We start from the raw sequence: 56,998 nt of genomic DNA, 5'->3' as shown, positions 1-56,998 counted from the left end.
TCGAAGAAGCGCCAGCCCGCGGCGTACGCCGGGTAGCGCAGCACCTTCATCGAGGCGGGGAAGTGCTTGAACCGCGGCGAGACCACGAGGTTGGCGAACCCGTCGTAGACGCAGTAGACCTCCACGCCGCGGTCCGCCGCGGCCGCGAGCGCCGACTTGAACTTCTCTCCGACGGCGTCGCCCTTCCAGATGTAGGTCTCGAAGAGGATCTGCCGCTGGGCGCCCTCGATCGCGGCCAGCATGTCGGCGTAGAGGTCGCGCCCGAAGGTGTAGGTCGTGATCGTGCCCTCGCCGACCGTCGCCGTCGCCGGTGGTGTGGTCGGGAACTGGCCGGGCTTCTTGCCGCGGCGGCGGTAGGAGTCGACCAGACTCATCGCGATGCCGATGGCCATCGGCACGCCGAAGACCACCGCGAGCGTCCGGCGGGTCCAGACGAGCACGCGCTCGATGGTCTGCGCGCTGCTCCTCACGCGGCAAATCTAGTGAACGGCGGACGGCGCCCCGACGGGCATCTCGCTCACGCGACCTCGACGCCGGTCTCGAAGTCGATCTCGTCCTGCGCCTCGCGAGTGCGCTCGTGCGGCTCGGCGGCCAGGATCCACTCGCCGCGACCGGCCTCCTGGTCGGCGTTCAGCTGCGCGGCGATGGCGTCCATCGGCATGTCCGGCCAGACGGTCGCGACGAACGGCCCGCCGCGCTCGCTCTGGCCGGCGCCGGTCGCCTCCCAGACCCGCATCAGCGCGGTGATCGCCTCCGGGGAGGCGGCGGCGTCGGGGGCGAAGATCGTCAGGACGGCGTCGCACGGCTCGACGACGTCGACCACCTGGAGCTGTCCGCTGGCGTCGGGAGCCGCGCGCACGAGGTCGCCGGCCGCGAGCGGGACGAAGAACGAGCTGGTCTCCAGCCGGTAGGTGCCTTCGTCGTCGACGGCCACGCCGACGACGTCCTCGTGGTCGAACGACTCGGCCGCGTCCTCCTGGTCGTCGGGGTCGACCTCGGCGTAGCCGGGTCCCGCCTCGGGCGCGAGAGCCGGCTCGTCGTCGGGGTCCGCGTTGACGAACCTGACCCGCAGCGTGGTGGGGATGCTCACTTCTCCAGGACCGCCTTGTGCACCTCGTCGAGCTTCTTCCTCAGGTCGGGGATCTCCTTGACGAGGGCGATCTCCTCGGACAGCTCGGTGAGCAGGCCCTGGACCTGCGTGAGCAGCGTCTTGGTCTCGTCGAGCGTGGAGTCGACCTTCTCCATCCGGGTGTCGACCTTGCCCAGCGTCTTGTCGACGTTCGCGAGCTTGGTGTCGACGGTGCCGAGCGTCGTGTCGACGTTGGCCAGCTTGGAGTCGACCGTGCCGAGGGTGTCGCCGGCGTTGGCGAGCACCCGGTCGGCCTTCTTGAGCACGTCGCCGACGGGGTTGAGGCCCAGGGCCATTTGCTTGTCTCCTGCGGGTCGTCGGTAGGGGAGGTACGCGGTCAGGTTATCTGCGACACGACGTCGCGTCACTGGTCCCGGCGCTCGCGGGGCACTGTCGGTGGGCCACCGTAGTCTCGAAGCATGCGTCCCGTCACCGACCTCAAGCGCCGCGTGGCGCCGTTCAAGGTCGTGTCCGACTACTCCCCGAGCGGCGACCAGCCGGCCGCGATCGCCGAGATCACCAAGCGGATCCAGGGCGGCGAGCAGGACGTCGTGCTCCTCGGCGCCACCGGCACCGGCAAGACCGCCACGGTGGCCTGGGTCGCCGAGCAGGTCCAGCGGCCGATCCTGGTCATGCAGCCCAACAAGACGCTCGCGGCGCAGTTCGCCAACGAGCTGCGGCAGCTGTTCCCCGACAACGCCGTCGAGTACTTCGTCTCCTACTACGACTACTACCAGCCCGAGGCCTACGTCCCCCAGACCGACACCTACATCGAGAAGGACTCCTCGATCAACGAGGAGGTCGAGCGGCTGCGCCACTCGGCGACCAACTCGCTGCTGACCCGCCGCGACGTGATCGTGGTGGCGACGGTGTCGTGCATCTACGGCCTCGGCACCCCGCAGGAGTACGTCGACCGCATGCTCCGGGTCAAGGTCGGCCAGGAGCACGACCGCGACGGGCTGCTCCGGCGGCTCGTCGAGATGCAGTACACCCGCAACGACATGACCTTCGCCCGCGGCAACTTCCGGGTGCGCGGCGACACCCTCGAGATCTTCCCGGTCTACGAGGAGCACCAGGTCCGCATCGAGTTCTTCGGCGACGAGATCGAGCGGCTGATGACGCTCCACGCCGTCACCGGCGAGGTGATCACCGAGGACGAGGAGCTCCACGTCTTCCCCGCGACCCACTACGTCGCCGGCCCGGAGCGGATGGAGCGCGCGATCCGCGGCATCGAGCTCGAGCTCGAGGACCAGCTGGCCAGGTTCGAGCGCGAGGGCAAGCTGCTCGAGGCCCAGCGGCTGCGGATGCGCACCACCTACGACATCGAGATGATGCGCCAGGTCGGCTCGTGCGCCGGCATCGAGAACTACTCGATGCACATCGACGGCCGCCAGCCCGGCTCGGCTCCCAACTGCCTGCTCGACTACTTCCCCGAGGACTTCGTCCTCGTCATCGACGAGTCCCACGTCGCCGTGCCCCAGATCGGCGGCATGTACGAAGGCGACATGTCGCGCAAGCGCAACCTCGTCGACCACGGCTTCCGGCTGCCCAGCGCGATGGACAACCGGCCGCTGCGCTGGGAGGAGTTCCTCGACCGGATCGGCCAGACCATCTACCTCTCGGCCACGCCGGGCAACTACGAGCTCGACAAGGTCGGCGGCAACACCCCGCCCGCGGTGGTCGAGCAGATCATCCGACCGACCGGCCTCGTCGACCCGCAGGTGGTGGTCAAGTCGACCAAGGGCCAGATCGACGACCTGATCCACCAGATCAAGGAGCGCACCCAGAAGAACGAGCGGGTGCTGGTCACGACGCTGACCAAGAAGATGTCCGAGGACCTCACCGACTACCTCCTCGACGCCGGCATCCGCACCCGCTATCTCCACTCCGAGGTCGACACCCTCAAGCGCATCGAGCTGCTGCGCGACCTGCGCCTGGGGGAGTACGACGTCCTCGTCGGCATCAACCTCCTCCGCGAGGGCCTCGACCTGCCCGAGGTGTCGCTGGTGTCGATCCTCGACGCCGACAAGGAGGGCTTCCTCCGCTCCGACAAGTCGCTCATCCAGACGATCGGCCGCGCGGCGCGCAACGTGTCCGGCGAGGTGCACATGTACGCCGACAAGATCACGCCCTCGATGGAGGCCGCGATCGACGAGACCAACCGGCGCAGGGCCAAGCAGGAGGCCTACAACAAGGAGCACGGCATCGACCCGACGCCGCTGCGCAAGAAGATCGCCGACATCACCGAGATGCTCGCCCGCGAGGACGAGTCCACCCAGGAGCTGCTCCAGACCTGGGCCGGCACCGAGGCCAAGGGCCGTGCCGGGGGAGTGCGCCCGCCGAAGGGTGGCGGCCCGCGCCAGCCGACGCCGGTCCTCGGCGAGCGCGCCGCCGGCCACCACGCGGCCGACCTCGCCGGCATGCCGTCGTCCGACCTCGCCCAGCTCATCCAGGACCTCACCGACCAGATGAAGGGGGCCGCGGCCGAGCTCCAGTTCGAGGTCGCAGCCCGCCTCCGTGACGAGATCAGCGAGCTCAAGAAGGAGCTGCGCCAGATGATGGAAGCGACGAAGTGAGGAGGTGAGGCACCCCGTCCCGGTGTGACCCCGCCGACAGGCATAGCGTCGGCGCGGTGAGGCGCGCATGGATCGTGTGGGGCGTCGCGCTCGCGGCGTACCTGCTCGCGATCTTCCACCGCTCCTCGCTCGCCGTCGCCGGCCTGGCCGCCGCGGAGCGGTTCGACATCAGCGCCGCGCAGCTGGCGACGTTCACGATGCTGCAGCTGCTCGTCTACGCCGGCATGCAGATCCCGGTCGGGCTCCTGGTGGACCGCTACGGCGCGCGCAGCGTGATGCTGACCGGCGCGGTCGTGCTCACGCTGGCGCAGGCCTCCTTCGCCCTCGCGGAGTCCTACGGCGCCGCGCTGGTCGCGCGCGTCTTCGTCGGGATGGGCGACGCGATGACCTGGATCTGCCTGCTCCGGCTGGTGGTGAGCTGGTTCCCGGGTCGCCGGGTGCCGCTGCTGACGGCGCTGAGCGGGACCTTCGGCCAGCTCGGCGCGATCGGCGCGACGGCGCCGATGACCTGGGCGCTGGGCCACCTCGGCTGGGCCGAGGCCTACCTCATCGCCGCGGGGGTGAGCGTGGTCGCCGCGGCGGCGGTCGCGGTCGTCGTCCACGACACCCCCGACGACCGCGTGCAGCGCGGGCCGCGGCTCACGTTCGCGACGATCCGGGCCAGCCTGCGCGCGAGCTGGGCGCACCCCGGCACCCGGCTGGGGTTCTGGATGCACTTCGTCACCCAGTTCAGCGCCACCGCGATGACGCTGCTGTGGGGCTTCCCGTTCCTGGTCCGGGGCGAGCACCTGAGCGAGGGCCGGGCGGGCCTGCTGCTCAGCCTGGTCGTCGTCGCGGTGATGTACAGCGGGCCCACGATCGGGTGGTTCATCGGACGCCACCCCTGGCACCGCTCGACGGCGGTGCTCGCCATCGTGTGGTCCATCCTGGCGGTGTGGACCGCGGTCCTCGCGTGGCCGGGCGACGCGCCGTTCTGGTTGCTCGTGCTGCTGACCCAGGTCGTCGGGATCGGGGGACCGGCGTCGATGATCGGGTTCGACCTCGCCCGCACCTCCAACCCGGCCGAGCGCCTGGCCAGCGCCAACGGGATCATCAACCAGGCGGGCTTCTCGGCGAGCCTGGTGCTCGTCGTCGCCATCGGGCTGGTCCTCGACTGGCGCACCCCGGGCAGCAGCACGGCCTACGACGCGAGCGCGTTCCGCTGGGCGATGTGCGCGCAGTACCCGCTGTGGGCCCTGGGGCTGCTCCAGGTGTGGCGCTACCGCCGCAGGGCGCGCGCCCTCATCGATCGCCTCGAGCTGACAGCCAGCGCGCGAGCAGAGGGGTGAGCGCGAGGATCACGAGCAGCCGGCAGAGCTGGACGGCGAGCACGTAGGTCACGTCGGAGCCGGCGTCCGCGGCGGTCGACAGCACGGCGAACAGGCCGCCGGGAGTCGTGGCGAGGTACGCCGTCAGCCCGTCGACCGGCGTCGCCCAGGCAAGCAGCGCGCCGACGCCCGCGGTCGCCGCCACCATCCCCACGATGAGGCCCAGCACCGCGGGCAGCATCCGGGCGATCGAGACGAGGCTGGCGCGGGTGAACCGCAACCCGACCTGGGCCCCGATGAGCGCGAAGGCGACCCACTGCACCGGCGCGGGCACCCGCACCTCGCCGAGCCAGCCGCCCAGCGCGATCACGACGGCGACCGCGAGCGGCCCGAGGAGCGACGCGGTGGGGAGCTGCACCAGGCGGGCCAGCGCCAGCCCGACGGCCAGCGAGACCACGACGAAGACGAGGTCGCGCGGCAGGCCCGCGTCGGAGGCGGCGAGCCGGCCGTGGCCGTGCGAGGGGCGGAAGACGACCGCCGTCACCAGCGGCATCGCCACGAGCACCACCAGCACGCGGAGGTACTGCACGACCGTCACCACGCGGTCGTCGGCGCCGAGCTCGCGCGCCACCGCCACGACCCCGGACGCGCCGCCGGCGACCAGCGCGAAGACGCCGGTCACCCGGGAGACGTCGTCGCGCAGCGCCAGCAGCCGCCCGCCGCGAGGGAGAGGAGGAGGGTGGCGACCATGACCAGCCCGATCGGCAGCGCGTCGTGGCCGATGCGCTCCAGCGCGGGCAGGCTCACGCTGGCCCCGATGACCACCCCGATCGTGCCCTGGGCGAGCCGGAACGAGCTCGCCGGCAGGTCGAGGGGCGTCGGCGAGGTGAGCGCGTGGGCCATCCCGCCGACCAGGGAGGCGAACAGCACGGCCGAGGGCAGGTGCACCAGCGACAGCAGGACGCTGAGCACGACGGTCACGGCGACCACCAGGACGAGCGCCGCGCGCGGAGAGCGCTCGGTCCCGGTCATCGACGTCAGCCTAGGTTGGCGTGGTGGGGGACCAGCCGGAGACCGCCGACGACGGACGCCACGTCGTGATCAACGGACGGGGTACCTTCCCCGGCGTGACCGACACCAACATCGACCTCGGCCGACCGCTCCAGGGCGACGTCGTCGACCTGATCCTCGACGACCACCGTCGCTTCGAGGCGCTGCTGCGCGACCTGCGCGACAGCAGTTCCGACCGCGACGCCGTCCGCCGGGCGCTGGCGACGCTGCACACCGCCCACGCCATCGCCGAGGAGAACCACGTCTACCCCAGGCTCCGCGGCCAGCGGGCGATCACCGAGCACGAGGCCGAGCACGGCGAGGAGGAGCACGCCGAGGGCCACGAGGCGATGCTGGCCGTGCTCGAGCTCGCGGGCACCGACACCCAGGCCTTCGACGACGCGGTCGAGGAGCTGGCCCGGGTGATCAACCACCACCTCACCGAGGAGGAGCTCACCATCCTCAACCCGGCCCGCGAGGAGGTCGGGGAGGAGCTGCGGTCACAGCTCGGCGAGGAGTTCGCGAGCGAGCGCAACCGGCAGATCGACGGGGGCTGCGGCTCCGCGGAGCAGATCCGCGGGCTGGTGGCGGCGGCCCGGCGCGAGGGGCTGCTCGACGAGGACGACGGCGAGAGCGACGGGAGCGACGACTAGGAGGTCCGCGAGGGGAAGTGCTCGCGCTGGTAGGCGCGCAGTGCCTCGACCTCGGGCGCCATTCCCTCGACGAGCTCGTCGAGGGCCGCCACGGCGTCGTCCCACGCGCCGGCCATCAGGTGCTCCTCGATCGTGCGGGCGCCCTCTCCGAGGGCGGTCGCGCCGAGGTTGAGTGCCGACCCGGCGAAGCGGTGGGCGACGGCCTGGAGGCCGGCCGAGTCGTCGGCGTCGGCGGCACTGCGCATCGCGACGACCTGCCCGTCGACGGCGGCGAGGAAGTTCGTGATCGCCCGGTCGACGTACGACGACCCGTCGCCCGGCTCGTCGAGGGTCCGCAGCTCGGTGAGCCGGTCGAGGTCCAGCCGCCCGGAGTGCGACGGCTCCGGAGCCAGCCACTTCTGCAGCGTCTCGCCGAGCCGGTGCGCGTCGACCGGCTTGGTGAGGAAGTCGTCCATCCCCGCCTCCAGGCAGCGTTCGCGTTCGCCCTCGACCGCGGCCGCCGTCATCGCGATGATCGGGCGGCGCCTGCCGGTCTCGTGGGCCCGGATGTGCCGCGTCGCACTGTAGCCATCCATGCGCGGCATCTGCACGTCCATCAGGATCGCGTCGTAGCGGCCGGTGCGGGCGGCCTCGACCGCGGCCAGACCGTCGTCCGCGGTGTCGGTGGCGTAGCCGAGCGCGGCCAGCAGCCCGGTCGCCACGAGCTGGTTGACCTGGTTGTCCTCGACCACGAGGACGACGCCCTTGCCCTGCTGCTCGTCGCGCTGGGGCAGCGCGGCGTCGGCCGGCTCGGCGACCGCTCGCTCGCCCACGTCGAGCACCAGCGTGCACGTGAAGACGCTCCCGCCGTCGGGGTTGGGCGCGTACTCCAGGGTGCCGCCCATGGCGGTCATCAGCTCGCTCGAGATCGCGAGCCCGAGGCCGGTGCCGCCGTAGAGCCGGGTCGTGGAGGAGTCGGCCTGCGTGAACGGCTCGAAGAGGGTCGCCCGCTTCGAGCGCGGCACCCCCATGCCGGTGTCGATCACGTCGATGTGCAGGCGCACGCGCCCGTCGGCCGGCTCCGCGGTGGCCCGGACGGTGACGCCGCCGTGCTCGGTGAACTTCACGGCGTTGGACACCAGGTTGGTGACCACCTGCGCGAGCCGGGTCGGGTCGCCGGACAGCACCGCCGGCACGTCGGCGTGGCACGAGACCGCCAGCTCGAGGTGCTTCTCCCTGGCCTGCGCGCCCAGCATGGAGGCCACCTGCTCCAGCAGCCGGCGGACGTCGAAGTCCAGCTGCTCGAGCACCATCCGTCCGGCCTCGATCTTGGAGAAGTCGAGGATCTCGTTGATCAGCCCGAGCAGCGTGCGCCCCGCGGTCTGGACCCCCGACGCCAGCCGCTCCTGCTCGGGGGTCAGGGGCGTGCGGAGGAGCAGGTCGTTGAGGCCGATCACGCCGTTGAGCGGCGTCCGGATCTCGTGGCTCATGTGGGCCAGGAAGTCCGACTTCTGGCGCGAGGCCTCCATCGCCTCGTCGCGGGCCCGGGCCACGTCCGCCTGCGCCTGCTCGCGCTCGGCGACCCTGGCCAGCTGCTCGGCGACGCGCCCCGCCATGTTCTCGATGAGCTCGTGACGGTGGAGCGGGGGAGCCGACGCGATGGCGACGACGGCGTGGACCTCGGTGCCGAGCAGGACCGGGAAGGCGAGGGTGAGCTTGTCCTCGTCCCAGACGGGACCGCGGGCGTCGTGGGCCAGTTGCGCCAGCGCGAGCTCGGAGGCGGCTCGGGGGTCGTCGACGTCGTCGTGGCGGTCCGCGTCGTAGGGGTAGAAGTGCTCAACGGTGCCACTGCCGTCCGGGGACGGGACGAACGCGCGGGCCCGCTCCCAGTCGTCGTGCAGCAGCACCAGCGAGCGGGCGTGGGCGAGGACCTCCCCGAGGGAGGTCGCCTCGTTGGCGGCGCTGGCGACCGCCTGCATGAGGTTGTTCTGGGCCACCTGGTCCTCGAGGGCGTCCTCGCTGGCCCGGAGCGAGGAGATCAGCTCGTGCCGCTCGGTGTTGTCGGAGTAGCGGCGCATCAGCGCGCGGGGCCGGCCCTCGTCGTCGAGCAGCGCGGTCTCGCTGCAGATCACCCACTGGTGCGTGCCGTCGCTGCGGACCCACTGCACCTCGAAGGGCTGCTCGTGGAGGCGGCCCTCGCGGACGCCCTCGAGGTGGGCAAGGAACCGGGCGCGACCGTCGTGGTCGAGGGTGTCGCAGACGGTGAGCCCGGGCAGGTCGGCGGCGTCGATGCGGTGCAGCCGGGCGATCTGCGGGTTGGCATGGACGGTGCGGCCGTCGAGGTCGATGACCCACAGCCCGTCCGGTGAGCCCTCGACGATGTCGCGGTAGAGCTCGGAGAGGTCCACTGCCTCACCCCCTCCTCGACGCTAACCCGCCGGGCGCCGCCCCGGTGCCGCTTTCGGCAACGTCGCGGTCACCCGAAGGGGTGGCGTGCTCACGACTATCGTCACGGCGTGGACGTCGAGGCGCTGCGGGCCCACTGCCTGGCCAAGCCGGGAGCATGGCCGGACTTCCCGTGGGAGGAGCACGACCACCCCGTCATCAAGGTCGGCGACGGCGCGCGCGGGAAGATCTTCGCCTTCCTGGGTGCCGAATCGGTGGGCGTCAAGGGCGGCGCGACCCGCGAGGTGGCCGACGAGTGGCTCGAGCGCTACCCCGGCGCCGCGACGGTGATGCGCTACCTCGGGCGCTCCGGCTGGAACACGCTCGCCTTCGACGGCATCCCCGACGACGACCTGCTCGACGCCGTCGACGAGTCCTACCGCCTCATCGTGGGCAAGCTGCCCAGGCGCGACCGGCCCGAGGGCTGGGACGCCGTCCGGGGGTGAGGTCCGGCCCGGGCCGGTCTGGAACGGCGGGCGCCGTTCCGGCGTTCCGGCCCGAACCGGCCGCGGCGCGTCCACGATGGGTCGGTGGACGGCGACACGACCGAGAGCACCGAGACCGAGCGCACCGAAGGCACCGAGCCCGATGCGGTCGACGAGCCGACGGAGGAGCAGGCGACGGCTGAGCCGGAGGACCGGATCACCTGCGAGCAGCTCGTCTCCTACCTGCGCCGGGCGCACTTCGACGGCACGCGGGGCCGTCGCGGCTACCACCGGGGCGAGGTCAACGCGTTCCTGCTCCGGCTCATCGAGGCCGTCGAGGCGGGGGAGCCCTTGGCCGACCCGGTGCGCCGGACGCACTTCACCCCCGTGCGGCTCGAGGACGGCTACGAGCCGGCGCAGGTCGACGACTTCCTGAAGGCCGTCGTCGACGTCGACCCGAACGCCGGCGCCGCTCGACCCGAGCTTGCCCGCAGCGGCCTGGTCGCCAAGCTGTTCGGCTGACCCGCCTCGTCGGGCTCAGCCGTCGTCTGAACGCCGCGCGGTGGCCCGGACGACGGTGAGGCCGACCAGCCGGGCGATGACCAGGGCGACGTAGAGGACCCCGGCCACCTGCTCCACCATCACGAGCGAGCGGGCGTGCGCGTCGACCGGCATCACGTCGGAGAGCCCGACGCTCGTCAGGTTGGTGAACGACAGGAACAGCAGGTTGAACCACTCCTGCTCCTGGCCGTCGCTCGCGAAGGACTGGGGCCACACCACCTGCGCGGCGGCGTAGACGTAGGCGAACGCCCAGGCGACGACGGTGAACGCGGCGCCGGTCGCGAACAGCTCGTCGCGGGTCACCTTGTCGTCGTGGAACAGGTAGCGGATCATCGCGTAGGAGACGTAGAAGTAGAACGGCGCGTGCACGCTCGCGGAGGTGAGCACGATCCAGTCGGTGTGCGGCCGGACGGCCTCGAGCACCGCGAACACCATCGCCGGCACCCCGAGCAGCAGCGCCACCCACGACAGCACCGGGGTCAGCCGGACCGCCGCGACCGCGACGAAGACCACGACCATCTGGACCACGCCGATCACCGCGCGGCCGCCCGTCGAGGAGTCGAGGAACGGGTAGGCGAGCACGACCAGCAGCTGCCCGGCCAGCAGCACGCCCGAGGGATGGGTGCGCAGCGTCCTGAGGACCCGGGTCACGAGCCGGTCTGCTTCTTCTTGGCGCGCGACTCGAGGGCCTTGGCCTGCTTGCGTTCCAGCCGCTGGAGCTCCGCGGCCACGATCTCGCGGCGGTTGGTGGCGACGCGGAGAAGGTTCAAGAGCGCGAGCGCGTTGATGATCAGCGGCCACGGAAAGGCGTCCAGCTGCAGACCCCCGTTGCTCTGGTCCCAGTTGACCGCGAACCAGATCGTCCACATGACCACGGCTGAGCCCACGAAACCGATGAACGCCCCGCGGCGGTCCTCGCGCCACCTGGCCTCCGCCCGCCGCTGGAGCTCGGAGGACGAGGCAGCGCTCAAGGGCACGGTCGCGGGCAGCAGCGGCCGGTCCAGCACCAGGTCGGCGACCAGCGGCGGCAGCTGGCCGAGCGTGCGGGCCGCGAGGGTGGCGGCGGTGCGCTCGTCGTACTCCTCCCGGTCGAGCCGGCCGTCGGCGAACGCCTCGGTCAAGACGCCGTGGATGACGTTGCGGTCGGCGTCGGAGGCCCGCAGCGGGGCGACCGCCGGGTCGCGCGGGTCGTGCTGGAACGACGCCCACACGTCACGCGAGCGCTCGACCACATCGCACACGATAGGACGCGCCACGCCTCACGTTGTGCCGGCGGGGTAACGCGGGAGGCGTGGCGCCGTTGGAACTGGGACAGCAGCTTCCCCAGCCCGGGTGGGGGATCAGCAGCGCGGACGTGGGTCGTTGGACCAAAACGAGAACACGTTCTATTCTGCGAAGCGGCCGTCGCACGATGGGGAGGTGGACGATGGCGTTCAGCGCTGTGTCGGTCCTCCGTGGCCCCGGCGAGATCGCCGCGATGGTCGTCGAGGTCACCAAGCGCATCCTCACGCGGCCCTTCCAGTTCCGCGAGTTCATCGAGCAGGCGTGGTTCATCACCAGCGTCACGCTGATGCCGACGATCCTGGTCTCGATCCCGTTCGGCGCGGTCATCTCACTCCAGGTCGGCAACCTGACCGGCCAGCTCGGGGCGCAGTCGTTCGCGGGGGCGACCGCGGTGCTCGCGACCGTCCGCGAGGCCGCCCCGATCGCGGCCGCCCTGATCATCGCCGGCGCCGCCGGGTCGGCGATCTGCTCCGACATGGGCGCCCGCAAGATCCGTGAGGAGATCGACGCCATGGAGGTCCTCGGCGTCGACCCGCTCGAGCGGCTCGTGGCGCCGCGCGTGGTGGCCACGATGTTCGTCGCCATGATGATCAACGGCATCGTCATCGCGGCCGGCATCGGCGGCGGCTACTTCTTCACCGTCATCGTGCAGGGTGGCTCGGCCGGGGCGTTCCTCGCGAACTTCACCGTCCTCGCGAGCCTGCCCGACCTCTACATCTCGATGGTCAAGGCGATCGTCTTCGGCTGGCTGGCCGCGATCGTCGGCGCCTACAAGGGCCTGAACGCCGGCGGCGGGCCTAGCGGCGTCGGCCGGGCGGTCAACGAGTCCGTGATCATCGCGTTCATGCTGCTGTTCTTCCTCAACGCGGTGATCACGGCCATCTACTTCCAGGTCGTCCCGCCCCCGGGGCTCTGAGGCGGCGACGTGGCGAGCATGGGCGCGATCGGCAGCGCGATCGGCAGCGCGATCGGCAGCGCGATCCTCCAGGGTCCGAGGAGGTCGCTGGAGCAGCGCGGCGACCAGCTGCTCTTCTACGTCAAGGCCCTCGCGTGGGCCCCGCGCGCGATCCGGCGCTACCCGCGCGAGATCCGCAACACGCTGGCCGAGATCACCTTCGGCGCCGGCGGGCTCACGCTGATCGGCGGCACGGTCGGCGTCATCGCGTTCCTCGCCTTCTTCGCCGGCACCGAGGTCGGCATCCAGGGCTACGCGTCGCTGAGCCAGATCGGGGTCGCGAAGTTCAGCGCCTTCATCTCGGCCTACTTCAACACCCGCGAGGTGGCGCCGCTGGTCTCCTCGATCGCGCTGGCCGCGACCGTCGGCTGCGGCTACACCGCCCGGCTGGGCGCGATGCGGATCTCGGAGGAGATCGACGCGCTCGAGGTGATGGGCGTCCCGTCGCTGCCGTTCCTGGTGACCACGCGCATGATCGCCGCCTTCATCGCCGTGATCCCGCTGTACGTCGTCGCGCTCTGCGCGTCGTACCTCTCGCCGCGACTGATCGTGACCCTCATCTACGGCCAGTCGCCGGGCACCTACGACCACTACTTCCTGCAGTTCCTGCCCCCGGTGGACATGCTGTGGTCGTTCGGCAAGCTGCTCTTCCTGGCGGTCTGCATCATCCTGATCCACTGCTACTACGGGTACACCGCCTCCGGCGGGCCCGCCGGTGTCGGCATGGCCGTGGGCCGGGCGATCCGCACCAGCATCGTCACCGTCGTCGTCGCCGACTTCTTCCTCAGCTTCGCCATCTGGGGCTCGACCACCACCGTCCGGATCACGGGCTAGGAGGGGTCGAGCGGTGCTGGTCAACATCCACCACGACAGCCGGCGGGAGCACGTCCGCCTGCTGGTGGCCGGCGTCGTCTTCCTCACCGTCATCGCCCTGCTGATCTGGTTGTCGGTCGCGGTCTACCAGAAGAAGTTCGACCGGGTCACGACCGTGACGATCCACGCCGACCGCGCCGGCCTGCAGCTCGCGCGCTTCGGCGACGTCCGCCTCAACGGCGTCCTGGTCGGGCAGGTGCGGTCGGTGGGCCAGGACGGCGAGCAGGCCGTCATCGAGGTCGCCCTCGAGCCCGAGGCCGCCGAGGAGATCCCCGAGAACGTCGGGGTGCAGATCATCCCGACCACCCTGTTCGGGCAGAAGTTCGTGTCGTTCGTGCGCCCCGCCGACCCCGTCGGCTCGCTCCAGGACGGCGACGTGATCCCCGCCGACCGCGTCGAGACCAACGTCGAGCTCAGCAAGATCCTCGCCGACCTGTTCCCCCTGCTGCGCGCCGTGCAGCCGGCCGAGCTCAACTACACGCTCAACGCGCTCGCGACCGCGCTGGAGGGTCGCGGCGAGCAGCTCGGCGAGACGCTCGACCAGCTCGACGTCTACCTCGGCGCGATCAGCGACAAGCTGCCGACCCTCAAGCAGGACCTCGTCTCGCTGGCCGACCTCGCCGACGTCTACGACCTCGCCGCGCCCGACCTGATCGCGGTGCTCGGCAACCTCACGGTCACCAGCAAGACCGTCATCGAGAAGGCCGGCGACCTCGACAGCTTCTTCTCCGACCTCGAGGGGCTGGCCGTCACCTCGACGCGCGTGCTCTCGGACAACGAGAAGAACCTGATCCGGGTCGGCCGGGTCTCCGAGCCCGTCCTCAAGCTGCTGGCGATCTACTCGCCCGAGTTCCCCTGCCTGATCGAGGGTGCCGCGAAGTACGCCCCGCGGCTCGCCGAGACCTTCGAGGGCAACCAGGTCAAGCAGTACATCGAGTTCGGCACCGCCCAGTACGACTCCTACCACCCCGACGACCGCCCGCTGTACGGCGAGGTCGGGCACGGCCCGTGGTGCGACGGGTTGCCGAACCCGAAGGTGCCGGCCGACCCCGTGTCGTTCATCGAGGGCTCGGACATCGACGAGCACCCGCCCACCAGCGACGTGCCGACCGTCATCTCGGGCGGTGCCCAGCGAGGCACGACCAGCGGGTACGCCGGCACCGACGCCGAGAAGGCGATCGTCAACGCGCTGCTCGCGGGTGAGACCGGCCGGGCCGCCGACTCCTACGGCTCGCTGGGCTCGCTGCTCTACGGCGCCGTCGTGCGTGGTGGCCAGCCGTGACCACGACGCAGGAGCGGCCCACGGCTGCGCGGGAGCCGGAGGCCGGGGCCGCGCGCCTCGGCAACCGGCGCAACGCGACCACGATCGCCGCGGGCATCAAGCTGCTGGTCTTCACCATCGTCTCGATCCTGGTGACGGGCCTGCTGGCCGTGATCATGGGCAACGTCGGCTTCGGCGACAGCCACGAGTACAAAGCGGTGTTCTCGAGCGCCTCGATGCTCGAGAAGGGCGACGACGTCCGGGTGGCCGGCGTCAGCGTCGGCGAGGTCAAGAAGGTCGAGCACTACCACCGCACGCAGGCCCTGGTGACCTTCCGGGTCGAGGCCGACGTCCCGCTCACGACCACCTCGCGCGCGGAGATCCGCTTCCTCAACCTGGTCGGCGACCGCTACCTCGCCCTGGAGGCCGGCGACGAGGCCGGAGACGCGCTGCCCGACGCGATGGACGAGCAGGGTGACGCCGTCGCCGAGCCGCCGACGACCGGCACCCGGCTCGACGACGGCGCGACGATCCCGGTGCAGCAGACCACGCCGGCGCTCGACCTCACGACGCTCTTCAACGGCTTCCAGCCGCTGTTCCAGGCGCTCGACCCGAAGCAGGTCAACGACCTCAGCCTCAACCTGGTGCGGGTGCTGCAGGGCGAGGGCGGGACGGTCCAGGACCTCCTCGCGAGCACCGCCTCCCTCACCAACAGCCTGGCCGACCGCGACCAGCTCATCGGGCAGGTGGTCGACAACCTGACCCAGACCCTCGACACCGTCGACCAGCGGCACCAGGAGCTCGACACCCTGGTGTCCGAGCTGCAGCGCTGGATGGGTGACCTGGCCCGCGACCGCACCACGATCGGCGGCTCGCTCGACAACATCTCCGACCTGACGGTCGTCGTCGCCGACCTGCTTCGCGAGGGCCGGCCGATCGTCAAGAGCGACGTGGTGAAGCTCAAGCGGCTCGCCAAGCTGCTGAACAAGCCCAGGAACCAGCAGCAGATCGTCGAGCTCCTCGACCGCCTGCCCGAGTCGATGACCGACCAGACCCGCACCGGCACCTACGGCTCCTGGTACAGCTACTACGTCTGCGGCTTCTCCGGTCGGATCACCCTGCCCGGCAACCTCGGCACCATCCCGGGCCTCCAGCAGGTCCTCGACGGCCTCGGCGACCTCAACTTCCACTCGACCGCGCCGCGCTGCAACGGCGCCGGCGAGACGCCGTACACCGGCCCGGACGGTGGTCAGCCGTGAGGCGCTACACCGAGCGGCAGCTGCTCCGCCTCGGTGCCATCACGCTGGTCGTGATGGCGCTGGTGATGGCCGCGGCGTTCAACCTCAGCAAGTTCCCGGGCTTCGGCGGGGACAGCTACCAGGCCTGGTTCGCCGACGCGAGCGGGCTGCACCGGGGCAACATGGTCCAGGTCGGCGGCATCCGCGCCGGCCGCGTGCAGGACGTCGCGCTCGAGGACGGCAAGGTGCTGGTCACCTTCGAGGTCGACCACGGCGTGGAGCTCGGCGAGGAGAGCAAGGCCAGCGTCGAGGTGCTCAACCTGCTGGGCGAGAAGTACCTCGACCTGACCCCGGCCGGCAGCGGCCGGCTCGACCAGGACACCCCGATCCCGGTGGAGCGGACCTCGTCGTCCTACGACATCGTCGGCGTCTTCGGCGACCTCACCGAGACCACCGAGCAGATCGACACCCAGCAGCTCGACAAGGCGCTCGACGTCGTCTCCGACACCGTCAACCGGTCCGCGCCCGAGATCCAGGCCAGCTTCGAGGGCATCGCCCGGCTCTCGGAGACCGTGGCCTCGCGCGACGCCCAGATCCAGCACCTGCTCCGGAGCTCGCGCGACGTGAGCACCCTGCTGGCCGACCGCAGCGCCGACCTCGTCGACCTCATGCAGAACAGCAGCCTGGTCTTCGAGGAGGTCGAGCGCCGCAAGCGGGCCATCCACCGGCTGCTGGTCAACGCCCGCGAGCTCGCCGTCGAGCTGCGCGGCGTCGCGACCGACAACCAGGGGCAGATCACGTCCGCGCTCCGCGAGGTCGACGACCTGCTCGACCTGCTCAACTCCAAGGACAAGGAGCTCAAGGCCACTCTCAACGCGCTCGGCCCGTACGCCTCGATCCTCGGCAACATCATCGGCACCGGCCCGTGGTTCGACGCCTACGCCGTCAACCTGGCCGCGATCCCCACGGGCGAGTTCCTGCCCGGGCCACCGGACTGACGCGATGAACGCCTTCCAGCGCGTGAGCCCCCGGGTCGCGATCGTCGTGGTCGCGACCATCCTCCTCGTCGCCACCCTGCTCGTCCTGCACCGGTCGGAGGCGAAGAAGACCGTGACCGCGCACTTCCCGCGCGCGGTCAGCGTCTACGAGGGCACCGACGTGCGGGTGCTGGGCGTGAACGTCGGCCGGGTCACCGCGGTCATCCCCGAGGGCAACTCGGTGCGCGTCGAGATGGAGTACGACGCCGACGTCGACCTGCCGAAGGACGCCCAGGCGGTGATCGTGACGCCGACGCTGGTGGCGGACCGCTTCGTGCAGCTCACCCCCGTCTACACCAGCGGCCCGACGCTGGCCAGCGGCGGCGACATCCCGCTGCCCGACTCCGCGGTGCCCGTCGAGCTCGATCGCATCTACGCCAGCATCCGCGACCTGGCGGAGGCGCTCGGGCCCAACGGCGTCAACAAGGACGGCTCCCTCAACCACCTGCTGGAGGCGGGTGCCGACGCGCTCGACGGGCAGGGCCGGCGGGGCAACGAGATGATCCGCCAGCTGTCGGCGGCCGCGGCGACGTTCGGAGAGGGCGCCGGCCCGCTGTTCGACACCGTGACCGAGCTGGCTCAGTTCACCGACACGCTGGCCACCAACGACACGCTGGTCCGGGCGTTCGTGCAGGACCTCGCGGGGGTCTCGGCGTCGCTCGCCTCGGAGCGCCGCGAGATCCAGAAGGCCCTGGCAGCCGTGGCCGACTCCGTCGGCACCGTGAAGACCTTCGTGCGCGACAACCGGCAGGCGCTGGTGACCGACGTGGAGAAGCTCACCCGGTTGATGAAGACCATCAACTCCGAGCGCGAGAGCATCGACACCGCCCTCGACGTCGCTCCAGTGGCGATCAACAACCTCACGCTCGCCTACAACCAGGAGTCCGGGACCATCGGCTCGCGCATCGGCATCCAGGGCCAGCTCTGGGACGCCGACGGCTTCCTCTGCGCGATCGTGCAGCAGTCCCAGATGCCCAAGGCCAGCAAGGACCTCGCCTGCACGATCTTCGAGCAGCTCCTCGAGCCGGTCGAGAACAACATCCCAGCCGTCCCGGGCTCGCCGAAGCAGTCCGGCGCGGTCGACGACGCCAGGGGCGCCGGCCGCGGCCAGGTGCCGCAGTCGGCCTCCCAGACCGCCGCCGAGACCCGCGCGCGCTACAGCTCCGACGAGACGCCCACCCTCGACGACCTGATGGGGGGCGGCTCATGAGCAGACTCGTGCGGGCCGTCGTGCTGCTCGTCGCAGGCGTGCTGCTGCTCACCTCGTGCCAGTTCGACGGCGCCTACGACCTGCCCCTGCCCGGCGGGCCGGTCGACGCCGACGACGCCATCACCGTGACCGCCGACTTCGACGACATCCTCAACGTCGTGCCGAAGTCGCCGGTCCTGGTCGACGACGTCACCGTCGGGGAGGTCACCGACGTCGAGCGCGTCGGGTGGCACGCCAAGGTCACCATGCTCGTCCGCAAGGACGTCGACCTGCCCGACAACGCCATCGCCGAGATCCGCCAGGTCAGCCTCCTCGGCGAGAAGTACGTCGCCCTGGAGCCGCCGCCCGAGGGCGCCGCACCCGACCGGCTCGGCGACGGCGACCACATCCCGCTGGCGGCCACCGGCCGCAACCCGGAGGTCGAGGAGGTGCTGGGTGCCCTGTCGTTCCTCCTCAGCGGGGGCGGCGTGGCCCAGCTCGGCACCATCACCGAGGAGCTCAACAAGGCGATGGACGGGCGCCAGGAGGACCTGCGCCACCTGCTGGGGTCGCTCACCGACGTGGTCGGGACCCTCGACGACCAGAAGGCGGACATCATCCGCGCGCTGGAGTCGGTCAACAACCTGACCGCCACCCTCAACCGCGAGAAGCAGACCGTGTCCGGCGCGCTCGACGTCGCCGGCCCGGCGGTCAGGGTGCTCGCCGACCAGCACGACGAGCTGATCGCGATGCTCTCGGCCCTCGACCGGCTCGGGGTGGTCGGCACCCGCGTCATCGGCGCCAGCAAGGACGACCTGCTGAGGTCGCTGGCCCACCTCCGGCCGGTGCTGTCGCGGCTGCGCGCTGCCGGCGACAAGCTCGCGCCCGGGCTCAACCTGATCCTCAGCTTCCCGTTCCCCAAGGAGGCTTCCGAGATCGTCCGTGGCGACTACGCCAACACCTCGATCCGCGCCGACATCAACCTCGAGAACTTCCTGCCGGCCGGCACCACGATCCCGAACCTGCCCCTCCCGGAGATCCCGACGCCCGACCTCCCGCCCGCCGGGCAGGTCGTCAGCGACGTCGTGAAGTGCCTGCGGACCCTCGACCTCACGAGCAAGGCGTGCCGCACCGTCCTCTCCGACGCGGACCTCCTCAGCTCGCTGAAGAAGAAGTGCCAGAAGGACAAGTGGCGGCCCAACCCGGTCTGCACGGTCCTCAACACGCTCCCGGACCTGCCGCTCGACGACCTCGGCGGCCTGCTCGGCGGCCTGCTGGGCGGCGGCCTGGTGCGCTCGACCCCCGAGCACGCCTCGACCCGCGCCCTCTACGGGGGCAACCCATGATCTCCGGCATCCGGGTCCGCATCGCGGCGTTCCTCGTGCTCAGCGCGGTCGGGATCGTCTACATCACCGCGTCCTACCTCGGGGTCGTCGACCGCGTGCTCGGGCGGGGGCTCACCGTCCACGCCACGCTGCCGACCTCCGGTGGCCTCTACGAGGGCAGCGAGGTCACCTACCGCGGCGTGAAGATCGGCAAGGTCAGCCGCATGGACGCCACCGCCGAGGGCGTGACGCTCGACCTGGCGCTGGAGGAGGGCACGCGGCTGCCGAAGGACTCCCCGATGTACGTGCACAACCTCTCGGCGGTGGGGGAGCAGTACCTCGACTTCGAGCCGCCCGACGACCGGCCGCCGTACGCCGAGGATGGCGACACGCTCCACGGCGACGCGGCGTCGCTGCCGGTCGACGAGGGCGCGCTCCTCGTCGAGCTCAACTCGTTCGTCGAGTCGGTCGACAAGCAGAAGCTCCGGACGCTGGTCCGCGAGCTCGGGACGATGTTCCACGAGACCGGTGAGCCGATGCAGCAGCTGCTCGACAACGGCACCCGGTTCATCGAGGAGGCGTCGGCGCACACGGCACAGACGCGGGCCCTGCTCGACGACGGGCTGACCGTGCTGCAGACCCAGGAGGGGGAGGGCGAGAACATCCGCGCCTTCTCCCGCGACCTGGCGCGCATCACCGAGTCGCTCAAGGACAGCGACGCCGACCTGCGCACGACGCTGTCCGAGACACCGGCCGCGGCGCGCGAGGTCGACCGGCTGTTCACCGACCTGGAGCCGACGCTGCCCGTGCTGCTGGCCAACGCGACCGGCGTCGGCCAGGTGGGCGTCATGCACCTCGCCGGGCTCGAGCAGCTCCTGGTGGTCTTCCCGCACGTGATCTCGAGCGGGTTCACCGGCACGCCCGGCGACGGCTACGGCCACGTCAACCTCCAGCTCGACCAGGAGGTGCAGCCGTGCACCCAGGGCTACAAGCCGCCCGACCAGTGGCGGCCGCCGTCCGACCTGTCCGACGGCCCGATCTTCCCGGCCAGGTGCACGGCCGGGCCGCCGTTCGTCCAGCGCGGGACGCCGTACTCCCCGGACGGCCGGCACGGCTCGCCGGGCGCGGCGTACCGCACCGGCTACGACCCCGCGTCCGGCATCATCGACGGCGTGGTCGACGCCCGCGGCAACCCCGTGCACCTCGGTGATCAGGGCAACCTGTCGGTCCTCGGCGACGACGCGTGGCAGTGGCTGCTGGTCGGCCCGGTGGTGGCGACTCCTTGAACCGCGTCGCCCTGAACGTCCTGCTCTACGTCGTGGTGATGGCGGCCGCGGCGCTGCTCGTGGTCGCCGCGGTGCGGGTGCTCGGCGGCGACCCCGGCCCCACCGCGCTCCCGGTGAAGGGTGTGACCGAGCTCGACGAGGCACCGAGGGCCGAGCAGGAGCGGTATGCCGACATCCTCGAGTCGGCGACGCAGGAGGCCACGGCGTTCCTCAACATCAGCTACACCGATGCGCAGACCGCGATCGACGCGGTGCTGGCCGGCGCGACCGGTGACTTCAAGGAGCAGTACGCCCAGGCCACCGAGGCGCTGGTCACGCTGCTGACCGACAACAAGTCGGTGCGCAAGGGCACGGTGCTGTGGACCGGCGTCGTCGCCCAGGACCCCGACTCCGCGACCGTCATCCTCGCGACCACCGGGACCGTCTCCAACAACCAGACCGGCAACCAGCCCAAGGCGGAGAACTACCGCATCCAGATGCAGCTCGTCTCCGAGAAGGGCAGGTGGCTGACCAGCGACCTGCAGTTCGTCCCGTGACCCGCAACGTCCCGCGCCGACCGACCTCCTCGCGCACCCCCGTCTCCCGCCCCCGCCGCGTCGCCGGCCAGGGGAGCGCCCCCACCCCTCCCGTTGACTCCGGACTTCAGCCGGTCGACTCCGGACTTCCGCCGGTCGACTCCGGACTTCCGCCGGTCGAGTCTCCAGATTCGACCGGCGAAACCCACGACTCAACCGGCGAAACCCCCGACTCAACCGGCGAAACCCACGACTCAACGGAGCGCGCGGGGCTGGCGGCGCTGTTCGACAGCAGGCGGGCCACGAGGGTGCTGGTCAGCCTGGTGGCGGTGCTGGCGCTGGTGGGCGGGGGCCTGTTCGCCTGGGACGCGCTGGGCGAGAACGACGTTGCCAAGCCGTCGCGGCAGCCGGTAGTGGTCGGCAGCGACGACGCCACGGGGGCGGTGGACGCTGCGGCCACGGCGGCCACGACGATCCTGACCCGCGACTGGGAGCACTACGACGAGCAGATCGACGAGGCCGTCGCGCTGATGACCGGCGGCTTCGCGAAGGACTTCCGCGCGAAGGCCGACGACGTGAAGCCGGGGTTCGTCGAGGCCAAGGTCGACCAGCAGGTGCGGGTGGTCGCGCAGGGAGTGGTGCACGCGACCCGCACCGAGGTGCAGGCGCTGCTGTTCATGAACTACTACGTGAGCAAGGACGGCGGCGACACCACCTACACGCCGTACCGCGTGCTGGTGACCGTGCTCCACACCGACCGCGGCTGGCTGGTCTCCGACATCGACACCAAGTAGCCGCGCGCCCCCGGGTGGCGGACGCTCCGGCGTTCGTGCAAAACTAGAACACGTTCCAGTCCGGGAAGGCAGGACGCGTGGAAGGATCGACGTCGTGAGCGCAGCCGGCACGGTCGTCGAGACCGACCTCCTGATCATCGGCGCCGGTCCCACGGGACTGTTCGCGACCTACTACGCCGGCTTCCGCGGTCATCGGGTCGCGGTCGTCGACTCGCTGCCCGAGCTCGGCGGCCAGATCACGGCGATGTATCCCGAGAAGCAGATCTTCGACGTCGCGGGCTTCCCGGCGGTCAAGGGCCGCGGCCTGGTCGAGGGGCTCGTCGAGCAGGCGGCGACCGCGAAGCCGGAGTACCTCCTCGACCGGACCGCCACCGGCCTGGTCCACGACGACGACGGCGTCACGGTGACCTGCGACGACGGCACCGAGATCCGCGCCGGGGCGGTGCTCATCACCGCGGGCATCGGGAAGTTCAGCCCGCGGCCGCTGCCCGCCGGCGACGGCTGGCTCGGGCGCGGCATGGAGTTCTTCGTGCCCAGCTTCGAGCCGTACGCCGGCAAGGACGTTGTGATCGTCGGCGGCGGCGACAGCGCTTTCGACTGGGCGCTCAACCTCCAGGGCATCGCGCGCAGCATCGCGCTGGTGCACCGCCGCGACGCCTTCCGGGCCCACGAGCGCACGGTGCAGCAGGTCATGGAGTCCGACGTCGAGATCATCACCAAGGCGCAGGTCACCGAGCTCGTCGGCGAGACCACGCTCGAGTCGGTCGTGATCGACGTGGACGGCGAGGCGGTCACCCGGCCCTGCCAGGCCCTCGTCGCCGCGCTCGGCTTCATCGCCGACCTCGGCCCGCTGCAGCAGTGGGGGCTCGAGGTCTCGAAGCGGCACATCATCGTGGACCCCTCGATGCGCACCAACCTGCCGCGTGTCTTCGCGGCCGGCGACATCACCGAGTACGCCGGCAAGTGCCGCCTCATCGCCGTCGGCTTCGGCGAGGCCGCCACCGCCGTCAACAACGCCACCGTCGCCATCGACCCGACAGCCCACGTGTTCCCCGGCCACTCGAGCGAAGGCTCCTAGACGAATGAGCGAGGCAACCACGCCATGAAGATCAAGGTCGACTACGACCTCTGCGAGTCCAACGCCCTCTGCGAGGCGATGGCCCCCGAGGTGTTCGAGCTCGACGACGACGACAACCTCTGGCTCAAGACGGAGGAGACCACCGACGAGAACATCGAGAACGTCAAGCGCGCGGTGGCGGCCTGCCCGCGCGCGGCGATCTCGCTGGTGGAGTGACGCGTGGCTGACGCCGACGGCGACCTCTCGCTCGACGGTCGGGTCGCGGTCGTCACGGGCGCCGGCGCCGGGCTCGGACGCGCCGAGGCCGTCGCCCTGGCGAGAGCCGGGGCGCGCGTCGTGCTCAACGACCTGCCCGGCGCCGCGGACGACGCCGCCGACGAGCTCAAGGGGCTCGGCGCCGAGGTCGCGATCGTCGAGGGCGACGTGGGGGAGCGGGCCACCGCCGACGCCATGCTGGCCGCGGCCGTCGAGGGGTTCGGCCGGCTCGACGTCGTGGTCAACAACGCCGGCATGACCCGCGACCGGATGCTGTTCAACCTCTCCGACGAGGAGTGGGACGACGTGATCCGGGTGCACCTGCGCGGCCACTTCCTGCTCTCGCGCAACGCGGCGTCGTACTGGCGCGAGCGGTCGAAGGCCGACGGGGCCCCGGTCTACGGCCGGATCGTCAACACCGCCTCCGAGGCGTTCCTGGGCGGGTCGCCCGGGCAGGCCAACTACGCCGCGGCGAAGGCCGGCATCGCCGCGCTCACGCTGTCCTCGGCACGCGGCCTGGGCCGGCTCGGCGTCCGCGCCAACGCGATCTGCCCCCGCGCCCGCACGGCGATGACCGCCGAGGTGTTCGGCGAGGACACCTCTGGTCAGGAGGTCGACCCCTACTCGCCGGAGCACGTGGCCCCGCTGGTCGCCTACCTCGCCTCGCCGGCAGCCGAGCGGATCACCGGGCAGGTGTTCGTGGTCTACGGCGGGATGGTCGCGCTCCTCGCCGCGCCCGTCGTCGAGCAGCGCTTCGACGCCTCGGGGGCCGTGTGGGACCTGCCCGACCTCGACCGCCAGGTCGGCGAGTTCTTCTCCGAGCGCGACCCCTCCGTCGGCTTCGCCGCCGACTCCGTGATGGCTCTGCAGCTCTCCAAGGACGGGGTCTGAGATGGATCGTCTCACCGGCAAGGTCGCGATCGTCACCGGCGGCGCGATGGGGCAGGGCGCCGGCATCGTCCGGGCCTACGTCGCGGAGGGCGCCCGGGTCGTCGTCGCCGACGTGGCCAAGGAGCAGGGGCAGGCGCTGGCCGACGAGCTCGGCCCGGCGGCGCACTTCGTCGACCACGACGTGAGCGACCCTGCCGCGTGGGCGACCCTGGTCGCCGACGCCAACGAGCGGTTCGGGCCCGTCGACGTGCTGGCCAACAACGCCGGCATCCTGCGCTTCGGCACCGTCGAGGCGATGCCGGTCGACGAGGTCGAGCTGCTGTGGCGGGTCAACCAGCTCGGCTGCTGGCTCGGCATGCAGGCCGTGGTGCCGACCATGAAGGCCCACGGCGGCGGCTCGATCATCAACGCCTCGTCGACCGAGGGCCTCGGCGGCATGGCCAACACCGTGGCCTACGGCGCCACCAAGTTCGCGATCCGCGGGATGACCAAGGGCGCCTCCCACGAGCTCGGCCCGTTCAACATCCGCGTCAACTCGGTGCACCCCGGCATGATCGACACCCCGATGACCCGCGTGCACGGGGGCGACCTCGCGATGGAGTACGGCGCCTCGAAGGTCCCGCTGCGCCGCGTCGGCCACCCGGAGGACGTCGCGCCGCTCTACGTGTTCCTGGGCAGCGACGAGTCGTCGTACGTCAACGGCGCGGAGATCGCGATCGACGGCGGCGTGACCGCCACCCACGCCTTCGGCGGCTGACCGTGGCGAACCAGCGCGCCCAGGTCGTGATGACCCACGACGAGATCGTCGAGTTCCTCCACCAGCAGCGGTCCTCGACCGTCGCGACGTACGGCCCGCAGGGCCAGATCCACCTCGTCGGCATGTGGTACGCCGTCAAGGACAACACCGTCTGGATCGAGACCAAGCGCAAGTCGCAGAAGGTCGTCAACCTCCGCCGCGACCCCCGCATGTCGTTCCTGGTCGAGGCCGGCCACACCTACGACCAGCTGCGCGGGGTCGCGCTGGAGGGCCGCGGGGTCGTGATCGAGGACGAGGACGTCGTCTGGGACGTCTGCGTCGACATCTTCAACCGCTACAACGGCGAGTACACCGAGGAGATGCGGCCCTTCGTCGAGTTCATGGCGAAGAACCGCGTCGTGGTCCGGCTGGACGTCGACCGCACGCGCTCGTGGGACCACCGCAAGCTCGGGCTGCCGGCCATGGAGCTCGGCGGGAGCACCGCGGCGTTCATCGAGTGAAGCCACGCTCCGTCGGACCGGCCCTCGTTCCTCGGGCCGCTCCGATCAGTCGCGCAGCAGCAGGTGGACGGCCTTCTCCATCTGCGCCGCGGTGTCGGCGGCGGAGGTGCGGCCGGTGACCCAGCCGACCAGCGTGGAGAGCCAGACGTCGCCGATCACGCGGGCGATCGCGACGTCGTCGTCGGTGAGCTCGGTCTGGCCGGGGTGCATGGCGCGGGTGAGCATGCGGGTGAGCAGCATGCCGACGGTGTGGATCTCGGCCTGCACCGAGGCGTCGGCGAACATGAACGCGCGGGTCAGCGCCTCCGCGAGGTGCGGGTCGCCCTGGAGGCCGCGGGTGGTCCGGCGCAGCACGTAGATGACCCGCTCGGACGCGGTGTCGCCCGGGATCGGCTTGTCGCCGAGCGAGGCGCTGGCGCGCTCGAACTCGCGACCGAGCGCGGACACGAGCAGGTGGATCTTGGAGGGGAAGTAGCGGTAGAGCGTGCCGAGGGCGACGTCGGCCTGCTCGGCGACCGCACGCATCTGGACGGCGTCGAACCCACCCTGGGTGGCCAGGGCGATGGTCGCGTCGAGGATCCTCTTGCGACGGTCGCGCTGGGCGGCGGACCCGAGATCCTCGACCGTCAAAGAGTTCGTGCTGCTCACGTGGAACCTTCCAGCAGGTGAGGTGCTCCGCCCCTCGTTGGGTCTGGTGTTTAGGCTATAACGAGTGGTCCATAATAGGAACACGTTCCAGTTTCACGCGTGTTCCAGGGATCATCTAGTACGTCGCAGGGCCGGCCCGCCGGATTCTGTTTCGGAGTCAAGGGAGGTCTGCCGTCGTGCGGATCGCGTTGCTGTCCTACCGCAGCAAGCCCCATTGCGGGGGCCAGGGCGTCTACATCCGCCACCTCAGCCGCGAGCTGGAGGCGCTCGGCCACAGCGTCGAGGTCTTCTCCGGCCAGCCCTACCCCGACCTCGACGGTGACGTGCGGCTGACGAAGGTCCCGAGCCTCGACCTCTATCGCGAGCCCGACCCGTTCCGGGTGCCGAAGCTGCGTGAGTTCCGCGACCGGATCGACGTCGAGGAGTTCCTCACGATGTGCGCGGCTGGGTTCCCGGAGCCCAAGACGTTCAGCAGCCGGGTGGCCCGCCTGCTCGCCGAGCGGGTCGACGACTTCGACGTCGTCCACGACAACCAGGTGCTGGGCTACGGGATGCTGGCGATCGAGGAGCTGGGGCTCCCGCTCGTGACCACCATCCACCACCCGATCACCTTCGACCGGCGCATCGACCTCGCCCAGACCCGCAACCCGTGGCGCAAGCTCACCCTCAGCCGCTGGTACGGCTTCCTGCGGATGCAGGGCCGCGTGGCCCGACGGGCGCGCAGGATCATGACGCCGTCGGAGACCTCCAAGCGCGACATCGCCAAGGACTTCGGCGTCGACCCCGCGCGCATGGAGGTCGTGCTGCTCGGGGTCGACGACACCTTCGTGCCCCCGACCGCGCCGCGCGTCGCGGGCCGGATCATGGCGATGGCGAGCGCCGACGCCCCCATGAAGGGCATCGCGACCCTGTTGGAGGCGTTCGCCAAGCTCCGCACCGAGCGCGACGTCGAGCTGATCCTGGTCACCCAGCCCAAGCCGGGCGGCCGCACCGAGCAACTGATCGACAAGCTGTCGATCACCGACTCGGTCCGCTTCGTCAACGGCATCAGCGACCCCGAGCTGTGCGAGCTGATGGGCTCGGCCGAGATCGCCTGCGTACCGAGCCTCTACGAGGGGTTCTCGCTGCCGACCGCCGAGCTGATGGCCTGCGCCACGCCGCTCATCGTCTCGCGGGCCGGCGCCATCCCCGAGGTCGTCGGTCCCGACGGCTACTGCGCCGACCTCGTCACGCCCGGTGACGTCGGCGAGCTCGAGGCCGCCCTCGCGGCGCTGCTCGACGACCCCGAGCGCCGGGCGCGCTACGGCGCCAACGGCCGCCGCCGGGTCGAGGAGCTGTTCAGCTGGCGCGCGGTGGCGGCGAAGGTCGCCGCCGTCTACGAGGAGACGATCGCCGACTACCGGGCCGAGCGCGCGGGTCGCGGCGCGAAGCCGAAGGGCAAGGAGACAGCGCGTGCTGACCGTTGACTTCGAGCGCCTGGGCCTGCGCCCGGGCGACCGGGTGCTCGACATGGGGTGCGGCGCGGGGCGTCACGCCTTCGAGATGTACCGCCGCGGCGCCGACGTGGTGGCGTTCGACATGGACGCCGACGAGCTCGCCGGCGTCAGCGACCTGTTCCACGCGATGAAGCAGGCCGGCGAGGTGCCCGCGGGCGCCGAGGCCGACGTCAAGCAGGGTGACGCGCTCCAGCTGCCCTTCGCCGACGGCGAGTTCGACCGGGTCGTCGCCGCGGAGGTGCTCGAGCACATCCACGCCGACGTCGACGCCATCAAGGAGCTGGTCCGCGTGCTCCGCCCGGGCGGCACCCTCGCCGTCTCGGTGCCGCGGTGGCTGCCCGAGGTCGTCAACTGGAAGCTCTCCGACGACTACCACCACGCCGAGGGCGGCCACATCCGCATCTACACCGACCACGAGCTGGTCGACAAGGTCACCAAGGCGGGCCGGCTCAACGACGGCACGCCCGGTGACGCCATGGTCTTCGAGGGCAAGGCCTACGCGCACGGCCTGCACTCGCCGTACTGGTGGATCAAGTGCGCGGTGGGTGTCGACAACGACGGGCACCCGCTCGCCCGCGCCTACCACCGGCTCCTGGTCTGGGAGATCATGAAGCAGCCGAAGGTCCTGCAGCTGGCCGGCAAGGTGCTCGACCCGCTGATCGGCAAGAGCCTGGTGCTCTACTTCCGCAAGCCCGAGGGCGGGCCGGCCGCGTGACGAACCTCGCCCGCGTGCCCTACGTCGACGGCGTGCTGTCCGCGGCGCAGGTCGCGCAGAGCGCGGCGTCGATCGCGGCGATGCAGGAGCCCTGCGGTGCGGTGCCGTGGAGCGTCGGCGAGCACGTCGACATCTGGAACCACGTCGAGGCCGCGATGGCGATGCTGGTCGGCGGCGAGGTCGAGGCCGCCGAGGCGGCGTACGCCTGGGTCCCGACCCTCCAGCACCCCGACGGCTCATGGCCGATGAAGATCGTCGGCGGGGTCGCCGACGACAGCCGCCCCGACGTGAACATGTCGGCGTACTTCGCGGTCGGCCTGTGGCACCACTGGCTGGTCCGCCGCGACCTGCGGTTCCTGCACCGCTACTGGCCCTCGGTCCGCGCAGGCCTCGACTGGGTGGTCTCCCAGCAGCTGCCGTTCGGCGGGATCCGCTACACCCCGAGCGAGGAGTTCGCGCTGCTGACCGGCTCGTCCTCGATCTACCACTCGCTGCGCGCGGGGGTCGCGCTGGCCGAGCTGCTCGACGACCCCCAGCCCGAGTGGGAGCTGGCCGGCGGCCGCCTCGGTCACGCCGTGCGCGAGCACCGCGACCTGTTCGAGGACAAGGCGACCTACTCCATGGACTGGTACTACCCGGTGCTCGGCGGCGCGGTGCGCGGCCGGGCGGCCTACGACCTCCTGGAGGCGCGCTGGGACGAGTTCGTGGTGCCCGGGCTCGGCATCCGCTGCGTCCACACCAACCCGTGGGTCACCGGCGCGGAGACCTGCGAGCTCGCCATGGCCCTCGACACGATCGGTGACCACCGGCGCGCGCTGGCCCTGCTGAAGGACATGCAGCACCTGCGCGAGTCCGACGGCCGCTACTGGACCGGGTGGGTCTACGACGACGGCGAGCCGCACGACGGCGAGCCGCGCGACGTGCACTGGCCGGTCGAGCACACGACCTACACCGCCGCGGCGGTGATCCTGGCGGTCGACGCGCTCGGCGAGGTCGCCGGTCACAGCACCGCGGGGTCCGGGATCATGCGCGGCACCTCGCTCGGCCCGCACTTCGGCGAGCTGGCGCTCGAGTGTGGTTGCTCAGGCGAGCGGGTCTCCGGCCTCACCGGCCACGCGTCGTAGCACCCGCATCGAGCCGAGGGCCTCGACCTCCTCGAAGCTGCCGCCCTCCAGCGCGCGCAGGAACACGTGGTAGGGCGGCTGGCCTCCGTCGGCCGGGTCGGGGAAGACGTCGTGGATGACCAGCATGCCGCCGTTCATCAGCCACGGTGCCCAGCCCGTGTAGTCGTTCTGGGCGTGCTCCTCGGCGTGCCCACCGTCGATGAACAGCAGTGACAGGGGAGTGCGCCAGAGCGCGCTCACCGTCGTGCTGCGGCCGACGATCGCGACCACGCGATCCTCGAGGCCGGCGCGCGCGATGGTGCGCCGGAAGACCGGCAGCGTGTCCATGAGGCCGAGCTCGTCGTCGACGAGCGAGGCGTCGTGGTGCTCCCAGCCCGCCTGGTTCTCCTCGGACCCCCGGTGGTGGTCGACGGTCAGCACGACCGCCTCGGGGGTGCCGACCTCGCGGGCCGCCGCGCCGAGGTAGATCGCCGACTTGCCGCAGTAGGTGCCGACCTCGAGCACCGGCCCGTGGGGGAGGCGCTCGCGCGCCCACCGGTGCAGCAGCAGCCCCTCGTCCTCGGGCATGAACCCCTTGGCGTCGAGCGCGTGCTGCAGCAGGTCTGCTGGCATGGGCGGGGGCATGTCCGGCACAGGCGGATTCTAGTAGAGTTAGAACACGTTCTAGTTCGCCGCTGAGGGGTTGCATGTCGATCGGGATCTCCGAGGAGCACGTCGAGCTCGCGCGCAGCCTGCGCGAGTGGGCGGCGTCGCTGGGTGGGCGCGAGGCGGCCCGGGCCGCCGACGGCGAGGCCGAGGTGGGCTTCGGCGACACGTGGAAGGCGTGCGTCGAGATGGGCACGGCGACGATCGCGCTGCCCGAGGCGTACGGCGGCGGTGGCGGCTCGGTGCTCGACCAGGCGGTCGCGCTCGAGGCGTGCGCCCACGAGCTGGTCCCCGGCCCGCTCCTCTCGACGGCGGTCGCGGCCGTCGTCGCGCCGTCGTCCGAGATCGGCGACGGGGCCGCGGTGGCCGTGGTGCACGGCTCGGGCGTCGCGGGCGACCTCGCCGGCGCCACCCACGTCCTGGGCGCCGAGGGGCTGACGCCGCTCGAGGGCGCCGAGCCGGCGCTCGGGATCGACCTGACCCGGCGGCACGGCACCGTCGCGGCGGGTCCGGCCGAGCCGCGCGACCTCGTCCGGCGCACGACGGTGACGCTCGCGGCCGCCGAGGCGGCGGGCGTCGCGCGCTGGTGCCTGGAGACGGCCGTCGACTACGCCAAGGTCCGCGAGCAGTTCGGCCAGAAGATCGGCGCCTTCCAGGCGGTCAAGCACCTGTGCGCGGAGATGCTGGAGACCTCGGAGGCGGTGACGGCGGCCGCCTGGGACGCGGCCGCAGCGGCCGACGGCGCCCGGAGCAGTCAGGGCGACGACGAGCAGTGGGCCCACGCCGCCGACGTCGCGCAGGTGACCTGCTTCGACGGCGCGGTGTCCGTGGCCAAGTCGTGCATCCAGGTGCTGGGCGGCATCGGGTTCACCTACGAGCACGACGCCCACCTCTACCTACGCCGGGCCCTGGCGCTGCGCGCGCTGGTGGGCGACGCCGACGCGGCCGCGCTGCGGCTGACCGCGCGCTCGGTCGACGGCGTGCGCCGCAGGGTCGAGGTCGACCTCGAGGGCCGCGACGGGCCGGTGCGGCCCGGAGTGCGCGAGGTCGCCGAGCGCATCGGCGCGCTGCCCGAGGAGGAGCGTCGGGGGGCGTTGGTCGAGGCGGGCTACCTCACGCCGCACTGGCCGGCGCCGTACGGCCTCGACGCCGACGCCGTCACCCAGATCGTGATCGACGAGGAGCTGGCGCGCGCCGGCGTGAGCCGCCCCGACATCGTGATCGCCGGGTGGGCGCTCCCGACGATCCTCGAGCACGGGAACGACGCGCAGCGCGAGCGGTTCGTGACGCCGTCGCTGCGCGGCGAGCTGGTCTGGTGCCAGCTGTTCTCCGAGCCGGGGTCCGGCTCCGACCTCGCCTCGCTCCGCACCCGCGCGGAGCGGGTCGACGGCGGCTGGAGGCTGACCGGGCAGAAGGTGTGGACGTCGGTCGCCCAGCGTGCCGACTGGGGCATCTGCCTGGCGCGCACCGACCCGGACGTCCCGCAGCACCGCGGCATCTCCTACTTCCTGGTCGACATGAGGTCGGAGGGCCTCGACGTCAGGCCGCTCCGCGAGATCACCGGCGAGGCCCTCTTCAACGAGGTGTTCCTCGACGAGGTGTTCGTCCCCGACGACTGCCTGGTCGGCGAGCTCGGCGACGGCTGGAGGCTCGCCCGGACCACGCTGGCCAACGAGCGGGTGGCGATGGCCACCACCCGGCTCTCGAAGTCGACGGAGCGTGCGGTGACCCTCGCGAGCGACCTCGACCTGACCGAGGCGCAGCGCGTGAGGATCGGGCGCGCGGTCGCGCTCTCGACGATCTGCTCGCTGCTCGGCGTGCGCACGACGTTGCGCTCGCTCGCGGGCCGCGGCCCGGGGGCCGAGTCGTCGGTGGCGAAGCTGCTCGGCGTCCGCAACCGTCAGGACGGCGCCGAGCTCGTCGTCGAGCTGCAGGGCGACGCGCTGCTGGCGCCGTCGGAGCAGCTGCTCAAGGACCAGTGGGAGCTGCTCAACACCCGCTGCCTGTCGATCGCGGGCGGGACCACGCAGATCCTGCGCAACGTCGCGGGCGAGCGGATCCTCGGGCTGCCGCGCCTCAGACGCGGGTGAGCACGCGCCGGGCGCGCCGGCGACGCTTGAGCGCGCGGGCGCGGCGGATCGTGCGGAGCGAGTCCTCGTCGAGCGGCGGCCGCCACCGCGTGGCGGCCCGGTCGGGCGATGCGAAGGGGGCCATGGACGCAAGCCTCCTCCTCCCGACCGACACCGCGCATCGGGATTTCACCCCAGGCCGACCCTGAGGTGCCCCGGGCTCACGTGCTCAGGCGGAGGTCGAGGTGCGCTCGCGGCGGTACTGGTTCCAGTGCCAGTGGAGATAGCGGTCGATGGCCCGCACGATGTGCCCCGAGCGGATGGACGGGAAGACGTCGAAGGCGTGCTGGGCGCCGGGCAGCTCGGCGTAGACCACCGTGCGCTTGGAGACCTGACGCAGCCGGGCCACGAACTGGCGGGCCTGGTCGACGGGGACGAGGGTGTCGTGGGCGCCGTGGACGACGAAGAAGTCAGGCGCGTCGGGGGTGATCCGCAGGATCGGGCTGGCGTGCTCGAAGACGTCGGGGTCCTCGTCCCACGTCTTCTGCATCACCCGGCGCGCCAGGAACAGGTCGCGCAGCTTGATCGCGGCTTTGGTGCCGGTCGAGCCCGCCATGTCGTAGACGCCGTAGTGCGGGATCGCGAGCTGGACGGAGGTGTCGGCGTCCTCGAACCCCGGCTGCCACTCCGGCGTGTTCGGCGTGAGCGCGGTCAGCGCCGTGAGGTGCCCGCCGGCCGATCCGCCGGTGATCGCGATGTAGTCGGGGTCGCCGCCGTAGGAGGCGATGTTGTCCCGGATCCAGTGGATGGCCTTCTTGATGTCGATCGCGTGCGCCGGCCACGGGTCGCGCGGGGCGAGGCGGTAGTTGATCGCGACGCAGACCCAGCCCTTGGCCGCGAGGTGCTGCATGAGCGGGATGCCCTGCTCCTCCTTCTGGCCGAGGATCCACGCCCCGCCGTGCACCTGCAGGAGCACCGGGGCGTTCTCGGTCGGCTCGACCGGGCGGTAGACGTCGAGGAGGTTGCGCCGGCCGGCCGGCCCGTAGGGGATGTTCCGCTCGACCTCGATCGGGACGGCGGGGCGGCGGAAGGTGCGGAACGGGTTGACCAGCGTGCGCCACTGGGTCTTGAGGTCGGCCGGGGTCGGGAGCTCGTCGAGCTGGTCCTGGTAGTCCTCGCCGAGCGCCTGGGAGAGCGCCTCCTCGGCGCGCTGCTGGTCACGCCGGGCGAGGTCGATGAGGTAGACGAGGCCGGCCGCGGTCGCGCCGGCCAGGGCGAGCGCGACCGGGTCACGGCGCTTGCCGGTCAGGTGGGCGGCGGTGTCGCCCGCGGTGACCGCCAGCCAGTGCGGTGCCAGCTCGTTGGTGATCCAGCCGGCGAAGAACGCCGGGACGCCCGCGCGGAAGCCGGGGAGCGGGCGGACCGCGTTGGCGGTGAGAGCGGCGTAGAAGAGCGTCCGTCGGCGAAATGACACGCGTCAAACCTACCGGCGGGTCACTTCATGCCGAAGCCCGTGTGACGCGGTTCTCGGCCGACGCGACGCCCAGCCAGGTGTGGTGGTTGTGCTCCCAGCACCAGCCCAGGTGCGGTGCCCGCGCCGAGATCCACAGCGCCGGCACCCGGCGGTCGGACCCGCGCGAGGCACCCGTGTGGAAGCACTTGTTCTTCTCCAGGGCTGCGGGCACCGCGTGGAGGAAGGCGATCCCCTCCTCCATCGTGAGCATGGTCCGGCCTCGGCCGGCGATGGACGTCGCCGCGTCGGCCGGGCTGACGCCGCAGAGGTCCTCGCCGCGCTCGACCCGCACCACGGCGTACACCGGGTCGTGGGGGACCTCGACCACCGGGCCGAAGGTGTCGACATCGGCGAAGTGCGCGCTCAGCGTGCCCGCGCGCCCGGCGAGACGGAGCATCGGCACCCGCTGCGAGACCGGCAGCACCGACGGCCCTGGCACCAGCACGAACGACGCGTGCGCCGGCTCGCTGGCGACCTCGTCGCCCAGCCGGTCGCGCAGCGGGTCGAGCAGGGCCTTCGCCTCCGCCCGCAGGTGATCGGGGTAGCCCAGGCCCACGAGCACCTCGGCTTGGCGGGCCAGCTCGTCATCGAGAAGCACGTCTCCTCAACGCGGGCCGGGCGGGCGAAGTTCCGCGCGAGACGGGTCGGCACGTGACCGAGTCGGTGCGACGCTCGTTGGCACCGGACGAGAACGTGTTCTAGGGAGACTGGATGGACCGCCTGTCGGGGCTCGACGCGAGCTTCCTCTACCTCGAGACGCCCGCACAGCTCATGCACGTGTGCGGGCTGATCGTGCTCGACCCGTCGACGATGCCGGAGCCGTACTCCTTCGCTGCGATGCGCGACGGCATTGAGGCGCGGGTGCGCGACGTCCCGGAGTTCACCCGCAAGCTGCGCCGCGTGCCACTCGGGCTCGACCACCCGGTGTGGGTGCAGGACCGGCAGTTCGACATCGAGCGGCACGTGCACCGCCTGGCGCTGCCCACACCGGGCGGGTACGCCGAGCTGACCGAGCTGTCCGGCCACCTCGCCGGGCTCCCGCTCGACCGCTCCCGGCCGCTGTGGGAGATGTGGGTGATCGAGGGCTACCACGACGAGGACGGGCACGAGCTCCTCGCGGTCTTCCAGAAGATGCACCACGCCACCGTCGACGGCGTCTCCGGGGCCAGCCTGATCTCGCACCTCTGCAGCCTCGAGCCGGACGCCGAGCCGATCGGCGCCGCCCAGGAGAAGAAGAGCTGGCCGCACGAGCCCGGCCGCGCCGAGCTCCTCGGGCGCGCGGTCGTGAGCTCGACCACGCGGCCGTTCACGACGTTCGGCCTGCTGGCCCCCACGGTGAAGGGCGTCATCGGCACGATCGGCCGGGCCCGCGAGGGCACGGCGATGGCCGCGCCGCTCACCGCGCCGCGCACGTCGTTCAACGGCACCATCACCGGTCACCGCGCGATCGCGTTCGCCGAGATGGACCTCGACGTGATCAAGGAGGTCAAGGGAGCGACCGGGACGACGGTCAACGACGTGGTGCTGGCGGTCGCCGGCGGAGCGCTGCGGTCCTACCTCGAGGACCGCGACGAGCTCCCCGACAGCTCGCTGATCGCCACGGTCCCGGTCTCGGTGCGGTCGGAGTCGCAGCGCGCCGAGGGCGCCAACAAGGTCTCCGCGCTGTTCACCCGGCTCGGCACCGACGTGGAGGACCCCCTCGAGCGGCTCGAGGAGATGGCGACCTCGAACCGCAACGCGAAGGAGCACCACAAGGCCATCAGTGCCGACGCCCTCCAGGACTGGGCGGAGTTCGCGGCGCCGCGGACCTTCGGGCTGGCGGTGCGCGCCTACGCGTCCCTCCGGCTGGCGGAGCGGCACCCGGTGGTGCACAACCTCGTGATCTCCAACGTGCCCGGGCCTCCGGTGCCGCTCTACTTCATGGGCGCCCGCATCGAGGCGCTGCACCCGCTCGGGCCGGTCTTCCACGGCGCCGGCCTCAACATCACCGTGATGTCCAACAACGGGCGCATCGGCGTCGGCGTGATCGCCTGCCGCGAGTCGATGCCCGACGTCGACGACCTGGCGCGCCGCTTCCCTGCCGAGCTGGAGCGGTTGCAGGCCGCGGTGCTGGGTGGGGCGGCGAGAGTGGGTGCACCCGTGCGTCCTCCCCGTTCCGCAGCAGACTAGAACACGTTACAGTTTTCCACATGCCCACGGACGGATTCCTCCAGCCCGACCCCGAGCGGCTCGAGTCGCTGGCGGCGGTCCGTTCGGTGCTGGCCGACGTGCTCGACCGCGACGGCGGCTGGGCCGAGCTCGCCGAGGCGGGACTGCTCGGGCTGGCGGTGCCCGAGGCCTACGGCGGCGAGGGTCTCGGCCTGCCGGGGGTGGGCGTGCTGCTGCGCGAGACGGGCTCGCGCGCGCGCCACCTCCCGGTGTGGGAGACGCTGTGCTGCGGCGCCCTGGTGGTGGCGGGCGCAGGCACCGAGGAGCAGAAGCAGGCGCTGCTGCCCGGCGTCGTCACGGGCGACGTGCTGCTCACCCCGGCGTTCCGCGAGGCCGGCTCGCCGGTCAGCGGCACCCCCTCCACGACGTACGCCGACGGCACGGTCAGCGGCCGCAAGATCGGCGTCACCATCGCCGACGCGGCGACCCGGCTGCTGGTGCTCGCGATGGACGGCGACACCCCCGTCGTCGCGCTCGTCGAAGTCAGCGACCCGGGCGTCACGCTGCTCGAGTCCGGCTCGAGCGCCGGGCTCGCGACCCACACGGTCGTCCTCGACGGCGCAGGCGCCGAGCTGCTGGGCGACGGCGCGGTGCGGCTGCTCGCCGAGCGCTACGTCACCGGGCTGTGCCTCACGGCGGCCGGGCTCGTCGCCGGCGCCCGCGACCTCACCGCGACCTACATCAAGGGGCGCACCCAGTTCGGGCGCAGCCTCGCGGAGTTCCAGGCGGTCGCGATGCAGATCGCCGACGTCTACATCTCCTCGCGCACCCTGGACCTCGCGGCCGACAACGCCGCCTGGCGTCTCGAGCAGGGCCTCGACGTCAGCGACGACCTCGCCGTCGCGGCGTACTGGACCTGCACCGAGGGCCTGCCCGCCCTGCGCACCTGCCACCACCTCCACGGCGGCATGGGCGTCGACGAGACCTATCCGCTGCACCACTACTTCAGCTGGGTCACCGACATCACCCACACGCTCGACGTGCGCGCGGAGGCGGTGCCGGTCGAGGACCCGACGACCAAGAACCTCGAGCTCAGCGCGGCCCAGCGGGCGTTCAAGGCCGAGACCCGCACCTACTTCGCAGGCCTCGCCAGCCACAACGAGCACCGCGAGATGGGCCTCGACCGGCACGGCGAGACCTACCAGCGCGTGGTCCGCCAGATGGGCGAGGACGGCAAGATGGGCGTCGGCTGGCCCCGGGAGTACGGCGGCCAGGGGCTCGGCGAGATCGAGCAGACGATCTTCGCCAACGAGGCGCAGTACGCCGACGTGCACCTGCCGGCGGTGACGCTGCAGACCGTGGGTCCGACGCTGATCAAGTACGGCACCGAGAAGCAGAAAGACCTCTTCCTCGAGCGGATCCTGGCCGGCGACGTCCACTTCGCCATCGGCTACTCCGAGCCCGACGCCGGCACCGACCTGGCCTCGCTGCGGACGACCGCGCGGCGCGACGGCGACCACTACGTCGTCAACGGACAGAAGCTGTGGACCACCGGGGGCCACCAGGCCGACTACGTCTGGCTCGCCGTCCGCACCGACCCCGACGCGCCCAAGCACAAGGGCATCTCGATCCTCATCGTCGACACGTCCGACCCTGGCTACTCACACACGCCGATCATCACCGCCGACGGCTCCCACCACGTCAACGCGACCTACTACAACGACGTGCGCGTGCCCGTCGACATGCTCGTCGGCGAGGAGAACCAGGGCTGGAAGCTCATCACCACCCAGCTCAACCACGAGCGGGTGATGCTCGGGCCGGCCGGCCGGATCGAGGGCCTGCGCGACCGCGTCGCCGAGTGGGCCGCCAAGGCCGGCGTCGCCGACCGGCCCGACGTCGTCGAGCTCATGGGCCGGGTGACCGCGGTGTTCCGCGTCAACGAGCTGCTCAACTGGGAGGTCGCCCGCGCGGCCGACGTCGCCACAGGTGGGCAGGGCATCTCGGTCGGCGACGCGTCGGCGTCGAAGGTCTTCGCGGCCGACCAGGTGCAGCACCTCCTCGACGAGCTGACCCGCGTCGTGCACCGCTACGGCGACCCGTCCGACGAGGAGACCGGCGCGCTGACGAGCTACCTCGACGGCCAGAAGAAGCGCAACCTGGTGCTCACCTTCGGCGGTGGCGTGCAGGAGGTGCAGCGCGAGCTGATCGCGATGTTCGGGCTCGGGCTGCCCCGGGTTCCCCGATGACGGAGGGTCCCGCGGGAACCGCCCGGCCCGTCGACCAGCGGCACGAGCGGATCATGGCCGAGGCCGAGCGGATCGAGGCGCTCGGCGAGGCGTCGGAGTCGGTGGCGCCGTACGAGGTCAACCAGGCCACCATCGGCACCTGGCTCGACGCCATGGGCTACGACAACGAGCGGTTCCGGCAGGGCGAGGCACCGCCGTCGATGGCGCAGGTCTGGACGATGCCCGGCCTCGGCCGCAGGCGGCCGCCGGAGGACCCGCTCAGCCGGATGACGGAGTTCCTCACCGACGAGGGCTACACCGCCGTGCTCGGCACCAACTGCGAGCAGAGCTACGAGCGCTACGTGCGGGTGGGCGAGCTGCTGCGCGTGACGAGCGCGCTCGACTCCGTGGCCGGGCCGAAGCGCACCGCGATGGGCGAGGGCTACTTCGTGACCTCGCGCAACACGTGGTACGTCGACCACCCCGACGGGCGCAGCGAGAAGGTGGCGACCATGCTGTTCCGGGTGCTCAAGTTCGTCCCGCGGGAGCGCCCGTGACCGTGCGGCCGATGGTCAACCGCGACTCGCAGTTCTTCTGGGACGGCACCCGGGCGGGCGAGCTGCGCATCCAGCGTTGCAACGCGTGCGGCGCCCGCCGGTTCCCGCCCGGCCCTGCCTGCCAGAGCTGCGATGCCTACGACCGCGGCTACGACGTCGCCGCCGGCACGGGCACGGTCTTCTCCTACGTCGTGCACCGGCACCCGCCCGTGCCCGGCAAGGAGCTGCCGATCGTGATCGCGCTGATCGACCTCGACGAGGGCGTGCGGATGGTGGGCGAGGTGGTCGACGTGTCCGACGAGGAGATCGAGATCGGCATGCCGCTGCGCGTCGACTTCAACCGCATCGACGACGAGCTGACCCTGCCCGTGTGGCGCCGCGCGGAGGAGATGCCATGAGGACGCTCGAGCCGGGGCAGGTGATCCCCGAGTGGAGCCTGCCGATGACCCCGACCACGATCGTGAGCACCGCGATCGCGACGCGTGACTGGCAGGACGTCCACCACGACCGCGACATCGCCCAGGCAGCCGGGTCGAAGGACATCTTCATGAACATCCTGACCACCAACGGGCTCGTCGAGAGGTACGTCGTCGACTGGGCCGGGCACGACGCCGAGCTCAAGGGCATCGCGATCCGTCTCGGCGCCCCCGCCCACCCCTACGACACGCTGACCTTCAGCGGCACCGTCACCTCGGTCGACGACGGCGTCGCGACGATCGACGTGGTCGGGCGCGTCTCGCTGGGTGACCACGTCACCGGCACGGTCCGGGTGGCCGTGTGAGCCCGCTGTCGAGGAAGGCCGCGATCGCCGGCATCGGTGCGACCGAGTTCTCCAAGGCGTCGGGACGCTCCGAGCTCCAGCTCTCGGTCGAGGCGGTCCGCGCGGCGCTCGCCGACTGCGGGCTGGGAGTCGAGGACGTCGACGGCCTCACGACGTTCACGATGGACACGTCGTCGGAGATCGCGCTCGCCCGCGAGCTCGGCATCAAGGAGCTGCGGTTCTTCAGCCGCATCAACTACGGCGGCGGCGCGGCGTGCGCCACCGTCCAGCAGGCCGCGATGGCCGTCACGACCGGCGTCGCCGACGTCGTGGTCTGCTACCGCGGCTTCAACGAGCGCTCGGAGTCGCGGTTCGGCCAGTTCTCGCTGGCGGCCGCGACGCAGGTCAACACCAACGGCCTCGACAACGCCTGGACCTACCCGATGGGGCTCGGCACCCCGGCGGCCACGGTCGCGATGCAGGCCCGCCGCTACATGCACGAGTACGGCGCCACGTCGGCGGACTTCGGCGCGGTCGCCGTCGCGGACCGGCGGCACGCCGCGACGAACCCCCACGCGTTCTTCTACGAGAAGCCGATCACCCTCGAGGACCACCAGGCCTCGCGGATGATCGTCGACCCCCTGCACCTGCTCGACTGCTGCCAGGAGTCCGACGGCGCGGTCGCGCTGGTCGTCACGTCCGTGGAGCGCGCCCGCGACCTGCGGCAGCGGCCCGCGGTGGTGGCCGCCGCCGCGCAGGGGAGCGGCGCCGACCAGTACGTCATGACGTCCTACTACCGCGACGACATCGGCATCCCCGAGATGGGCGTCGTCGGCCGGGAGCTGTGGCGCCAGTCGATGCTCGCGCCCGACCACATGCCGATGGCGATCCTCTACGACCACTTCACGCCCTACGTCCTCATGCAGCTCGAGGAGCTCGGCTTCTGCGGGCGCGGGGAGGCCAAGGACTTCATCGCCGATGGCGCGATCGAGCTCGGCGGCCGGCTGCCGCTCAACACCCACGGCGGCCAGCTGGGCGAGGCCTACATCCACGGGATGAACGGCATCGCCGAGGCCGTCCGCCAGCTGCGCGGCACCTCGGTCAACCAGGTCCCCGACGTCCCCCACGTCCTCGTCACCGCCGGCACCGGCGTGCCCACCAGCGGGCTCATCCTCTCGGCCTGACGCCGACCCGGCACGCCGGCGCCGGCAGCTAGTGCCGGCCCGGCGCGTCCAGGAGCTTCTCGCGGAAGAACGCCAGCACCCGGTCGACGCCCTCCTGCTGGCGGTGCGCGGTGAGGGTGGAGTGCTTGCGGCCGGGGAACTCGACGCGGATGAACGCGTCGCCGAGCTCGCGGGTGAGCGTCTCGAAGCGGGTGCCGACCGCGAGGTCGCCGGCGTAGCGCAGGCCCAGCACCTCGCAGCCCGCGGCGGCCCGCTCCTTGACCTTCGCGAGGTCGTCGGGGGAGAGGTTCAGGTCGGCGGCCCGTGCCCGGCCGACCGGGAAGGGGAGCGACGGCTGGGCGAGCACGGGGGCGGCCACCGAGTCGTCGACCATCATCGCGAGGGCGAAGCCGCCGGTGAAGCACATGCCGACCGCGCCCGCACCGGGCCCGCCGAGCTCGGTGTGCAGCTCGCGCGCCAGCGACCGGAGCCAGTCGGCGATCGGCGAGGTCTGCCGCAGCCGCAGCTTGTTGAACTCCCGGTTGACGCACGCCTGCCGCAGCGAGGCCATCGCGGCCATCGGGGAGTCGGAGCTCACCACGTCGCCGAACAGGTGCGGCATCACCACCGTGCAGCCCAGGCCGACCACCTCCTCGGAGAACGCGATCACGTCCTCGGTGATCCCGGGGATCTCGGAGATGACGACGACGCCCGGCCCGGAGCCCTTCCGGTACGTCGGGTGGGTGACTCCGTGGGCGGTGTGCTGGCCGAGGTCCCAGCCGTCGATGGCGCTCATGCGGGCCAGTATCGGGTCAGGCAGTGTCCAGACCAGTCGGTGACGCGGCGGGCTCCGGCCGCGCGACACTCCCACAGGCTCGGCAACAGTCGGTTACAGCCGGGCGCGCTCGTCCACGATCGAGCCACGAAATCGGGGGTCCGCGCCCGGCGTTGGCTGCGTACAGCCGGTCTGACCTGCGTAAACGGTGGTTGTTACCGCAGCGTGGGGCGGCCGAGCGGTCGCGCTGCGCACGCCGGCAGACCCTAGGCTCTCCGGTGGGCAGTAACCCGGCTGGGGGGCCGGTGACACCGGGGGATGGGGAGCAGTATGAGCAGTCACCAAGGGGGGACCGGCGACGTCGCCGGGAGTCGCGACACCCGTGATCCGCTGATCAGCATCGTGATCCCGGCGCTCAACGAGGCGCTGAACCTGGCGGCCGTGCTGCCGCAGCTGCCGCCGGTGCACGAGGTGATCCTCGTCGACGGCGGCTCGGTCGACGGCACCGTCCGGTCGGCCCGGCGGGCCATGCCCGGCATCGTCACGGTCCTGCAGCGCCGCACCGGCAAGGGCAACGCCCTGGCCGCCGGCTTCGCCCGGGTGACCGGCGACATCGTGGTGATGTTCGACGCCGACGGCTCGGCGGACCCGGCCGAGATCACCCGGTTCGTCGAGGCCCTCAAGGCCGGCGCCGACTTCGCCAAGGGGTCGCGATTCACCCACGGGGGCGGCTCGTCGGACATCACGACCGTGCGCCACGTCGGCAACCGATTCCTGAACCTCGTCTTCAACGTCGTGTTCCGCACCCGCTTCACCGATCTCTGCTACGGCTACAACGCGTTCTGGGCCGACCTGCTGCCGCTCCTCGACCTGCCCGATCACGCGCAGCCGGCAGGCAGGGACAGGATGCTGTGGGGCGACGGTTTCGAGATCGAGACCATGATCACCTGCCGGTTCGCCGCCGCGGGCGTGTCGATCGCCGAGGTGCCCTCGGCCGAGAAGCTGCGGATGTTCGGCGAGTCGAACCTCAACGCCGTCTCCGACGGGCTGCGGGTGCTCCGCACGCTGTTCAGCGAGTGGCGCCGCGCACGGGCGACCCGCCGGCTCGAGCGCAGCCTCGACGTCACCGTGGCGCCCCTCACCAAGGGGACGCCGTCCGCTACCGGCCTGGAGACCGGGCACGCCGCCTGACCAGGACCACGCGGCCCCACGAGGCCGGCCCGAGCAGCAGCTGAGAGACACGGCCTAGATTGACGGCGTGGCCCTCCCCGATCTCGGCGCCGAGGAGCAGCGTGTCCTCGGCGTCCTCCTCGAGAAGCAGGTGACCGTCCCGGCGACCTACCCGATGACGCTGTCGTCGGTGCGCACCGGGTGCAACCAGACGAGCAGTCGAGACCCGATCGCCGACTACGACGAGGCGACGGTGGAGTCTGTCCTCCGCGGGCTCAAGGACCGACAGCTCGTGCGGGTGGTGTGGGCAGACACCGGCCGGCGCACGCTGAAGTACCACCAGCTGCTCTCCGAGGTCCTGGAGCTCGGCGACGCGGAGCGGGCGCTCGTGACCGTGCTGCTGCTGCGCGGCGCGCAGGCTCCCGGCGAGCTCAGGACGCGCACCGAGCGGCTGCACCCCTTCGGCGACCGCGCCGAGGTGGAGGTCGTCCTCGCCGGCCTGGCCGCCCGGCCCGAGCCGCTGGTGCGCGAGCTGCCCCGCCAGCACGGGCAGCACGACGCCCGGTGGGTGCACCTGCTCGGGGCGGTCGCCGCCGCCGAGGGGGTCACGGCCGAGGCCGCGCCCGCGGTGGACCGCGAGTCGGTGCTGGCCGAGGGTGCCGCCGCTCGCGACCAGCGGGTCCGCTCGTCGTACGACGCCGTGGCCTCGACGTACGCCGAGCACCTCGCCGGGGAGCTCGTCGGTCAGCAGCCGTTCGAGAGGTGGCTGCTCGACCGGGTCGCGGCGCACGCCGACGGTGGGCCGGTGGTGGAGGTCGGCTGCGGCCCGGGGCACGTGACCGCCTACCTCGCGGACGCCGGCGTCGACGCGACCGGTCTCGACCTCTCGCCCGGGATGGTCGAGGAGGCGCGCCGGCGTTTCCCGGCGGGCGACTACCGGGTCGGTGACCTGCGGCAGCTGATGCGGCCCACCTCGGCGCCCGGCTGGTCGGCGGTGCTGGCGTGGTACTCGCTGATCCACCTCGCGGCCTCCGAGCTGCCCGAGGCGCTCGCCGCGCTGACCCGTCCGCTCGTGCCGGGCGGCTGGCTGGTGGTCGCCCTGCACACCGGGTCGGAGGTGCTGCACCACGAGAGCTGGTTCGACGTCGACGTGGACCTCGACTTCGTGCTGCACGAGCCGGCACAGGTCGTGGCGCTGGTCGAGGCCGCCGGCCTCACCGACCTCGAGTGGTACCACCGCGGGCCGATCGTCGCGCGGGGCGAGACCACCCAGCGGCTCTACGTCGTCGGTCGGAAGCCGGACTGACAAGGGCCGCCGCGCGTGCCACTGTGAGCCATGCGCGTGCTGTTCTCCTCCACCTCCGGGCACGGCCACGTGATCCCGATGCTCCAGCTCGGCCGTGCCTTCCGGCAGGCGGGGCACGAGCTCCTGTGGGCGCTGTCGGCCGCGTCGATGCCGCTGGTCACCGACGCCGGGCTGGACGCCGTGCCCGCGGGAGCGCACGGAGACGACGAGCGGGCCCTGCGGGGGGCGGTCCTCTCCCAGGCCCAGCAGCTGCCGGGGGAGGAGCGACCCTTCTTCGTCTTCCCCCGCATGTTCGGCGAGGCGCTCACCCCGCCGATGGCAGCCGACCTGCTCGAGCTCGCGGACACCTGGCAGCCGGACCTGATCGTCCACGACCAGGCGGAGCTGGCCGCGCCCCTGGTGGGCGAGGTCCGCGGGATCCCCACCGTCACGCACTCGTTCGGCACCGCCGTGCCGCCGAGCATCCTCGAGGAGACCGCGACCAGGCTCGCCGGCCTCTGGCACTCGCACGGCCTGGAGGTGCTGCCCTACGCCGGCTGCTACCGCTCCGGCTACCTCGACATCTGCCCGCCGTCGCTGCAGGGCGGCCCGCTCGGCCACCTCACCGGAGTCCAGCGGCTCCGACCGGTCACGGTGCCCGGCCGTGGCTCACGACCGCCTGGCGATCCGCTCGTCTACGTGACGATGGGGACGGCGCACAACGACGCGGCCGTGCTGCGTGAGGTGGTGGACGGGGTCGCCCGGCTGCCCGTGCGCGTCCTCGTCGCCGTCGGACCGCGGATCGACCCCGCCGCCCTGGGCTCGCAGCCCGCCCACGTGAGGGTGGAGGCATGGGTCGACCAGCTCGAGGTGCTCTCGCGCACCGCGGTCGTGGTCTCCCACGGTGGCTCCGGCACGTTCTTCGGCGGCCTCGCGCACGGCCTGCCCCAGCTCTGCCTGCCTCAGGCGGCCGACCAGTTCCGCAACGCCGAGGGCGGCACCCGGGCCGGGGCGTCGCTGGCCCTCCGCCCGGGCGAGGTCTCGGCCGAGTCCGTGCGCGAGGCGGTCGAGCGGCTGCTCGCCGACCCGGACCTCCGAGCCGGCGCACAGCGCGTCGCGGCCGAGATCGCGGCGATGCCTTCGCCCGAGTCGGTGGCGAGCCTGCTCGCGTCGCAGCGGTAGGGTCGCCGGGTCACGACGACCCGAGGAGGTGAGTTCCGATCAACGCTGTCCACCACGCCGCCGCGCGGCGCGACGAGAGGCACCTGCATGGGACCCACCTCGACCACCCACCTCACCGCTGACGACGGCACCCGTCTCGCGGTCCACCTGACCCCCGGCCCCGGCGAGCCCCTGCTGTGCCTGCCCGGCGGGCCGATGCTCGACTCGGCCTACTTCGGCGACCTCGGGGGCCTCGCCGCGCACCGCGCGTGGGCGCGGCTCGACCTGCGCGGCACCGGCGCGTCGGAGACCGCCGCGGACCCCGCGTCGTACCGCTGCGACCGCCAGGTCGCCGACGTCGAGGCGGTGCGCCGCCACCTCGGTCTCGAGCGCCTCGACCTGCTGGCGCACTCCGCGGGCGCCAACCTCGCGCACCGCTACGTCGAGGCGCACCCCGACGGGGTCGGACGCCTGCTGCTGGTCACGCCGAGCACCCGTGCGGTCGGCATCGACATCTCCGACGAGGCGCGCAGCGCGATGGCCAGGCGTCGCGAGACCGAGCCGTGGTACGCCGACGCGGCGGCCGCCCTGGCGCGGGTGCAGGCCGGCTCCGAGGACGAGGGCGACTGGCGCCTGGTCTCGGCGTTCAGCTTCGGCCGCTGGGACGACGAGACCCGCGCCTACGACGCGTGGATGGACACGCTGCGCGACCACGAGAAGGCGGCGGCGTTCGTCGCCGACGGCGCGCACGATCCCGACGCCACGCGAGCCGCGCTGCGGGGCCTCGACGTCCCCGTCCTGGTGGTCGCCGGCGGCTGCGACACCGGCAACCCCACCCCGGTGATGGCCCAGGTCGCCGCGTTGTTCCCGCGCGGCGAGCTGGTCGTGCACGAGGGCGCCGGCCACTTCCCGTGGGTCGACGACCCCGACGGCTTCGGGGCGCTGGTCGCGGGGTTCGTCGCCCCGTGACGACTCGTCTGCGAGGCCACTTGTCATTCCCCGCTGCTGCGCGCAGACGAATCGGGCGTTCCCTCAGGCCAGGCTGAGCACGACGTCGCCCAGCACCGGCGCACCGTCCCGCTCGCCGCCGGCGACGGCAGCGGAGCCGACGATGCGGCCGTGCTCCTGCCAGCCGCGCACCCGGAGCGTCTCGCCGGGGTAGACGACGCCGGTGAACTTGGCCCCGAAGCCGCCGACCCGGGCGGCGTCGCCGCCGAGCAGGGCCGTGGTGAGCTCGCGCAGCACGATCCCGTAGGAGCACAGCCCGTGCAGGATGGGCGCCGGGAAGCCGGCCGCCTCGGCGAAGGCGGGGTCGGAGTGCAGCGGGTTGCGGTCGCCGCACAGGCGGTAGAGGAGGGCCTGCTGGGGCGTGATGGCGTACGTCGTCTCGGCGTCGGGCGCCCGGTCCGGCAGCCCGACCGGCTCGGCGCTGCCGCGGTCGCCGCCCCAGCCGCCCTCGCCGCGCACGAAGATCGACGACCGCGTGGTCCAGAGCTCCTCGCCGGAGTCTGACGTCGCGACGCCCTCCTGCCAGATCACCGCAGCCTTGCCCTTGTCCCAGACGTCGGTGAGCGTCGTGCGGACGGTCGCCGAGCCCGCCGCGGGCAGGGGTGCGCGCACGGTGATCGACTGCGACCCGTGGACGACCTGGGCCAGGTTGATGTCGCAGCCCGGCAGGTCCAGCGGCGGCGGGTCGGTCATGTGGAACGTGGGCACGACCACGCCGAACGAGGGCAGCACCTGGAGGTGCGCTCCCTCGGTCGTCCAGCGCAGCGCGCCCGGGTCGACGTTGGCGCCCGGGCGGGAGCCGGCGCCGATGGCGAGGTGGTAGAGCAGCACGTCGCTCGACGTCCAGGAGAACGTCACGTCGCCGACGGGCGCGCCGATCGCGGCGGCCGGGTCGATCGGCATCAGGCGGTCTCCTTCTCGGCCTCGACGACCGACGAGCGGGCGATGTCCTCGGCCGCGAGGTAGCCGAACGCCAGCGCCGGTCCGATGGTGGCCCCCGGCCCGGCGTAGGTGTGGCCCATCACGGCTGAGGACACGTTGCCCGCGGCGTAGAGGCCGGCGATGACCGAGCCGTCGGGTCGCAGCACCCGCGCGCGCTCGTCGGTGACCAGCCCGCCCTTGGTGCCGAGGTCGCCCGGGACGATCTTGACCGCGTAGAACGGCGCGTGGTCGATCGCGTGGAGCGACGGGTTCGGCTTCACGGTCGGGTCGGAGTAGTACTTGTCGTAGGCCGACTCGCCACGGTGGAAGTCCTCGTCGACGCCGGTCCTCGCGAACCCGTTGAACCGGTCGAGGGTCGCCCGCAGGGCAGCGGCCGGGACGTCGATCTGCGCGGCCAGCTCCTCGATGGTCGCGGCCTTCCTGACCGTGCCGTGCTTGTACCAGCGGCCGGGGAACGGCTGGCGTGGCGAGAGCCCGGCGAAGAGGTAGCGGTTGCGGTAGCGCTGGTCGATCACCATCCAGCTGGGGACGTGGCCGACGCCGGTGGCCTCGCCGGCGTACATCTGGTGGACGGCCTCGACGTAGGGGAGCGCCTCGTTCATGTACCGCTCGCCGGCCTGGTTGACGATGATCGAGCCGGGCAGGTTGCGCTCGGCCAGGCAGAACCACGGGCCGTTCGGCAGCGGGATCGTCGGGCCCCACCACGCGTCGTCGAGGAGGTCGGTCTCGGCGCCGGCCGCGATGCCGGCCAGGATGCCGCCGCCGGTGTTGAACTGCGAGCCGGTCGTCCAGTCGACCGAGGTGGGGCGGGGCTGGTGCTTCTCGCGGAGCTCGAGGTTCTTCTCGAAGCCGCCGCTGCCCAGGACCACGCCGCGGCGCGCCCGGACCGTTGCCTCCTCGCCGTGCCGGACGACGCGTACGCCGCTCACGCGGCCCTCGTCGAGCACGAGCCCGGTGAGCTCGGTGTCGTAGGCGAGCGGCACCCCCGCGTCGATGAGGCCCTTGCGCAGGCCGATCACGATGGCGTTGCCCATGGCGTACATCCGTCGGCGCAGCAGGCCGCTCACCAGCCGCTTGACCAGCACCTTGACCATCGTGGCGGGGCCGCGCCAGGTGCGCAGCCCGAGGCTGATCTTGCGGAAGTCGGCCTGGGTCACGATGAGGTTGGCCGGCGCCTTGGTGTACTGCGGGTGCAGCCGCTCGAGCTCGGCCCCGAGGAAGCGCGCGTCGAGCGGCACCGGCTCGCACGAGCGGCCCTCGGCGCGACCGCCCGGCGCCTCCGGGTGGTAGTCGGCGTAGTGGGGGACCCACTGGAAGCGGACCGGCGTGTGCGCGTGGATGAAGTCGAGCACCTCGGGCCCGCGCTCGAGGTAGGTGTCGCGCCGGACCTTCGGGACGTCGTCGCCGACGATGGAGTCGAGGTAGAGCTTGGCCTGGTCGAGGTCGTCGGCGGAGACCTGGCCGGCCGCCCGGAGCGCGGCGTTGCCGGGCATCCAGACACCGCCACCGCTGCGTGCCGTCGAGCCGCCGAAGTAGCCGGACTTCTCGATCAGGAGCACGTCGAGGCCCTGCGTCGCGGCGGTCAGCGCGGCGCACATCCCGGCCCCGCCCGCGCCCACCACGACGACGTCGACCTCTCCGGGCAGCGAGTCCGGGAGAGGGGCGCTCATGGCGCAAAACTGTAACAGGTTCTACTATCGCACCGTGGCCAGCGAGGACGTGATCTCTGCCGCCGTGGCCCGCCTCGCCACGGCCCAGGAGACCGGCGTCCCGTGTGCCGCGGTGCGCGACCTGATCGGCACCGACGACCTCTCCGCGGCGTACGCCGTGCAGCAGGGACTCGTCCAGAGACGACTGACCGCGGGCGCGCGCGTCGTGGGGCGCAAGATCGGCGCGACCTCGGAGGCGGTCCAGCACCAGCTCGGCGTCGACCAGCCCGACTTCGGCTACCTGCTCGACGACATGGACGTCAGCGAGCACGAGCCGGTGTCGATGCGCACGCTGCTCCAGCCGCGGGTCGAGGCGGAGGTCGCGTTCGTGCTCGCCCGCGACGTCGACCCGGCCGACGAGGCCGAGATCACGATCGAGTCGGTCCGCGCCGCGGTGGACGTCGCGCTGCCGGCCCTGGAGATCGTCGACTCGCGGATCGACGGGTGGGACATCGGTTTCACCGACACCGTGGCCGACAACGCGTCGAGCGGCCTCTACGTCGTGGGTCGCGAGGGCCGGCCCCTCGACGAGGTCGAGCCGCGCGAGGTCGAGATGACGCTGGCGATCAACGACGAGGTGCGGTCGAGCGGCAACGGCGCCGCGTGCCTCGGCGACCCGCTGGAGGCGCTGCGCTGGCTGGCCGTGCAGTGCCACCGGTTCGGCGACCCGCTGCGCGCCGGCCAGGTCGTGCTGTCGGGCGCCCTCGGCCCGTTCGTGCCGTTCGCCGCCGGCGACCGGGTCGAGGCGACCATCCGCGGGTTCGCGCCGCTGACCGTGACGTTCGTCGACTGAGCCCAGAGCTGAGGAGCAGGGAAATGAAGCGCACCGCGGCCATCGTCGGCCCCGGCAACATCGGCACCGACCTCATGTACAAGCTGCTGCGCTCCGCCCGCAACGGGGGGAGCATCGAGCCGCGCTGGATGATCGGCGTCGACCCGACCTCGGAGGGCCTCCGGCTCGCGGCCGACCACGGCCTCGAGTCGAGCCACGAGGGCGTCGACTGGCTGCTCAAGCAGGACGAGCTGCCCGACCTGATCTTCGAGGCCACGTCCGCTTACGTGCACCGCGAGTACGCACCGCGCTACGAGGAGGCCGGCATCCGCGCGGTCGACCTGACGCCCGCCGCGGTCGGACCGGCGGTGATCCCGCCGGTCAACGGCGAGGAGCACGTCGGCGCGATGAACGTCAACATGATCACCTGCGGCGGCCAGGCCACGATCCCGATGGTCGCGGCGGTCTCGCGGGCGGCCGAGCCCTTCGGGGGAGTGTCGTACGCCGAGATCGTCGCGTCGGTCTCGTCGGTCTCCGCCGGCCCGGGCACGAGAGCCAACATCGACGAGTTCACCCGCACCACGGCCGCCGGGGTCGAGTCGATCGGCGGCGCCGAGCGGGGCAAGGCGATCATCATCCTCAACCCGGCCGAGCCGCCGATGATCATGCGCGACACGATCTTCTGCGCCGTGTCGCCAGACGCCGACCGCGACGCGATCGTGCGGTCGGTCCTGGCGATGGAGAAGGCCGTGCAGGAGTACGTCCCGGGCTACCGGCTGCTCCAGGAGCCGCAGATCGACGATCCGTCGCCCGCCACGCTGGGCCGGACGAAGGTCTCGATCTTCGTCGAGGTGGAGGGCGCCGGCGACTACCTGCCGTCGTACTCCGGCAACCTCGACATCATGACCGCCGCCGCCGCCCGGGTCGGCGAGAGCATCGCGAGGGGGATGGCATGACCGACCTCGACACTGCCCGGATCAACGAGCTGAGCCGCACCTGGTCCGGCACCCACGGCGACGAGCCCTGGGGCCGGCTCGACCTGCGCCTCACCGACACCTGCCTGCGCGACGGGTCGCACCACAAGCGCCACCAGTTCACCGCGCGGGAGTGCCACGACATCGTCGAGGCCCTCGACGCCTCCGGCGTGCCGGTCATCGAGGTGACCCACGGCGACGGGCTCGGCGGTTCGTCGTTCAACTACGGGTTCTCGAGGACCTGGGAGCAGGAGCTCATCAGGATCGCAGCCGAGACCGCGCAGCGGGCGAGGATCGCGTTCCTGATGCTGCCCGGGGTCGGCACCAAGGACGACATCCGCGCGGCGCAGGACAACGGCGGCCAGATCTGCCGGATCGCCACCCACTGCACCGAGGCCGACACCTCCATCCAGCACTTCGGGCTGGCCCGCGAGCTCGGTCTCGAGACCGTCGGGTTCCTCATGATGAGCCACACCCAGCCGCCGGAGGTGCTGGCGAAGCAGGCGCGGATCATGGTCGACGCCGGCTGCCAGTGCGTCTACGTCGTCGACTCCGCCGGTGCGCTGATCATGGAGCAGACCGCCGACCGGGTGGCCGCGCTGGTCGCCGAGATCGGCGACGTCGCCGACGTCGGCTTCCACGGCCACGAGAACCTCGGCCTCGGCGTCGCCAACACGATCATCGCGGCCCGCGCCGGCGCCACGCAGATCGACGGCTCGGTCCGCCGATTCGGCGCGGGCGCGGGCAACACGCCGCTCGAGGCGTTCATCGGCGTCTGCGACAAGCTCGGCTGGACCACGGGCATCGACTTCCTGCGGATCGTCGACGCGTCCGAGGATGTCATCAAGCCGGCCATGCCCGAGGAGTGCCAGCTCGACCGGATGACGCTGATGATGGGCTACGCCGGCGTCTACTCGTCGTTCCTCAAGCACGCGGGCAACGCCGCGGACCGCTACGGCGTCTCCGGCGCCAAGATCCTGCTCGAGGCCGGCCGGCGCAAGCTGATCGGCGGCCAGGAGGACCAGCTGATCGACATCGCGCTCATGCTGAAGCGCGAGCAGGCGGCCGACGAGCCGGGGGCCGGCGCCTCGCTCGCCGGCTGAGCGCTCCCGCGCTCCGGGCAGGGACGGAAAACTCCCGCGCGCGAACGGCTCGAAGGCCCTAGGCTCTTCGGGCTCGTCGTCGCGCACCCCGACGGCCGTGCCTCTCGCCGCACGAGTCGTCCGCGCGCGTCTCACCCCACCTGCCTCGGAAGGGATCCATGACGTCCACGACCCAGACCGACTATCCGGAGCACATCGACGCAGCCGTCCTGAAGATCGCGGGGGTCGTCGTGCTCGGCGCGATCATGTCGATCCTCGACATCACCGTGGTCAACGTCGCGCTGCCGACGTTCCAGGCCGAGTTCGGCAGCGGCGGTCACGAGATCGCCTACTCCCACGTCGCCTGGACGGTCACCGCCTACACGCTCGCGCTGGCGACGGTGATCCCGATGGCGGGCTGGGCGGCCGACCGGTTCGGCACCAAGCGCCTCTACCTGACCGCGATCCTCCTGTTCACACTGGGCTCGGCCCTGTGCGCGACCGCGACGAGCATCGACATGCTGATCGCCTTCCGGGTCCTGCAGGGCCTCGGCGGCGGGATGCTGATGCCGCTCGGCATGACGATCATGACCAGGGCCGCCGGCCCGCACCGGATGGGCCGGCTGATGGCGATCCTCGGGGTGCCGATGCTCCTCGGACCCATCCTCGGCCCGATCCTCGGCGGCCTCCTGATCCAGCAGGCCAGCTGGCACTGGATCTTCCTGATCAACGTCCCGCTCGGCGCCACCGCGCTCGTCTATGCGTCGAAGGTGCTCGCCAAGGACACCCCCGAGCCCTCGGAGTCCTTCGACTTCCTCGGCATGGCCCTGATGTCGCCGGGCCTCGCGCTGTTCCTCTTCGGTGTCTCCTCGCTCCCGCAGGAGGGCGGCGACTTCGGGGCCCCGCGCGTGTGGGTGTCGATGCTGGTGGGGGCCGTGCTGATGCTCGCGTTCGTGTGGCACTCGTTCCGCCCCGAGCACCCGCTGCTCGACCTGCGGCTGTTCAAGAACCGCAACCTGACGGTCTCCGTCATCACGATGTTCATGTTCGCCGCGGCGTTCTTCGGTGGCCTGCTGCTCGTGCCGACGTACTTCCAGCAGATCCGCGGCGAGTCCACCCTGCACGCCGGGCTCCTCGTGGCGCCCCAGGGTCTGGGCGCCATGCTCACGATGCCGATCGCCGGCCGCCTGGTCGACAAGATGCCCGTGGGCCGGATCGCGCCCGTGGGCATCGCGCTGATCGTCGTCGGCATGTTCGGGCTGACGCAGATCGACGAGCACACCTCCTACGCGGTGCTCATCCCGATGCTGGTGGTGATGGGCATGGGGATGGGCTCCACGATGATGCCGCTGTTCACCTCGGCGCTGAAGACGCTGACCGCCCACGAGGTCGCCCGGGGGTCGACGCTGGTCAACATCACCCAGCAGATCTCGAGCTCGGTCGGCGTCGCGACGATGTCGGTGCTCCTGACCAACCACCTCAACGACTCGCCGGTGGTGCCCGGCACCGAGTCGGCGGGGGGAGGGGGCGGCATCACCGAGGCCGGAGCGGCGATCCTGTCGAACACCCGCCCGGAGGTCTTCGCCCGGCTCGGCGTCGACCCGGCCTACGTCGCCCGGGGCCTCACCGACGCGGCGTCGGCGTTCGCCCAGACCTACTGGGTCGCCTGGGTCCTCGTCGCCCTCACCCTGGTGCCGGCCCTGCTGCTGCCGCGGCGGCGCGAGGTGACGCACCTCCTCGACGACGAGGGCCAGCCGCCGGTCGTCGTCCACTAGCACCTCAACCCGGTGGCCCGTGGCCGCCGGGGTTGGCAGGCTCAGGCGGGTGAAGACACCCAAGGAGACCCTGGTCGAGTACCTCCAGAGCGCCCGCGACGCCATCGTCTGGAAGGTCGAGGGGCTGAGCGACTACGACGCCCGCCGCCCGATGACGCCGACCGGCACCAACCTGCTGGGGCTGGTCAAGCACCTGGCGAGCGTCGAGCTGGGCTACTTCGGCGACACCTTCGGGCGGCCGAGCGGGATCGCGCTGCCCTGGCACGACGACGACGCCGACATGAACGACGACCTCTACCTCGCCCCCGACGAGAGCCGGGAGTGGGTGCTCGACCTCTACCGCACCGCCTGGACGCACGCCGCCGTCACCTTCGAGGAGTGCGAGCTCGACACGGTCGGGCGGGTGCCGTGGTGGGGCGAGGACGACGAGGTGACCCTGCACCAGATCCTGGTGCACATGGTGTCCGAGACCGCCCGGCACGCCGGACACGCCGACATCGTGCGCGAGACCATCGACGGCCAGGTCGGGCGCAAGCCGGGGGACGGCAACATCGAGGACGGCTACGACTGGCCGGCGTACGTCGGCCGCGTCGAGGACGCCGCCAGGGCGGCCGAGCAGGGCTGAGACCCGCCTCCTCCCGCGCGCCCTCGACTCAGGACTAGAACGTGTTCTAGTATTGGGGCGCACCACAGGAAGAGGAGAGAGCGAATGTCCCAGACTGCGGCTCAGTCAGTCCTTGACGGGGTCCGCGACCTGCTGCCCACGTTCCGTGACCGGGCTGACGAGGCCGAGCGCCTGCGCGTCGTCCCGGAGGCCTCGATCAAGGAGCTGGAGGAGGTCGGGTTCTTCCGGCTCCTGCAGCCCCGGCGGTTCGACGGCCTCGAGGCCGACCCGGTCACGTTCTACACAGCGGTCCGCGACATCGCGAGCGCCTGCGGCTCGACCGGCTGGGTCTCCAGCGTGGTCGGCGTGCACCCGTGGCAGGTGGCGCTGTTCGCGGACGAGGCGCAGCAGGCGGTCTGGGGCGAGGACACCAACACGCGGCTGAGCTCGTCGTACGCGCCGACGGGCAAGGCCACGGTGACCGAGGGCGGCTACGTCCTCAGCGGCAAGTGGAGCTTCAGCTCCGGGTGCGACCACTGCACCTGGGTCCTGCTCGGGGGGCTGGTCTTCAACGCCGACGGCAACGTCGTCGACTTCAAGACGTTCCTGGTCCCGCGCAAGGACTACACGATCAACGACGTCTGGCACATGATCGGACTCAGCGGCACCGGCTCCAACGACATCGTCGTCGACGACGTCTTCGTGCCCGAGGCGTTCACGCTGAGCATGGGCGAGACCGGCCAGTGCAGGGGTCCGGGCCAGGAGCAGAACACCTCCGACCTCTACAAGCTGCCCTTCCACTCGATCTTCACCGGCACCATCACCACCCCGATCATCGGCATGGCGATGGGCGCCTACCAGGAGCACGTCGAGATGCAGCAGAAGCGCACCCGCGCGGCCTACCTCGGCGAGAAGGCCTCGCTCGACCCGTTCGCGGCCGTGCGCATCGCCCGGGCGAGCAGCGAGATCGACGCCGCCTGGGCGCTGCTGGTCAACAACATCCGCGAGGCGCAGGACCACGTCGCCAAGGGGGAGCAGATCCCCCTCAAGCTGCGGCTCAAGGTGCGCCGCGACCAGGTGCTCGGCTCGCAGCGCGCGATCGACGCGATCGACTCGCTGTTCGAGGCCTCCGGCGGCCGCGCCCTCACCGAGGGAACGCCGCTGCAGCGGGCGTGGCGCGACGCCCACGCCGGCCGGGTGCACGCCGCCAACGACCCCGAGCGCGCGCTGCAGATGTTCGGCGCCCACGAGTTCGGACACAAGATCGACCCGGGGATGTACTGACCGTGACGGCGTACGACAAGGAGTCGGTACGCCGATCGGCGAAGGCCGGCGACCTCACGCTCAACTACTACGAGGCCGGGCCGGGCACGCCCACCGGCGTCGGCGGCGACCTGCCGCTGCTGATGCTGCACGGCGGCGGGCCGGGCGCGTCCGCGTGGTCCAACTTCGGGTCGGCGCTGCCGCGGTTCGCGAGCACCTTCCACACCCTGCTCGTCGACCAGCCGGGCTTTGGCGGGTCCGACAAGCCGCCGGTGGTCGGCAACTACTTCCGCTTCTCGGCCGGCTACGTGGTCCGGCTCCTCGACGAGCTCGGCATCGAGCGGGTGCACCTGCTCGGCAACAGCCTCGGCGGCGGCACGGCGAGCCGGCTCGCCATCGACCATCCCGACCGGGTCGGCCGGCTGATCCTGATGGGGCCGGGCGGGCTCTCGCTCAACCTCTTCCACGCCGACCCGACCGAGGGCGTCAAGCGGCTCACCGAGTTCAACATGGAGCCGAGCCGCGAGGCCCTCCGCGCGTTCATCTCCACGATGGTCGTCAACCAGGACCTCGTCACCGACGAGCTGGTCGAGGAGCGCTACGCCGACGCGACCGCGCCGGGGGCCCGCGAGGCGATGATCTCGATGGGGATGTCGTTCTTCGACCCGGAGACCCGCGAGGACGGCATGCTCTGGCGCGAGGCCCACCGGATCCGCAAGCACACGCTGCTGACCTGGGGCCGCGAGGACCGCGTCAACCCGCTCGACGGCGCGCTCGTCGCGCTCAAGGCGATCCCGCGGGCGACCCTGCACGTCTTCCCCAACTGCGGGCACTGGGCCCAGATCGAGGCCGCCGACGAGTTCGCCGAGGTCGCCACCGCATTCCTCGCCCGCCACAGGGAGCGCTCGTGATCGACATCAGGTCCATGGGCTACGTCCGCGTGGCCTCGACCGACCTCGACCAGTGGACGACGTTCGCCGGCAAGGTGCTCGGCCTCGCGGCCGGCCGCGGCCCGAACCCCGACCACCAGTACTGGCGGATCGACGAGGTCTCGGCCCGGCTGGTCGTCTTCCCGTCCGACGTCGACCAGCTCGACTGCGTCGGCTGGGAGCTCGCCGACCACGCCGCGCTCCAGGAGGCCCGCGAGCACCTCGAGAAGGCCGGCGTCGAGGTCGAGGAGGGCACTCCCGACGAGCTCGCCGAGCGCCGGGTGCAGGAGCTGCTGCGGTTCCGCGACCCCTTCGACAACGTCTTCGAGCTGTTCCACGGCATCACCTACGAGGCCCGCCCGGTCGTGACGCCGTACGCCGCGAGGTTCGTCACCGGCGACCAGGGGATGGGCCACATCGTGCTGCCGGTGACCGACGACGTGGAGGGGCTGCGGTTCTACCGCGACACGCTCGGGTTCCGGCTGCGCGACTCGATGAGCATGCCCGGCGAGTTCGTCGGCAAGGAGCCCGGCTCGAAGGTGTGGCTGCGGTTCCTCGGGGTCAACCCCCGACACCACTCGCTGGCGTTCCTGCCGATGCCGAACCCCTCGAAGTGCGTGCACATCATGCTCGAGGTCGACGAGCTCGACCACGTCGGCCGGGCGCTGGAGCGGGTGCGCAAGCACCAGGCGCCGCTGTCGGCGACCCTCGGCCGGCACATGAACGACGAGATGATCTCGTTCTACGTACGGTCGCCGGGCGGGTTCGACGTCGAGTTCGGCACCGACGGGCTCACCGTCGACGACGCCCGCTGGGTCGCGCGGGAGTCGACCGCCGTCTCCTACTGGGGCCACGACTTCGGCGCCGGAGGCTAGCGCATACCGTGGATCGCGTGACCGAGTCGCCAGCGCACCGCATCCCGCACGGGGACGTCCCCGACGGGATGCGCAGCGACGCGAAGGAGACCTGGCCGAGCCACGACCTCATCGAGTCGTGGCTGGGCGACTCGATGTACGACTTCCAGTTCCGCCCCGGCGAGGACACCTTCGTCGACGCGGACGACCCCGAGGCGGTCGCCGCGGCCCGCCAGTTCCGCGACGTGCTGGGCCGCTTCGCCTCCGGG

57 protein-coding genes and 1 pseudogene (2 of these 58 running past the window's edge) are annotated in these 56,998 nt (G+C 71.8%); 43 read left to right on the top strand and 15 right to left on the bottom strand.

Annotated features, from left to right (window positions below):
* The 3 genes in view from G514_RS0114630 to G514_RS0114620 are tightly spaced (at most 47 nt apart) and all read right to left on the bottom strand, a layout consistent with a single transcriptional unit that may run on beyond the window.
* On the bottom strand, nt 1-470 hold the 5' end (the start) of the coding sequence (locus G514_RS0114630) for a phospholipase D-like domain-containing protein (RefSeq protein ID WP_245582214.1). 790 nt of this gene lie to the left of the window's left edge; 470 of the gene's 1,260 nt are visible here — the first part of the coding sequence; its start codon is at nt 468-470; its stop codon lies off the left edge, out of view.
* A 47-nt stretch (nt 471-517) separates the two neighbouring features.
* On the bottom strand, nt 518-1,090 hold the full coding sequence (locus G514_RS0114625; RefSeq protein ID WP_028652365.1) for a hypothetical protein: 573 nt from the start codon (nt 1,088-1,090) through the stop codon (nt 518-520).
* On the bottom strand, nt 1,087-1,425 hold the full coding sequence (locus tag G514_RS0114620; RefSeq protein ID WP_028652364.1) for a hypothetical protein: 339 nt from the start codon (nt 1,423-1,425) through the stop codon (nt 1,087-1,089). The genes G514_RS0114625 and G514_RS0114620 overlap by 4 nt, the downstream gene beginning before the upstream one ends.
* 123 nt (nt 1,426-1,548) lie before the next feature.
* Here G514_RS0114620 and uvrB point away from each other — a divergent pair, with 123 nt between their 5' ends.
* Both uvrB and G514_RS0114610 read left to right on the top strand, forming a co-directional pair.
* Entirely contained in the window at nt 1,549-3,705 is a 2,157-nt protein-coding gene (gene uvrB, locus G514_RS0114615; protein ID WP_028652363.1) for an excinuclease ABC subunit UvrB, read from the top strand.
* A 56-nt stretch (nt 3,706-3,761) separates the two neighbouring features.
* A complete protein-coding gene (locus G514_RS0114610; protein WP_036564705.1) occupies nt 3,762-5,033 on the top strand; it encodes an MFS transporter in 1,272 nt (423 codons plus the stop codon).
* Here G514_RS0114610 and G514_RS26870 read toward each other — a convergent pair.
* A pseudogene (locus G514_RS26870) lies at nt 4,987-5,915 on the bottom strand (AbrB family transcriptional regulator). The gene G514_RS0114610 and the pseudogene G514_RS26870 overlap by 47 nt on opposite strands.
* A 152-nt stretch (nt 5,916-6,067) precedes the next feature.
* Here G514_RS26870 and G514_RS0114600 point away from each other — a divergent pair.
* Nucleotides 6,068-6,715 carry a hemerythrin domain-containing protein gene (locus G514_RS0114600; RefSeq protein WP_245582213.1) on the top strand — a complete coding sequence of 216 codons (648 nt, stop codon included), beginning with the start codon at nt 6,068-6,070 and terminating at the stop codon, nt 6,713-6,715.
* Here G514_RS0114600 and G514_RS29320 read toward each other — a convergent pair.
* The gene (locus tag G514_RS29320) at nt 6,712-9,102 is read right to left on the bottom strand and encodes a hybrid sensor histidine kinase/response regulator (RefSeq protein ID WP_051247462.1); all 2,391 of its coding nucleotides are present in this window, start codon (nt 9,100-9,102) and stop codon (nt 6,712-6,714) included. The genes G514_RS0114600 and G514_RS29320 overlap by 4 nt on opposite strands.
* A 108-nt stretch (nt 9,103-9,210) precedes the next feature.
* On the opposite strand from G514_RS29320, the gene G514_RS0114590 reads away from it, so the two are divergent.
* Both G514_RS0114590 and G514_RS0114585 read left to right on the top strand, forming a co-directional pair.
* Nucleotides 9,211-9,585, top strand: a complete 375-nt coding sequence (locus G514_RS0114590) for an MmcQ/YjbR family DNA-binding protein (protein ID WP_028652360.1) — start codon at nt 9,211-9,213, stop codon at nt 9,583-9,585.
* Nucleotides 9,586-9,669: 84 nt separating this feature from the next.
* Nucleotides 9,670-10,086 carry a DivIVA domain-containing protein gene (locus tag G514_RS0114585; protein ID WP_028652359.1) on the top strand — a complete coding sequence of 139 codons (417 nt, stop codon included), beginning with the start codon at nt 9,670-9,672 and terminating at the stop codon, nt 10,084-10,086.
* Nucleotides 10,087-10,101: 15 nt separating this feature from the next.
* Here the strand turns inward: G514_RS0114585 and G514_RS26860 are convergent, their stop codons facing one another.
* Both G514_RS26860 and G514_RS29315 read right to left on the bottom strand, forming a co-directional pair.
* On the bottom strand, nt 10,102-10,776 hold the full coding sequence (locus G514_RS26860; RefSeq protein ID WP_036564704.1) for an ion channel: 675 nt from the start codon (nt 10,774-10,776) through the stop codon (nt 10,102-10,104).
* Nucleotides 10,773-11,357 (bottom strand): DUF1707 SHOCT-like domain-containing protein, encoded by a 585-nt coding sequence (locus G514_RS29315; RefSeq protein WP_051247461.1) that lies wholly within the window; start codon nt 11,355-11,357, stop codon nt 10,773-10,775. Before G514_RS29315 ends, G514_RS26860 begins: the two co-directional genes overlap by 4 nt.
* Before the next feature lie 194 nt (nt 11,358-11,551).
* On the opposite strand from G514_RS29315, the gene G514_RS0114570 reads away from it, so the two are divergent.
* The 15 genes from G514_RS0114570 (at nt 11,552) to G514_RS0114500 (ending at nt 25,363) form a co-directional block, all read left to right on the top strand.
* A complete protein-coding gene (locus G514_RS0114570; RefSeq protein WP_028652358.1) occupies nt 11,552-12,325 on the top strand; it encodes an MlaE family ABC transporter permease in 774 nt (257 codons plus the stop codon).
* A gap of 18 nt (nt 12,326-12,343) precedes the next feature.
* On the top strand, nt 12,344-13,198 hold the full coding sequence (locus tag G514_RS0114565; protein ID WP_036564703.1) for an MlaE family ABC transporter permease: 855 nt from the start codon (nt 12,344-12,346) through the stop codon (nt 13,196-13,198).
* A gap of 13 nt (nt 13,199-13,211) precedes the next feature.
* Nucleotides 13,212-14,519, top strand: coding sequence for an MCE family protein (locus G514_RS0114560; RefSeq protein ID WP_051247460.1), 1,308 nt, complete (start codon nt 13,212-13,214; stop codon nt 14,517-14,519).
* Nucleotides 14,516-15,757, top strand: a complete 1,242-nt coding sequence (locus tag G514_RS26850) for an MCE family protein (RefSeq protein WP_245582212.1) — start codon at nt 14,516-14,518, stop codon at nt 15,755-15,757. The genes G514_RS0114560 and G514_RS26850 overlap by 4 nt, the downstream gene beginning before the upstream one ends.
* Entirely contained in the window at nt 15,754-16,734 is a 981-nt protein-coding gene (locus G514_RS0114550) for an MCE family protein (protein WP_028652355.1), read from the top strand. Before G514_RS26850 ends, G514_RS0114550 begins: the two co-directional genes overlap by 4 nt.
* Nucleotides 16,735-16,738: 4 nt before the next feature.
* Nucleotides 16,739-17,983 (top strand): MCE family protein, encoded by a 1,245-nt coding sequence (locus G514_RS26845; protein WP_051247459.1) that lies wholly within the window; start codon nt 16,739-16,741, stop codon nt 17,981-17,983.
* Complete coding sequence (locus tag G514_RS26840) at nt 17,980-19,308, top strand: MCE family protein (RefSeq protein ID WP_051247458.1); 1,329 nt, start codon at nt 17,980-17,982, stop codon at nt 19,306-19,308. Before G514_RS26845 ends, G514_RS26840 begins: the two co-directional genes overlap by 4 nt.
* Nucleotides 19,305-20,573 (top strand): MlaD family protein, encoded by a 1,269-nt coding sequence (locus G514_RS0114535; RefSeq protein WP_028652354.1) that lies wholly within the window; start codon nt 19,305-19,307, stop codon nt 20,571-20,573. The genes G514_RS26840 and G514_RS0114535 overlap by 4 nt, the downstream gene beginning before the upstream one ends.
* On the top strand, nt 20,570-21,109 hold the full coding sequence (locus tag G514_RS26835) for a hypothetical protein (protein WP_051247457.1): 540 nt from the start codon (nt 20,570-20,572) through the stop codon (nt 21,107-21,109). Before G514_RS0114535 ends, G514_RS26835 begins: the two co-directional genes overlap by 4 nt.
* A 287-nt stretch (nt 21,110-21,396) precedes the next feature.
* Entirely contained in the window at nt 21,397-21,882 is a 486-nt protein-coding gene (locus tag G514_RS0114525; RefSeq protein ID WP_028652353.1) for a hypothetical protein, read from the top strand.
* Nucleotides 21,883-21,976: 94 nt separating this feature from the next.
* Nucleotides 21,977-22,960 (top strand): NAD(P)/FAD-dependent oxidoreductase, encoded by a 984-nt coding sequence (locus G514_RS0114520; protein ID WP_028652352.1) that lies wholly within the window; start codon nt 21,977-21,979, stop codon nt 22,958-22,960.
* Nucleotides 22,961-22,984: 24 nt separating this feature from the next.
* Complete coding sequence (locus G514_RS30345) at nt 22,985-23,176, top strand: ferredoxin (protein ID WP_028652351.1); 192 nt, start codon at nt 22,985-22,987, stop codon at nt 23,174-23,176.
* A 3-nt stretch (nt 23,177-23,179) separates the two neighbouring features.
* Nucleotides 23,180-24,106 carry a 3-oxoacyl-ACP reductase gene (locus G514_RS0114510; protein ID WP_028652350.1) on the top strand — a complete coding sequence of 309 codons (927 nt, stop codon included), beginning with the start codon at nt 23,180-23,182 and terminating at the stop codon, nt 24,104-24,106.
* Between the two features lies 1 nt (nt 24,107).
* Nucleotides 24,108-24,863 carry an SDR family NAD(P)-dependent oxidoreductase gene (locus tag G514_RS0114505; protein WP_028652349.1) on the top strand — a complete coding sequence of 252 codons (756 nt, stop codon included), beginning with the start codon at nt 24,108-24,110 and terminating at the stop codon, nt 24,861-24,863.
* A gap of 2 nt (nt 24,864-24,865) precedes the next feature.
* A complete protein-coding gene (locus G514_RS0114500; RefSeq protein WP_028652348.1) occupies nt 24,866-25,363 on the top strand; it encodes a pyridoxamine 5'-phosphate oxidase family protein in 498 nt (165 codons plus the stop codon).
* Nucleotides 25,364-25,408: 45 nt separating this feature from the next.
* On the opposite strand, the gene G514_RS0114495 is transcribed toward G514_RS0114500, so the two are convergent.
* Complete coding sequence (locus G514_RS0114495; RefSeq protein WP_028652347.1) at nt 25,409-26,011, bottom strand: TetR family transcriptional regulator; 603 nt, start codon at nt 26,009-26,011, stop codon at nt 25,409-25,411.
* A gap of 176 nt (nt 26,012-26,187) precedes the next feature.
* Here G514_RS0114495 and G514_RS26830 point away from each other — a divergent pair, with 176 nt between their 5' ends.
* The 3 genes from G514_RS26830 to G514_RS0114480 are packed head-to-tail and all read left to right on the top strand — an operon-like array spanning nt 26,188 to nt 29,346.
* Complete coding sequence (locus G514_RS26830; RefSeq protein ID WP_051247456.1) at nt 26,188-27,477, top strand: glycosyltransferase family 4 protein; 1,290 nt, start codon at nt 26,188-26,190, stop codon at nt 27,475-27,477.
* Nucleotides 27,464-28,222 (top strand): class I SAM-dependent methyltransferase, encoded by a 759-nt coding sequence (locus G514_RS0114485; RefSeq protein ID WP_028652346.1) that lies wholly within the window; start codon nt 27,464-27,466, stop codon nt 28,220-28,222. The genes G514_RS26830 and G514_RS0114485 overlap by 14 nt, the downstream gene beginning before the upstream one ends.
* Complete coding sequence (locus G514_RS0114480) at nt 28,219-29,346, top strand: prenyltransferase/squalene oxidase repeat-containing protein (protein WP_028652345.1); 1,128 nt, start codon at nt 28,219-28,221, stop codon at nt 29,344-29,346. The genes G514_RS0114485 and G514_RS0114480 overlap by 4 nt, the downstream gene beginning before the upstream one ends.
* Here G514_RS0114480 and G514_RS0114475 read toward each other — a convergent pair.
* Nucleotides 29,305-29,970 (bottom strand): class I SAM-dependent methyltransferase, encoded by a 666-nt coding sequence (locus G514_RS0114475; RefSeq protein WP_036564702.1) that lies wholly within the window; start codon nt 29,968-29,970, stop codon nt 29,305-29,307. The genes G514_RS0114480 and G514_RS0114475 overlap by 42 nt on opposite strands.
* A gap of 62 nt (nt 29,971-30,032) precedes the next feature.
* Here G514_RS0114475 and G514_RS0114470 point away from each other — a divergent pair, with 62 nt between their 5' ends.
* Nucleotides 30,033-32,081, top strand: a complete 2,049-nt coding sequence (locus G514_RS0114470; protein ID WP_028652343.1) for an acyl-CoA dehydrogenase family protein — start codon at nt 30,033-30,035, stop codon at nt 32,079-32,081.
* Here G514_RS0114470 and G514_RS30340 read toward each other — a convergent pair.
* From G514_RS30340 to G514_RS0114455, 3 genes are all read right to left on the bottom strand, one after another.
* Nucleotides 32,068-32,205 carry a hypothetical protein gene (locus tag G514_RS30340; RefSeq protein WP_157544800.1) on the bottom strand — a complete coding sequence of 46 codons (138 nt, stop codon included), beginning with the start codon at nt 32,203-32,205 and terminating at the stop codon, nt 32,068-32,070. The genes G514_RS0114470 and G514_RS30340 overlap by 14 nt on opposite strands.
* Nucleotides 32,206-32,289: 84 nt before the next feature.
* Nucleotides 32,290-33,534 carry an alpha/beta hydrolase gene (locus G514_RS0114460; RefSeq protein ID WP_028652342.1) on the bottom strand — a complete coding sequence of 415 codons (1,245 nt, stop codon included), beginning with the start codon at nt 33,532-33,534 and terminating at the stop codon, nt 32,290-32,292.
* A gap of 25 nt (nt 33,535-33,559) precedes the next feature.
* On the bottom strand, nt 33,560-34,171 hold the full coding sequence (locus tag G514_RS0114455) for a DUF5701 family protein (RefSeq protein WP_028652341.1): 612 nt from the start codon (nt 34,169-34,171) through the stop codon (nt 33,560-33,562).
* A 113-nt stretch (nt 34,172-34,284) separates the two neighbouring features.
* Here G514_RS0114455 and G514_RS26825 point away from each other — a divergent pair, with 113 nt between their 5' ends.
* Genes G514_RS26825 through G514_RS0114425 form a run of 6 tightly spaced genes read left to right on the top strand, consistent with a single transcriptional unit; the run spans nt 34,285 to nt 40,447 of the window.
* Nucleotides 34,285-35,742, top strand: coding sequence for a WS/DGAT/MGAT family O-acyltransferase (locus G514_RS26825; protein ID WP_051247455.1), 1,458 nt, complete (start codon nt 34,285-34,287; stop codon nt 35,740-35,742).
* A gap of 20 nt (nt 35,743-35,762) precedes the next feature.
* The gene (locus tag G514_RS0114445; RefSeq protein WP_028652340.1) at nt 35,763-37,967 is read left to right on the top strand and encodes an acyl-CoA dehydrogenase family protein; all 2,205 of its coding nucleotides are present in this window, start codon (nt 35,763-35,765) and stop codon (nt 37,965-37,967) included.
* Nucleotides 37,964-38,503, top strand: coding sequence for a hotdog family protein (locus G514_RS30950; RefSeq protein WP_028652339.1), 540 nt, complete (start codon nt 37,964-37,966; stop codon nt 38,501-38,503). The genes G514_RS0114445 and G514_RS30950 overlap by 4 nt, the downstream gene beginning before the upstream one ends.
* On the top strand, nt 38,500-38,901 hold the full coding sequence (locus G514_RS30945; protein WP_028652338.1) for a Zn-ribbon domain-containing OB-fold protein: 402 nt from the start codon (nt 38,500-38,502) through the stop codon (nt 38,899-38,901). The genes G514_RS30950 and G514_RS30945 overlap by 4 nt, the downstream gene beginning before the upstream one ends.
* Nucleotides 38,898-39,284 (top strand): MaoC family dehydratase, encoded by a 387-nt coding sequence (locus G514_RS0114430; protein ID WP_028652337.1) that lies wholly within the window; start codon nt 38,898-38,900, stop codon nt 39,282-39,284. Before G514_RS30945 ends, G514_RS0114430 begins: the two co-directional genes overlap by 4 nt.
* Nucleotides 39,281-40,447: a lipid-transfer protein gene (locus G514_RS0114425; RefSeq protein WP_028652336.1), complete on the top strand. Its 1,167-nt coding sequence runs from the start codon at nt 39,281-39,283 to the stop codon at nt 40,445-40,447. Before G514_RS0114430 ends, G514_RS0114425 begins: the two co-directional genes overlap by 4 nt.
* Nucleotides 40,448-40,475: 28 nt before the next feature.
* On the opposite strand, the gene G514_RS0114420 is transcribed toward G514_RS0114425, so the two are convergent.
* Complete coding sequence (locus G514_RS0114420; RefSeq protein ID WP_036564701.1) at nt 40,476-41,222, bottom strand: dienelactone hydrolase family protein; 747 nt, start codon at nt 41,220-41,222, stop codon at nt 40,476-40,478.
* Between the two features lie 309 nt (nt 41,223-41,531).
* Between G514_RS0114420 and G514_RS26820 the strand changes: the two genes are divergently transcribed.
* The 4 genes from G514_RS26820 (at nt 41,532) to G514_RS0114400 (ending at nt 45,786) form a co-directional block, all read left to right on the top strand.
* On the top strand, nt 41,532-42,392 hold the full coding sequence (locus G514_RS26820; protein WP_084152100.1) for a glycosyltransferase family 2 protein: 861 nt from the start codon (nt 41,532-41,534) through the stop codon (nt 42,390-42,392).
* Nucleotides 42,393-42,459: 67 nt separating this feature from the next.
* Nucleotides 42,460-43,677, top strand: a complete 1,218-nt coding sequence (locus G514_RS0114410; protein ID WP_028652334.1) for a DUF480 domain-containing protein — start codon at nt 42,460-42,462, stop codon at nt 43,675-43,677.
* Between the two features lie 30 nt (nt 43,678-43,707).
* Nucleotides 43,708-44,838, top strand: a complete 1,131-nt coding sequence (locus tag G514_RS0114405) for a glycosyltransferase (RefSeq protein ID WP_028652333.1) — start codon at nt 43,708-43,710, stop codon at nt 44,836-44,838.
* 87 nt (nt 44,839-44,925) lie between these two features.
* Nucleotides 44,926-45,786, top strand: coding sequence for an alpha/beta fold hydrolase (locus tag G514_RS0114400; protein ID WP_028652332.1), 861 nt, complete (start codon nt 44,926-44,928; stop codon nt 45,784-45,786).
* Nucleotides 45,787-45,849: 63 nt separating this feature from the next.
* On the opposite strand, the gene G514_RS0114395 is transcribed toward G514_RS0114400, so the two are convergent.
* A complete protein-coding gene (locus G514_RS0114395; RefSeq protein ID WP_028652331.1) occupies nt 45,850-46,728 on the bottom strand; it encodes a MaoC/PaaZ C-terminal domain-containing protein in 879 nt (292 codons plus the stop codon).
* On the bottom strand, nt 46,728-48,437 hold the full coding sequence (gene kstD / locus G514_RS26815; protein ID WP_036564700.1) for a 3-oxosteroid 1-dehydrogenase: 1,710 nt from the start codon (nt 48,435-48,437) through the stop codon (nt 46,728-46,730). Before kstD ends, G514_RS0114395 begins: the two co-directional genes overlap by 1 nt.
* 34 nt (nt 48,438-48,471) lie before the next feature.
* Here kstD and G514_RS0114385 point away from each other — a divergent pair, with 34 nt between their 5' ends.
* From G514_RS0114385 to G514_RS0114345, 9 genes are all read left to right on the top strand, one after another.
* Nucleotides 48,472-49,269, top strand: coding sequence for a 2-keto-4-pentenoate hydratase (locus G514_RS0114385; protein ID WP_028652330.1), 798 nt, complete (start codon nt 48,472-48,474; stop codon nt 49,267-49,269).
* A gap of 23 nt (nt 49,270-49,292) precedes the next feature.
* Entirely contained in the window at nt 49,293-50,204 is a 912-nt protein-coding gene (locus G514_RS0114380) for an acetaldehyde dehydrogenase (acetylating) (protein WP_028652329.1), read from the top strand.
* A complete protein-coding gene (dmpG, locus tag G514_RS0114375) occupies nt 50,201-51,325 on the top strand; it encodes a 4-hydroxy-2-oxovalerate aldolase (RefSeq protein WP_028652328.1) in 1,125 nt (374 codons plus the stop codon). Before G514_RS0114380 ends, dmpG begins: the two co-directional genes overlap by 4 nt.
* 158 nt (nt 51,326-51,483) lie before the next feature.
* Nucleotides 51,484-53,079 carry a DHA2 family efflux MFS transporter permease subunit gene (locus G514_RS0114370; protein WP_028652327.1) on the top strand — a complete coding sequence of 532 codons (1,596 nt, stop codon included), beginning with the start codon at nt 51,484-51,486 and terminating at the stop codon, nt 53,077-53,079.
* Nucleotides 53,080-53,128: 49 nt separating this feature from the next.
* Nucleotides 53,129-53,704 carry a DinB family protein gene (locus G514_RS0114365; RefSeq protein WP_028652326.1) on the top strand — a complete coding sequence of 192 codons (576 nt, stop codon included), beginning with the start codon at nt 53,129-53,131 and terminating at the stop codon, nt 53,702-53,704.
* Nucleotides 53,705-53,788: 84 nt separating this feature from the next.
* Nucleotides 53,789-54,967 carry a 3-hydroxy-9,10-secoandrosta-1,3,5(10)-triene-9,17-dione monooxygenase oxygenase subunit gene (gene hsaA / locus G514_RS0114360; protein ID WP_028652325.1) on the top strand — a complete coding sequence of 393 codons (1,179 nt, stop codon included), beginning with the start codon at nt 53,789-53,791 and terminating at the stop codon, nt 54,965-54,967.
* 2 nt (nt 54,968-54,969) lie between these two features.
* Nucleotides 54,970-55,857, top strand: coding sequence for a 4,5:9,10-diseco-3-hydroxy-5,9,17-trioxoandrosta-1(10),2-diene-4-oate hydrolase (hsaD, locus tag G514_RS0114355; protein WP_028652324.1), 888 nt, complete (start codon nt 54,970-54,972; stop codon nt 55,855-55,857).
* A complete protein-coding gene (hsaC, locus tag G514_RS0114350; RefSeq protein WP_084152099.1) occupies nt 55,854-56,750 on the top strand; it encodes an iron-dependent extradiol dioxygenase HsaC in 897 nt (298 codons plus the stop codon). Before hsaD ends, hsaC begins: the two co-directional genes overlap by 4 nt.
* 17 nt (nt 56,751-56,767) lie before the next feature.
* On the top strand, nt 56,768-56,998 hold the start of the coding sequence (locus tag G514_RS0114345; protein WP_245582211.1) for a flavin reductase family protein. 426 nt of this gene lie beyond the right edge of the window; only the first 231 of its 657 coding nucleotides appear in the window; the start codon lies at nt 56,768-56,770; its stop codon lies off the right edge, out of view.

Source organism: Nocardioides halotolerans DSM 19273, assembly GCF_000422805.1.
In the GTDB taxonomy this organism is placed as follows: Bacteria; Actinomycetota; Actinomycetes; order Propionibacteriales; family Nocardioidaceae; genus Nocardioides; species Nocardioides halotolerans.
Note: the sequence above shows the minus strand (reverse complement) of the source record. Positions and strands in the feature narration are given on the sequence as shown.

Bases quoted from the DNA above. Each gene is read 5' to 3' on its own strand.
- G514_RS30345 (WP_028652351.1), top strand. From the start codon at position 22,985: ATGAAGATCAAGGTCGACTACGACCTCTGCGAGTCCAACGCCCTCTGC.
- G514_RS0114470 (WP_028652343.1), top strand. From the start codon at position 30,033: ATGTCGATCGGGATCTCCGAGGAGCACGTCGAGCTCGCGCGCAGCCTG.
- G514_RS0114505 (WP_028652349.1), top strand. From the start codon at position 24,108: ATGGATCGTCTCACCGGCAAGGTCGCGATCGTCACCGGCGGCGCGATG.
- G514_RS0114370 (WP_028652327.1), top strand. From the start codon at position 51,484: ATGACGTCCACGACCCAGACCGACTATCCGGAGCACATCGACGCAGCC.
- G514_RS26820 (WP_084152100.1), top strand. From the start codon at position 41,532: ATGAGCAGTCACCAAGGGGGGACCGGCGACGTCGCCGGGAGTCGCGAC.
- G514_RS0114400 (WP_028652332.1), top strand. From the start codon at position 44,926: ATGGGACCCACCTCGACCACCCACCTCACCGCTGACGACGGCACCCGT.
- G514_RS30950 (WP_028652339.1), top strand. From the start codon at position 37,964: ATGACGGAGGGTCCCGCGGGAACCGCCCGGCCCGTCGACCAGCGGCAC.
- kstD (WP_036564700.1), bottom strand. From the start codon at position 48,437: ATGAGCGCCCCTCTCCCGGACTCGCTGCCCGGAGAGGTCGACGTCGTC.
- G514_RS0114420 (WP_036564701.1), bottom strand. From the start codon at position 41,222: ATGAGCGCCATCGACGGCTGGGACCTCGGCCAGCACACCGCCCACGGA.
- G514_RS0114620 (WP_028652364.1), bottom strand. From the start codon at position 1,425: ATGGCCCTGGGCCTCAACCCCGTCGGCGACGTGCTCAAGAAGGCCGAC.
- G514_RS30340 (WP_157544800.1), bottom strand. From the start codon at position 32,205: ATGGCCCCCTTCGCATCGCCCGACCGGGCCGCCACGCGGTGGCGGCCG.
- G514_RS0114430 (WP_028652337.1), top strand. From the start codon at position 38,898: ATGAGGACGCTCGAGCCGGGGCAGGTGATCCCCGAGTGGAGCCTGCCG.
- dmpG (WP_028652328.1), top strand. From the start codon at position 50,201: ATGACCGACCTCGACACTGCCCGGATCAACGAGCTGAGCCGCACCTGG.
- G514_RS26825 (WP_051247455.1), top strand. From the start codon at position 34,285: ATGGACCGCCTGTCGGGGCTCGACGCGAGCTTCCTCTACCTCGAGACG.
- G514_RS26840 (WP_051247458.1), top strand. From the start codon at position 17,980: ATGAGCAGACTCGTGCGGGCCGTCGTGCTGCTCGTCGCAGGCGTGCTG.
- G514_RS26845 (WP_051247459.1), top strand. From the start codon at position 16,739: ATGAACGCCTTCCAGCGCGTGAGCCCCCGGGTCGCGATCGTCGTGGTC.
- G514_RS0114475 (WP_036564702.1), bottom strand. From the start codon at position 29,970: ATGCCCCCGCCCATGCCAGCAGACCTGCTGCAGCACGCGCTCGACGCC.
- uvrB (WP_028652363.1), top strand. From the start codon at position 1,549: ATGCGTCCCGTCACCGACCTCAAGCGCCGCGTGGCGCCGTTCAAGGTC.
- G514_RS0114535 (WP_028652354.1), top strand. From the start codon at position 19,305: ATGATCTCCGGCATCCGGGTCCGCATCGCGGCGTTCCTCGTGCTCAGC.
- G514_RS0114570 (WP_028652358.1), top strand. From the start codon at position 11,552: ATGGCGTTCAGCGCTGTGTCGGTCCTCCGTGGCCCCGGCGAGATCGCC.
- G514_RS0114565 (WP_036564703.1), top strand. From the start codon at position 12,344: ATGGGCGCGATCGGCAGCGCGATCGGCAGCGCGATCGGCAGCGCGATC.
- G514_RS0114445 (WP_028652340.1), top strand. From the start codon at position 35,763: ATGCCCACGGACGGATTCCTCCAGCCCGACCCCGAGCGGCTCGAGTCG.
- hsaA (WP_028652325.1), top strand. From the start codon at position 53,789: ATGTCCCAGACTGCGGCTCAGTCAGTCCTTGACGGGGTCCGCGACCTG.
- G514_RS0114405 (WP_028652333.1), top strand. From the start codon at position 43,708: ATGCGCGTGCTGTTCTCCTCCACCTCCGGGCACGGCCACGTGATCCCG.
- G514_RS0114380 (WP_028652329.1), top strand. From the start codon at position 49,293: ATGAAGCGCACCGCGGCCATCGTCGGCCCCGGCAACATCGGCACCGAC.
- G514_RS0114395 (WP_028652331.1), bottom strand. From the start codon at position 46,728: ATGCCGATCGACCCGGCCGCCGCGATCGGCGCGCCCGTCGGCGACGTG.